This is a genomic window from Acidimicrobiales bacterium (assembly GCA_040219085.1).
Classification (GTDB): Bacteria; Actinomycetota; Acidimicrobiia; order Acidimicrobiales; family JAVJTC01; genus JAVJTC01.
Map to the genome: position 1 here is coordinate 57,672 of JAVJTC010000017.1, position 57,671 is coordinate 115,342.

Consider the following 57,671-nt stretch of genomic DNA (forward strand, 5'->3'; position numbering starts at 1 on the left):
CTGTGTGCTGCTCACCGGCAACGGGCCGTCGCCCCGCGACGGCGGCTGGGCGTTCTGTTCGGGCGGCGACCAGCGGATCCGTGGCCGCGACGGCTACCGCTACGCGGGCGGTGACACCGCGGAGACGATCGACCCGGCCCGCACCGGACGTCTCCACATCCTCGAGGTCCAGCGGCTGATCCGTTTCATGCCGAAGGTGGTCATCTGCGTGGTCCCCGGTTGGGCGGCCGGCGGCGGCCACAGCCTGCACGTCATCGCCGACATGACGATCGCATCCCGCGAACACGCCCGCTTCAAGCAGACCGACGCGGACGTGGCGAGCTTCGACGCCGGGTTCGGCTCCGCCTACCTCGCCCGCCAGGTGGGCCAGAAGCGAGCCCGGGAGATCTTCTTCCTCGGCCTCGAATACGACGCGCAGGAGGCCCACGAGATGGGGATGGTGAACGCCGTGGTCCCCCACACGGAGCTGGAGGCGTTCGCGCTGGACTGGGGCCGGCGGATCAACGGCAAGTCACCGACGGCGCAGCGGATGCTCAAGTTCGCGTTCAACATGATCGACGACGGACTCGTCGGCCAGCAGGTCTTCGCCGGCGAGGCCACCCGCCTCGCCTACGGCACCGACGAGGCCGCCGAGGGGCGCGACTCCTTCGTCGAGAAGCGCGACCCCGACTGGTCCGACTACCCCTGGCACTTCTGAGATCCACGACATCTTCGATCGATGCCAGTGCCTTCGCGCTAACAGCGATTCACAGCACCGCATTGGTGGCGCGATCGATACCGTCGCCGTCGCTCTCGTGACTCCTCCCCCGATCGCTGCGCCCACGCCGAGCGCCCCCAACGGGTGGGATGTAGACCGCATCCTGTCGGGCTCGCGTCTGCGGACCCGTCGGAGCTACGCCGCTGTGGCAGTAGGTGAACTGGTCGGCGCCGGCTTCGGGCTCTTGCCTACGTTCTCGGCGCCCCATTACAGCGTGGTGCTGGGCTCCTACACTGTGGAGCGGGCCGAGCTCCTCATCCAGGCGCTGGGTGAGATCCGACCGAACCCCCACCATGTGAGGAGGCAACAGTGAGCACACCAGCCGAGATCATGGTCACGCTGCCTGCCGACGTGAACCAGGTCGACGACACAGGTCTTGTGTGGGCGCTTCTCAGCCATGCGGGCGAACCCGAACGTATTCAGCCGGGAGCGATCATCGTCGCCGGCGATCCCGTTGAGCCGTTCCTGGCCCGGGTGGTCGACATCGTCGATGGTCCGGGCGACGACTCGATCGTGCATCTCGACGTGCTCGGCGTTCCTGATCAGACGATTGCAGAGCTCCGTCACGCGGGTCTTCTGACCGCGTAGAAGCGCTGCGGACGACCATACGTCGGGCCACCTGGGCCGGTCAGTGACTCTCGGCGGAACGGATCGCATCCCGGTCGGCCTCGCCCGGCGTACCGAGAGCGACGCCGGAGGGCAGTTCGACGTGCAGGTCGTCGCCACCGTCGATGCGCGCACGGCCACGCTCGACGGTCACCTCGAGCACGTGGCCGCCCTGCGTGCGGTCTTCGGACAGGAAGTGCATGTGATAGCCGGGGACCTCGACGCCGGCGACGCGGTCGGGGAACCGGAACCCCACCAGCGCACCGGTCGCAGATGCGACCGCCCATTCGGTCTGTTGTCGGGTCACCTCGACCAGGGAGGGGAACGGGGGCGACTGTGCCGGGACGCTGCGCAACCGGAGGTCGCTGAAATCCCCGTCGACCCTGAACGCCGAAAATGACCGACTCTGCGATGCCGAGTCCAGCTGTTCCACCAGCGCGTCGAACGGCAGTGGGCCGTCCAGGAGCGTGTCCACCGATGGCGAGAACCTGCACACGACGGCGAACGGGGTGCGGGTCTCATCGGGGACGGCTCTGACGACACCCTCTGCGTCGATCACGAACGCCTCCCCGTCGAGGATCACCATCTCACCGTCGAGGCGGTCGATGGTCCCGATGCCGAGGTCTCCGTGGCGGAGCAACTGCGCGATCGACATGTCGCCCTCGAACATGCCCTCCATGAGCGCGTTGATCGTGCTGGTCTGGAAGGCGACGTGCTCGACCGACGGGTCGTGCTGGAAGTCGACGCCACTCAGCGCCCGCAGGTGCAGCGCGCCCACCATGGCGTGATCGACGATGTCCCGTGTCATCGACCCACAGTAGGTGAGGGCCGGGACCGCAACCCCGATGAGACCGCTCAGCCGATGGGGACCGCTCGAGTTCCGAGAGCTTCGATGAGCGCGTCCGAGCTCGCTGCGAAGGGCCCCCGCTCCCCGTTCTTCTTCACCACGACCTGCGAGTCGACCATCCACCGGCCGTCGGGGAGGTCGATCACGAAGTAGCGGATCCCGTGCCCACTCTGCGACGTGTCGTCGAGGTGGTGCACGGTGACCTCGCCAATAGGCGCTTCGGCCTCGACCTCCTTCACCCGCTCCTTCCAACCGCTGAGGTGGAGGACGCGAAACGTCGACGGGGACACGGCGAACGCGCGGGCGTGTCCGGGAACCCCCCACATGTCGGACAGATCACGGCCGAGCGCCCGGGCCGGGAGCCGCAGGTCCGCGACCGAGACGGACCCGGAGACCTCCGTACCGGGATTGACGACGCTGATCGTGATCACCCGGGTGAAGGCATCGAGTGTGTCCCCGCGCTCGTTGCGCAGCCAGTCGCGGACGTTCGCTTCGACCTTGGCGGGCTTGGGCACGTGGTCGCTCCTGTTCTCCGGGACGGCTACGCGGTTCCCGTCGTCCTACCGGCCCGTGAGTTCGGTGAACTTCTCTGCGAAGGGGCCGGGACCGGCTGTCTTCACGACGTCGAAGTCCACCGAGGTCCCGTCGACGAAGGTGATCAGCATCTTGCCGGCGAGCTTGCCCTGGTCGAGTTCGATCGACTGGATCTGGTCGAGCGGAATCGACGCGTTCAGCCCCTTGGGCCGCCCGGACAAGGCGCTATGCCCGAACACGAGAAGACGCTGGGCCGAGAGGCCGAGCACCGCCTTGCCCGCCGGGATCTCGACGGTGATGCCCTCGCCCCTCTGCTGCTCGGAGTCCTTGAGACGCTTGTTCGCCAGTGCCTCACCGGCCACCGCGCCGACCGCACCACCCACGGCGCCCCAGGCGACCTGCCGGCGGATCGCGCCCGGCGGCTGCCCGAACGTCGAAGCGAGCACCTGTTCGCCGGGCTCGAGATCATCGGCGCAGTGTTTGTGGATCTTCTTTACGAAGTCGATCATCGCCATTGCGGTCATCCCTTGTCGAAGTCACCAGGATTGTGTCACGCAAGGGCCGCTCGCAGCGTCACGCTGCGGCGACGACGGCGATCTCCACCTTCCAGACCGGCCGGGCGAGTTCAGGCACGGTGACGAGCGTGGACGCGGCGAGGTGGCCGTCGAGCGCCCGGTCCCGGGCCGCCATGACGACGGCGAGGTCGTTGCCGGCGACGACGTAGGTCGTGACCGAGACGATGTCGGCGACGACCATCCCCGCCGCGGCGAGGATGGTCGTGATGTTCTCCCAGACGAGGTCGGCCTGGTCGGCGAGGTCGTCGGGGACCGTCCCGTCGGACCGGGCCGGCACCACCCCGGAGGTGTGCACCATCCGCGCTGCGCCCACTGACAACACGCCGTGGGCGTAGGCCGACGCCGGCGCAGCGAGGCCGTCCGGACGGATCTCGCGGTTCAACCCCTGGTCTCCGTGAGCGCGGTGGCGTAGCGGTCGTGGGCGCAGGTTCCGTCACCTGTGACGGTGAGGATGTCGACACCGTCGTGCGTGACGAGCAGCGTGTGTTCGAACTGGGCGCTGCGGCAACCGTCGTCGGTCGCCGCCGTCCAGTCGTCATCCCAGACGTGCAGGTGGCGGGTACCGAGGTTGAGCATCGGCTCGATCGTGAAGGTCATCCCCTCCTCCATCGGCGTGCGCAGTCGCGGCTCGTGGTAGTGCGGAATCTGGATCGACGTGTGGAACTCGGTGCCGATGCCGTGGCCGATGAACTCACGCACCACCGACAGACCGGCGCGGCGGGCGTGTGGCTCGATGACCTTGCCGATCGCGCTGAGCGGGACACCGGGTTCGACGACGTCGATCGCGGCGTAGAGGGACGCGTGGGTGGCACGCACGAGCCTCTCGGAGTCCTCGTCCACATCGCCGACCATCACCGTCGCGGACGTATCCCCGTGGACCCCGTCCAGATAGATGGTCACGTCTACGTTGACGATGTCGCCGTCCGCAAGGGGACGGCTGTCGGGGATCCCGTGACAGATGATCTCGTTGACGGACGTACAGACGGACTTGGGGAAGCCCCGGTAGCCGAGCGGGCTGGGGTAGCCACCCCGGGCGATCGTGGCCTCGTGGACCAGCGCGTCGATCTCGTCGGTGGTGACACCGGGAGCGACGTGGTCAGCCGCGAGGATGAGGATCTCGGCGGCGGCCGCACCCGCCCGGCGCATCGCGGCGATCTCCTCCGGCGTGCGCACCGGCGACGACACGGAAGGACCGGGGTCCCCGGTGGCTGCGTAGGGCGGCCTGGGGATCCCAGCGGGAACGGTACGCTTCGGGCCTATCAGGCCGCGCCTGACCGGGGGGTCCGAGGGGGTGGCGGAGGAGCCCCTCCGCTTGCGCTTGGCCATCGTGTACCTCGTGTTCTCGGGCCTGGGTGATGTGATCCGCCGGGTCCGGACGACCCGGCACCCGTTGCTTCGACGCTACCGCTCAGCCGGTTCGGGGCCTCGGTCCACCTCGGCCCGGAGCAACCGCTGGATCTCAGCGGCGGACACCGCGGGACCGAACAGGAAGCCCTGGCCGCGCCGACACCCCATCGAAACGAGGGTCTCGGCCTGGGCGGCGGATTCGATCCCCTCGGCCGAGACCTCCATCCCGAGCGACGTCGCGAGGCCGATGATCGCCTCGACGATGGCGCGGTCGTAGGGGTCGTCGACGACGTCGGTCACGAAAGACCGGTCGATCTTCAAGAGGTCGACGGGGAAGGACTTCACGTAGGTGAATCCGCCGTACCCGGTGCCGAAGTCGTCGATCGCAACGCTCCCACCACGTGCCCGGATGGACTCCAGCACGACCCGGGCGGTGTCGGGCTCGGCGAGAAGAGCCGTCTCCGTCAACTCGATGCACAGGAGCCGCAGCGACGGTGCGGCTCCGTTCAACTCGTCGAGCAGGTGCAACAGATCATCGGGCGCCGCGAGCTGCACGGCCGAGAGGTTGACGCGGCACTGGAAGTCCGGCGGGAGATCGGTCCACGCCGCGAGATCCTCCCACGTGCGACGCAGCGCGTACTCGCCGATGTCGACGAGCAGTCCGCTGTCCTCTGCGATCTCCACGAAGTCCGCGGCGCCGAGTCGGCCGCGTTCGGGGTGGTCCCAACGGACCAGCGCCTCGACACCGACCAGGCGGCCGGTCGCGAGGTCCACCTCGGGCTGGTACACGACGACCAGCTCGTCGCGTCCAACGGCGCCGCGGAGATCCGTCTCCAACATCGAGCGGAGGCCGAGCCGGGCTTCGAGCGCGTCGTCGTGGAAGACGACCCGGTTGCGCCCCGCCTCTTTCGCCGCGTACATCGCGAGGTCCGCCGCGTGCACGAGCTCGGGCGCCTTCACCTCCGCTGTGGCCACGGCGACGCCGATGCTCACCGAGGTGAGGACCTCCTTCGAGCCGATCTCCATCGGTTCCTCGAGCATGACGCGCAGCCGCTCCGCCCCGGCGGCCACAGCCCCGACGCCACCGGACACCTCGAGATAGACGAGAAACTCGTCACCCCCGACACGGGCGATGAGTCCGGGCTGCGCCACCGCCTCCCGCAGCCGACCGGCCACACGGCTCAGGACCTCGTCCCCGACGAGGTGACCCATCGAGTCGTTGATGTGCTTGAACCTGTCCAGATCGACGAACAGCAGTGCCCCGGCACCTTCCGACGACGCCGCCAACCGCTCCGCGAGCCGGTCCGCGAAGGCGGTCCGGTTGAGCAGACCGGTCAACGAGTCGCGGCGGGCGGCCCGCTCGAGCTGCAACTCGACCGTCTTGCGGCGCGTCACGTCGAGCGCGTAGAGCGTCACTCCGGTGGGCTCACCGTCCACGTCCACCTCGGGAGCGAACCGCGCCCAGATCCACCGCGACCCGTCACCGACCCGGATGCGCGTCTCCAACTCGACGATCTCGAGCGACGCGATGCACCCGGCGACGGCCGCCGACCACTGCCCGGGCGGGTCGGTGACACCGAGCGCCTCGACACCCGCTCCGACGAGGACCTCGTGACCGAGCCCGACCACACCCAGCGAGCGATGGCTCGCGAACCGGATGATGCCGTCACGGTCCACCCTGACCACGAGCGCCGGCGCGTTCTCGACCACCGAGCGGTGGCGCCGTTCACTCTCGCGGAGACGCTGCTCGGCGCGACGCCGTTCGGTGACGTCCTCGACGACGCTGAACGTGTACCCCAGAGCGCCATCGGAGCGGGCGACGCGTGCGATGTGCGCCCGCAGCCACCGCTCCTCACCGTGACGCAGGATCCGGTACTCGTTCTCGATGTGCTCCTCGCGACCGGTGAGGACCCCGTCGATCAACGCCGCGGTGCGCTCGGCATCGTCTTCGTGGACGAAGCCCTCGGGGCCCCGCCCGACCAGATCGTCGAGCGGAACACCGACCATCTCGCAGTAGGCCCCGTTCGCCTGCAGGAGCCGTCGCTGAGGGTCGCGGATCACCAGACCGACGTGGCCCGTCTCCCACAGGGCTGAGAGACGACGCAGGAGCTCGTTGGCCGCCTCGGCGCCCACGAGGAGCCGACCGATCGCCACGATCGCTCCGCGTTCGGCCGCGCCACTCGGGGGGCGTGTCAATCCGCAGAGGGTGACGAGGCCGCCCTGTTGCCCCCCGGCATGCACCGGGATGCACATGCCGAGCAGTGCCCCGGGCCCGTCGTCGAAGTCGACCCGTAGCTCGGGCACCGGCCCCTCGTCACCGAGGGGCACGAGTCCGTGGTGCTCCGGCGCGACCCGCTCCAGTTTCTGCGCCAGCTCTGGCGCGAATGCGATCGGCAGGTCGCCGAGAGGCGCTTCGTCGCGGTAGTGGGCCGCCGCCGGGACCAGTCGCCGGGCGGCCGGGTCCTGGAGCCAGACCCGGGCCCGACTCACGCCGAAGAGGTCGCAGACCTCTTCGAGGATCCCACTGACGACCTCCGCGAGGTCCGAACGAAACGGATCGGCGAGCTCCGTCGCGGCCTTCAGGACCAGCGCGCCGAGGCGCACGTCCATGGTGAAGTCGCGCCCGCCCTCCACCGTCATCCCCCCGGCCAGCGCGGCGGGCGCTTCTCCAGGAATGCGCCGATCCCCTCACGCGCGGCGTCGTTCGACGCGTTGTCGACCATGATCGGCGTCGTGATGTCGTAGGCGTCGACCTCGGGGCGGCCGACCTGCGCGTAGAAGGCCCGCTTTCCGAGCGCGACCACCTCCCGGCTCGACGCGGCGATCGCCGCCGCGAGCGCGTCGGTGGCGGACGTCAGGTCCGCCACGGGCACCACCCGGTTGACGAGACCCCACGAGAGCGCCGTGGCGGCATCGACCGGCTCGCCGGTCAGCAGCATCTCGAGAGCGCGCCGGGGCCCGATGACAGCGGTGAGCGGCACCATCGGCGTCGAACAGAACAGACCGATCCGCACGCCGGGCGTCGCGAAGGCGGCCCGGTCGGACGCGACCGCGAGATCGCACGAGGCGACGAGCTGACATCCCGCCGCGGTGGCGAGTCCGTCGACCTCTGCGATGACCGGGACGGGCAGGGCGCGCAGCCCTTCCATCGCGCGTCGACAGGACGCGAAGACCGCCTCGTGGTCCGGGGTGCCGCCGGCGAGCAGTTCCCGCAGGTCGTGGCCCGACGAGAAGACCGGTCCCTGCGCCGCGATCACGATCACCTTGACACTGGTATCGGCGGCGGCTCTCGCCGCAGCGGCGGCGAGGTCGTCGAGGAGTTCCGCCGAGAGCGCGTTGCGGTTCTGCGGCCGGGCGAGTGTCAGTCGGGCGATGGGGGCCTCGACGCAAGCCTGCACCGTCTCGGCCGCCGCTGGGTGGTCACCTGAACGAGGACTCATCGAACGAGACTAGTTTCGTCCGGGCATGTCGGCATCGGGTGGAACCAGAGCGATCATCGCGGCTTTCCTTGCGAACCTGGCAATCGCGTGCGCGAAACTCGTCGGGTTCTTCGTCACGTCGTCCGCGTCCCTGCTCGCCGAGGCCGTCCATTCCTTCGCGGACACCGGTAACCAGGCCCTGCTCCTGCTGGGCGGGCGGCGGGCGAAGCGCGAAGCGACGCCGCTACACCCCTTCGGCTATGGCCGGGAACGGTACTTCTGGGCCTTCGTCGTGGCGCTGGTCCTGTTCACCGGCGGCTCGCTGTTCGCCGTGTACGAGGGAATCGACAAGATCCGCCATCCCCACGAGCTGGAGAGTCTCGGGTGGGCGATGGGCATCCTCGGCCTGGCGATCGTGCTGGAGGGCTACTCACTACGCACCGCGATCGTCGAATCCAACGCGGTGCGGGGCACGACGAGCTGGAGCACGTTCATCCGTCGGAGCCGCTCACCCGAGCTCCCCGTCGTCCTGCTCGAGGATCTGGGGGCGATGGTCGGTCTGGTCATCGCCCTGAGCGCGATCCTCACCGCGGAGGTCACCGGCGACGCCGTCTGGGACGGCATCGGCACGCTGTCGATCGGCGTGCTGCTCGGAGTGATCGCCATCGTGCTGGCCATCGAGATGAAGAGCCTGCTGATCGGCGAGGGCGCCGTGGCCGACCAGCGTGACCGCATCGTCGCGGCGATCGCCGCAGCGCCGGAGGTGGTCCAGTTGATCCACCTGCGCACTCTGCACCTGGGACCCGAGGAGCTTCTGGTCACCGCCAAGGTCGAGTACACGAGTGGGCTCGACGTACCGGCGCTGGCGCGTACGATCGACCGGACCGAGATCGCCATCCGCGACGCAACGGACCTGTCGGCCGTCGTCTACATCGAACCCGACATCAGACGGACCCACGGCGTGAGCGCCGGGGGGCCCGGAGAGGCCCACCAATGAGTTTCCAAGCACTGCTGTTGACCCGCGACGGGGACTTCCGTTGCGCCATCACGGAACTGGACGAGGCAGCTCTGCCCGAGCGGGCGGTGACGATCGACGTCGAGTACTCGACGGTCAACTACAAGGACGCTCTGGCTGTTCTCGACCGGGGCAGGATCGTGCGCGAGTGGCCGATGGTTCCCGGCATCGACCTCGCCGGGGTCGTGTCCGCGAGCACCGACGAGTCGTGGTCACCGGGCGACCGGGTCGTCGTGAACGGCTGGGAACTCGGTGAGTCGCGGTGGGGCGGACTGGCCGAGAAGGCCGCTGTGGACCCAGGGTGGCCGACACGTCTGCCCGAGGGCGTCTCCACCCATGACGCCGCCGCCATCGGCACCGCCGGCTACACGGCCATGTTGTGCGTACAGGCCCTCGAGAACCACGGCCTGGTTCCCGGAGACGGACCCGTCGTCGTCACCGGCGCAGCGGGAGGCGTCGGCAGCGTCGCCATCGCTCTGCTGGCACATGCAGGCCACGAGGTGGTCGCCTCCACCGGGCGGGTCGAGACCGAGGGCGAGTATCTGCGCGGCCTGGGCGCGAGCGAGGTCATCCACCGCGAGGAACTGTCACGTGAGGCGAAGCCGCTCGAGGGCGCCCGGTGGGCGGGGGCCGTCGACACCGTCGGGTCGACCACGCTGGCGACGGTGCTCGCCCAGACGGTCCCCCACGGCTGCGTGGCGGCATGTGGACTCGCAGGCGGAGCCGACCTGCCGACCACGGTCATGCCCTTCATCCTGCGCGGCGTCGTGCTGGCCGGCGTGAACTCCGTGTACGAGACACCCGCAGTGCGCGATGCGGCCTGGGCGCGGCTGGCCACCGACCTCGACGAGAAGCTGCTCGCCGCGATGACCGACGCCACCGTCGGCCTCGGATCGGTCACCGGCGTCGCCACGCGGGTGCTGTCGGGACAGGTCCGCGGACGCGTTGTGGTCGACGTACGACGGTGACGGAGGGGGCCTAGAATCGGGGCAACCCGAACCCCCGAACGGAGAACGACCTGATGGGCCGCTTCCAGACCTCGCTCGAACTCGCAAAGACCTCGTGGAAGGTGTTGCAGCGGGACCGCGAGTTGCTGTGGCTCCCGGTGATCGGCTTCACCCTGTCGGCGCTCATCGCCGGCGTTGCGCTCGGCATCTCGTTCCTCGTCGACTACGACATCGACACGTCGACGATGGAGGCCGGACCGGCCACGACGGTCGCCTGGATCGTCGCAGGTCTCGCGATCGCGACGATCACGTCCCTGGTGCAGGGCTCGCTCGTGTCGGGTGCGGCCGAGCGCATGCGGGGCGGCGACCCGACCGTCTCGTCGGCCATCGGCGGCGCGCTGGCCCGCCTGCCCCAACTCCTGGGCTGGACCATCATCACCTCCACCGTGGGCCTGATCCTGCGGGCGATCCGGGAGCGGTCCGGCATCGTCGGCGACATCTTCGCCGGACTCCTCGACATGGCCTGGCAGGTCATCACCTTCCTCGTCGTCCCCGTCATCGTCTTGGAGAAGAAGGGCCCGATCGAGGCCGTCAAGCGCTCCACCGAGTTGCTGCGCACCACGTGGGGCGAGAACCTCATCGGCCGCTTCGGCCTCGGCCTCGTCGGCATGCTGGCGATGCTCCCGGCACTCGTCCCGATCCTCATCGGCGTGCAGCTCGGCGGCGCCGGCCTCGTCATCGGCATCGCCATCGGTGCGGTCTGGATCGGCCTCATCGCGGTGATCATGACGGCGCTCACCGCCATCTACCAGACCGCCCTGTACGACTTCGCAGCGAACAACCACGTTCCCGAGGACTTCGTCGGCACCGGCCTCGACACCGCCTTCGAGAGCCGCGAGGGCGGCCCCAACACCGGTCGCGGGGGCTTCGGGGGGCCCTTCTCCTCGGGCGGCTTCGGGGGTCGCTGAGCGGCACGACGGATCGCCGGCCGCCCTCGAGGGCGGCCCCTCGAAGCGGCCGGCACCCAGTTATGAGTGGGTTTTGATCTTGACAATGTCTAGACTAGGCCCGGTCATGGACACACTCCTCGAGAGACTCCGAGCACGAGGCATCCGCCTCACAGCGCAGCGCCGCGTCGTCGCCCAGGTTCTCGAAGGCGACAACGTCCACCTCACCGCCGACGAGATCCACGACCGGGCCCGGCTCGAGCTCCCCGAGATCAGCCGCGCCACCGTCTACAACTCGCTGCACGACTTCGTGAATCTCGGCGAGGTCGGTGAGGTCAACCACGGTCGGGCGGTGCGCTTCGATCCAAACGCGCACGTCCGCCACCACCACTTCATCTGCGACGACTGCGACCGGGTCTTCGACGTGGGCGTCGACGGGGCGGACCGACTCTCGGTCGCAGGCCTCGACGGCACGTCGTTCGATCCCGCCACCGTCGAGATGATCTTCAGCGGAACGTGTGGTCGCAGCGACTGCAGCGCCGCCCGCGCGGACGCACCCGCCTGACAGCTGCGCACCGTGTGGCGCACCGCACCACGCCGTTCTTCGAAAGTTTCCTTGTTTGGAGTTTGTCCAAACTGACAGCACTGCTAGATTCCCAACCAACGAACCGTCCCAGGAGGACATGATGAGCAATCTTTCGGGCACCAAGACCCACCAGAATCTGAAGGACGCCTTCGCCGGCGAATCACAGGCGAACCGCCGCTACCTCTGGATGGCCAAGAAGGCCGACGTCGAGGGCTACCCCGAGATCGCCGGCAACTTCCGCGAGACCGCCGAGGGCGAGACCGGCCACGCGCACGGCCACCTCGACTACCTCGCATCGGTCGGCGACCCGGCCACCGACGCCCCCATCGGCGACACCATGGACAACCTCGCCTCGGCCGTCGCAGGCGAGACCCACGAGTACACCGACATGTACCCGGGCATGGCCAAGTCCGCCCGCGACGAGGGCTTCGACGAGATCGCCGACTGGTTCGAGACGTTGGCCAAGGCCGAGAAGGCCCACGCCGGACGCTTCCAGGGCCTGCTCGACAGCATCTCCTGACCGCCCGCCGCCTCCCTGGGCGGCACCACGAACGTAGGAGACATCCGTGAGCGGATCCGAAGGACCAGTCCCGTACGCCCCCACCGCAGGGCTGACGTACGACCCGGCCGACGGCGTCTACTGGGACGCCGATGCACTGGCCGGCGAGATCGACCGGACCTTCGAGATCTGCCACGGATGTCGCCTCTGCTTCAAGTTCTGCGACTCGTTCCCGTCGCTGTTCCGTTTCATCGACGAGAACCACGACGGCGACGTCCGTGCCGTCACGGCGGCCGAGACCGACCAGGTGATGGACGAGTGCTTCCAGTGCAAGCTCTGCGAGATCAACTGCCCCTACACGGTGCGTGACCAGCACGAGTACCAACTGGACTTTCCCAAGCTCGTCCACCGGTACAAGGCGATCCGCACCCGCGAGGACGGAGTCTCGGTACGCGACAAGTTCCTCGGTGACCCGGACCGCACCGGGGCCATGGCACGCGCATCGCTCGGCTCCGCCAACGTCTTGAACTCGCGGTCCAAGATCCACCGTAAGTTCCTCGAGAAGACCCTCGGGATCGATCACCGCAAACAGCTCCCCGAGTTCGCGAAGCAGACATTCGAGAAGTGGGCGATCGACCAGGGCCTCGTCTACGACGACCCGACCGAGGGCGAAGCCGTCCTCTTCCAGACCTGCTATGTCCAACACAACGAACCCGAGGTCGGCCACGACACCGTCTCGGTCCTGAAGCAGAGCCAGGTCGAGATCACCTGCGAAAAGGGCCTGAAGTGCTGCGGCATGCCCGCATGGGAGTCCGGCGACCTCGACACGATGCGCGAGAAGGCATCGGTCAACCTCGCCAAGCTGCTCCCCCACGTCCGGGCCGGCAAGAAGGTCCTGGCGATCAACCCGACCTGTTCGATGATGTTGCGCCAGGAGTATCCGACGCTCGTGGCCGACTCCGACCGCGCCGCCGCTGCGGAGGTGGCCGCGGCCACCATGGACCCGAGCGAGTTCCTGTGGTCGATCCGCGACGAGGACCGGTTCAACACGGACTTCAGGTCATCGCCCGGCGACACCGTGAGCTACCACGCACCGTGCCACCTGCGGGCGCAGGCCGTCGGCCTCAAGGGCCGGGACCTGATCCGGAAGATCCCCGGGGTCACACCCCGACCGACGATCGAATGCTGCGGCCACGACGGCACGTACGCGATGAAGGTCGAAGGTTTCGAGACCTCCGTGCGGATCGGCCGCAAGGCCTTCGACGGCATGAAGTCGCACGACGCCGAGGTCTGGGCGACGGACTGCCCCCTGGCCGCCATCCAGTTCGACCAGCACGCCGGCCGCAAGCCCATGCACCCCATGTCGGTGCTCGCCCGGGCCTACGAGCCCGACGGATTCCCCAACCCGGTGCCCGGCGACGACTGAACCCGGGCTGTGGGAGAGAGCCGGGGGGCACACACCACACACGACCCCTGACCCACGAGGAGACAACGATGTCCCACCTGGTCCAACGATCCGACATCATCGACTACCAGACGTACGGCGACACCCGCGACGAGACACGCAAGATCGCGATGGCGGCGAAGAAGCCCCGACGCGTCCACCTCGGCGCGTACCTGACGATGCTCTTCGAGAACCGCGCCACGCTCACGTACCAGATCCAGGAGATCATGCGGGCCGAGCGGATCGCCCGAGAGACCGACATCCAGACCGAGATCGACACGTACAACGACATGCTGGGCGGGCCGGGCGACCTCGGATGTGTCCTTCTCGTCGAGATCGACGACGTCGACGAGCGCGCCGTGAAGCTCCGCGAGTGGCTGGGTCTCCAGGAGCACATCTACGCCCAGATGGCCGACGGTTCCAGGGTGTACGCGACCTTCGACCCCTCGCAGGTGGGCGAAGACCGGATATCGGCCGTCCAGTACCTCAAGTTCCACGTCGGCCAGGAGGCTCCGGTCGGTTTCGGCACGGACTTCGACGCTCTGCGCGAGGAGATGCTCCTCTCTGACGATCAGCGTGCAGCCCTGCGCGCCGATCTCGACGCCACCCACGCAGGCTGAGGCCACGGACCCTGGCGGACCTCAGGCGCCGGGCACGACCGCCGGCTCGACCGGGCGGGCAGCGTCAGCCGACGCGGTCAGCCCGGCCGCGTAGCCCATCGTCATTCCCGGACCGAGAGTGGATCCTGCCCCCGCGTATCCCGGGCCCATCGGCTGGGCCGTCGTATTACCCACAGCGAACAGGCCGGGAATGGGATCGTCGAACGCGTCCAGGGCGCGCGCGTCGGGGTCGGTCACGATCCCGCCCTTGGTACCGATGACACCGGAGACGACCTCGATCGCGTAGTACGGCGCCTCCGTCAGTGGGCCGAGGGCGGGGCGCTCGGCCCGATCGTCACCCCAGTACCGGTCGTAGGCACTGGCGCCCCGGTGGAAGTCCGGGTCGGCCCCTTCGACGGCGTGCTGGTTGAACCGCTCGACGGTCGCATCGAGTCCGTCGGGGTCGACGCCGATCTTCGTCGCGAGCTCGGCCAGCGAGAGCGCATCGGTGAGCCACTCGGGGGTGGCATGACCGGCCCGATGGGCGAGGAAGCCGTACTCACGCAGGTGTGCGTGGTCGAAGATCAGCCACGCCGGAAGGTTGGCGTACGTGTAGGTTCCGGGGTCGAAGGTGTGGAACGCCTTCGTCATGTCGTTGTAGTTGTGCGCTTCGTTGACGAAACGCCGGCCGGCCCGGTTGACGATGATCGACCCGGGCCCGGTGCGCTCGAAACGCAGGAGCGTGCTCGTCGGGGCCCCGTCGGTCTCGTCGCCGGGGATGACGACCATCGGACCCCACCACGCCTCGTTGAGGTTGCCGAGCTTGGAGCCCACCTTGGCGGCCATCCGGATGCCGTCGCCCGTGTTGTGCGGCGGCGAACAACTCCCCTGGATCGGCCCGGGCAGATAGCTCTGGGCCATCTCGGCGGACCACTCGAACCCGCCACAGGCGAGAACGACACCGCCGGCTGCCGCGATCGTGGAGCTGTCGCCGACGACACCGGTGACCCCGGCTCCGTCGCCGGCCAGACGCCGGACCCCGTAGCCGGTCACGAGGGTGACCCCCGCGTCGGCGCAGGCCTTCACCAGCGGTGCCACCAGGGCACGGCCACGGGCGACGACACCGGTTTCGGCCCGCTCGGCGAGTTCCTCCCACGGGAAGCGGGTGAAGATCCGCCACTCCTCGTACTCACGCATGGTGAACGGGGGTCGATGATCGGGGCGGAGACTCTCGAAGAGGTCGCCGAGCTTCTCGGACGCGTGGTACGGCGAGGGCTCGAGGGACCGGCCACCCCCATGGGAGCCGGGCCACTCCGGGTGGTAGTCGGGGAAGTTCTCGAGCGTCTCGAACCGGAGATCGCTCTCGGTCTCGACGAACGCCTGCATCTCGGTGCCTCGGTCGACGAGGGTCTCGAGCACCCCGACCGGCGTGCGGTCGTCGCAGATCGCGCCGAGGTAGGCGAGGGCGTCGTCGCGTGTGTCGGCGATCCCCAACTCGGTCATGCACCGGTTCATCGGGATCCAGATCATGCCGCCCGACACGGCCGACGTTCCGCCGAGGAAGTCGGCCTTCTCGAGCACGACGACCGTCGCACCGTTCTTCGCGGCCGCCAGCGCTGCCGTCAGCCCGGGGGCCCCGGATCCCACGACGACGACGTCGTACGCGTCGCCCAACTCACCCGACCAGACCTTCGCTGCACCCATCTTCGTTCCCCCTGTGTGGTCGGTCCGGATCATAGAAGCCCTGTCTCGTGGTGGTTCAGCTGGGGCCGCGATCGACGACGCAGAGCGATACATCGCCGGTGGAGTCGATCGGACTCGACAGCCGGTAGGGCACCATGGCGCCACACACCGGGTCGTACAGTGCACCGAGATGCTCCCGGTGCTGGTCGTGTTCGCCCTTGTCTCCGGCGTCTCGTTTCTGTTCTATGGATTCGAGATCTTGTTCACAGCTCGCGGACGGGACGAGTTCGAACGGTACGGAATGCCGGGGGTTCGGCGCCTCGTCGGGTCGGCGCAGCTCCTCGGCGGCGCAGGTGTGCTGCTCGGGCTGGGCTACGCGCCGCTGGGCGCGGCGGCAGCCGCAGGGCTCGCCGTGATGATGCTCCTCGGCCTGATCGTTCGTCTCAGGATCCACGACGGTCCACGCCTGATGGTGCCCGCTGCTTCGCTTGGCGCGGTGAACGCGCTACTGACCGGGCTCTTCCTGATTCGCTGATCAGTCGGCGGGGCTGAGCACTGCGGCCGTCGCCGACAACGAAAAGACGCAGATCGCCGGGAGGGCCCGCTTGATGGGGTCCTTCACCTTGACGTGCATGCCGATCGCCCCCAGCATCAGTGCGGCCAGGCCGGCCGACGCCGGTTGCGACAACCGTGGCACCCGCAGGCCCACCAGCATCATGGTCGCAAGACCGACCTTCGTCGCGCCGACTGCGTACATCGTCCTTTCAGACATCCCGTACTCGGCGAACTCCTCTTTCATGTTGGTCGCGTCGCCGCCGCGGTAGCCGGTGTCCTTGTTGAAGCGGAGGAACCAGACGTTGAGGATCCAGAGTGCAGCCGCAGTCTGAGCGAGCCTTCCGATGACATTCATGAGATCAGGTCCTTCCACGCGACGCCGAGGGTCAGCGGGCTGCGCCCAGTATCCCGCCCCCCGCGTCGATCGAGGCGTCGCCAGCTGCGCTGTTGGTCAGGAAGTGGCGGCGGGTGAGATCCAGCTGCGTCGTCCTGCGGCCCTGTCATCGAAGTCGACGATGGGCCACCCACGGTCGGCGGCGATCCGGCGAAGCTCCGCATCGGGCCGCACCACCACCGCCTCGCCGACCGCCTCGAGCACCGGGAGATCCGAGATCGAGTCGGCGTAAGCCGCCGCCGTGTCGAGGTCGACCGCGCCCAGGGCATCGGCGAGGCGGACGAGCTTGCCGGCGCCATAACAGAAGGCGCCGTCGATCTCGCCGGTGTAGAGACCATCCGCCGTCGCGGCCACGGTGCCGACCCCGCGCTGCACCCCGAGGCGGCGCGCCACCGCCGACACGAGCTCCTGGGGCGACGCCGACAGGACCACACAGAAGTCACCCGCGGCGAGATGCCGGTCGATGAGAAGGCGCAGACCGACCCGGGCACCGTCGACCACCTCGTCGGCCACTTCGAGGGCGACCTCTTCGACGAGGCGTCGCTCGATGCCCTCGGCGCCGGCGAGCAGTTCACGGCGGACACGGTCCACGAGCGCGTCGGTGCTACCGGACCGGCGGAACACGACGTTGCGACCCATCCCCTTGAGCAACTGCGCCCCGGACACCAGGCCGCGGGACCGCATGGCCCGGGCGAAGGGCACGAGGGTCGAGCCCGGGTAGATCGTCCGGTCGAGATCGAACAGGGCCAGCCGTCCCGCACCGGGGTCGACGACGGCGGCAGATCCGCCGGTGGGCGCGGCGCTGAGGCCGTCGGAGCGGCGTGTCATGACCAGTAGCCCCAGTCGGAGCGGCGGACGCGTTCGTTCATCAGGCCCGAGTACAACAGACCGCACCTAAAGAGAGAGTGAAGCGTCTTGCGAACCCGTCCACGTTCGAGGCGGCGATGATCGAAGGCATGAACAGCCAGGGCCTCGAGGTAACCCACCGTCCAGCCACCTCCCCTGATCCGCCAGACGACCTCGGAGTCCTCGTTGCACCTGAGCTCGAGGTCGAAGCCGCCCGCGTCAGCCAGTGCCTCGGTCCGCACGACCATGTTCGAACCCGACGCCGCTGGCAGACCAAGTTGGGTGAGTAGCGCCGAACCGCGGGTGAACAGCCGGTAGTAGGCCGCATGGTCGCCGGTGGACAGCTTGGCCCCGCACACGACCCCATCGTGTGGACCCACCGGGTGGGCGGCGAGCACGTCGAAGTAGTCCGGAGCAAAGGCGACATCGATGTCGGTGCAGACCACCCAAGGGGTCGTCGCCGCGTCAGCGCCGATCTGGCGGGCCTCGGCGATGTGGGCCCGCTCCCTCAGCACCGTCGCGGACGGGCGGATCCGCTCGATGAGATCCGGCGTGTCGTCGTCGCTCGCGTCGACGACGACGAGCGCGACGTCGGTGGGGAGCGAAGTCAGGAAGCGACCGACGTTGGCCGCCTCGTTGCGGGTCGGGACGACCACGGTCACGTCGCGCACGGCGATGCCGGCTACACGGTGGCGGGTGGCCGGGGCGACGACCGAATCGCTCATGCGGCCCGCCGGACGCTCCGCGTGAGACCGACGACCGATTCGTAGTGGCCGATCAGCTGGTCTCCGACCACCTCCCACGTCCGATGGGCCACCGATGCCTGTGCCCGTCGCGCCATCGCCGACCGTTCGACGGTGTCCGCCAGCAGGGTCTCGACCGCGCCGGCCATCATCTTCGGCTCGTCGTGGGGGTAGAGAAAACCGGTGCGGCCGTGCGCGACGAGGTCCACCGGTCCACCCGACGCAGGTGCCACCACCGGAACGCCGCTCGCGAGTGCCTCCTGGATGGACTGGCAGAAGGTCTCGTCAGCACCGGCGTGGACGAAGACGTCGAGTGACGCGAACGCCCGGGAGAGGTCGCCACCGGAGAGGTGGCCGGTGAAGACGGCGCCGGGTAGCTGGCGCCGGAGTTGCCTGCGGATCGGCCCGTCTCCCGCGATCACGACTCTGACGCCGTCGAGATCGAGGAGCGGCGCCAGGAGGTGCAGCCGCTTCTCCGGAGCCAGCCGACCGACGGAACCGACGAGGAAGTCGCGACCTGCCAGGACGCGTCGGCGCCACTCGTCGTCGCGGAAACCGGGGTCGAACCGGCGGTGGTCCACCCCGCGGCCCCAGATCCGGACGCGGTCGATGCCATGGCGGCGCAGTTCCCATGCGGCGTGGGTCGACGGGGCGAGCGTGAGATCGCACGAACCGTGCACGCGACCGAGCCAGGTCCACGCGGCCCGTCCGAGGAACCCGAGGTGGTAATGGGTGGCGAATCCGGCCACGTCCGTCTGGTACACCCCCACGCGGGGAACTCCCATCCGACGCGCAACGGTGGCCGCCCTCGCTCCCAGGACGAGCGGCGCGGCCAGATGCACGACGTCGGGCCGGAACCGCTCGATGATCTGTTCGAGACGGGCCTCCGTGGCCATCCCCACCGACAGCGATCTGTAGAAGGGGACCTCGATCGCGGGTATCCGTTCCACCGGCGTGTCGTCGACGCTGCTCGGACCGGGCGCGGGAGCGACGACGAGCGGGTCGTGGCCCCGTCGGCGGAGGTGCTCGATCACTCGCAGGACCGAGTTCGTCACGCCGTTGCGAGCCGGAAGGAACGTCTCTGCCACGATCAGGACCCGCATCACCGGCGACGGTAGGCACGCCCGGTGAACCGACCGTTCACCTCTGCGAAACGGGAGACGAACCTCCCGTGACCGCTGGAATCGTCGGAGCACTCAAGTACCTCCCCTCCCGGGCCGATCTTGTCCAGTGGCACAGGTGGACGATCGCCCGTGCCGGCAGGGATCGATGTGGACCCGGGTCCGGGTCGGAGGACGAAATGACGCCACCGCGTCGTGGTCCGGTCAGAGCTGCGCCCGCACGAGGGCTCGCTCGCCGCGCGCTCGCAGCCGTACTGTGCGCCGGGATCCTCGTGTCGTCGGTGTCGACGGTGGCAGCTGTGACCACGGCCGACACCCAGAACTCGGCTCCCACCGTGGATCTGACGCTCCTCGCCGCCCTCGACCGCCTCGAGGTGACCGGAAAATGGTTCTTCATCTCGGGGCTCGATGCACGCGCTGCGGTGATCGAGGCGTCGTCGGCGGCCTACGACGAAGCCAGAACGGCGCTGGTGGCCGCGTCGATCCGCGACGCCGCTCTCGAAGCCGGCATCGACCAGCACCAGCAGGCACTGGAGGTCGCGCTCGTGCAACAGGCGGGGCTGTGGCGTGATCACGGCAGTGCCGTCGAGCTCCTCGATGTCCGACGTGACGACCGCGCGGCGCTGGTGGCGACACGCAAGGCCGCCGGCGACGAGCTCGCGGCTGTCCTCGACGCCCGTACCCAGTTGGCCGTCGAGGCCTACGTCGGCGGCCGCCAACGCAGCGTGGCCGAGGCGCTGATGCCCGAGGCCGGCGGTGCCGTACCGGCGTCGCGGATCGGTATCGAACTCGGCCAGGCGGCGTCGGAGGAGCTGCAGTGGCTGGATGATTCGTGGCGGGCCTGGATCGGCGAACTCGACGACGACCTGGTGGCACTCGACCGCCAGATCCTCGGTCTCGAGGAGCGTCGCGACGACCTCGCGACGGCGATCACCGCCGTGGAGGCGGTGGTGGCCACCGAACGCGACACCCTCAGCGCTCTTCGCGCGGCGCGCAGGGCGCTTACCCGGGCGATACCGGATCTGGTCGAAGACGCCGCAACGCTGCACCGTCGCTCGTGGATCGGCGACACGTCCATGACGCCGGTCGTGCTCGACGCCTACCTGGGGGCCGCGGAATGGGCCGGTGAGGAGAGGCCCGGCTGTGACCTCGACTGGACCGTCCTCGCCGGGATCGGTCTCATCGAATCGAACCACGCGGTCGGAACCCGTGGACCCGTCCACGACGACGGACGGACCGTGGCGCGCATTCTGGGCGTGGTCCTCGACGGCGAGACGCCGGACACGCAGGTGGTCGTCGACACCGACGGCGGCGCGCTGGACGGCAACCCCGAGTTCGACCGGGCGGTGGGTCCGATGCAGTTCCTGCCGGGGACGTGGCGGGGGTTCGCCCGTGACGGCAACGGTGACGGCGTCATCGACCCCCACAACGTGTACGACGCGACCGTCGCGGCGGCCGCCTACCTCTGCGAAGGCCACCACCTTGGCTCCGCGGTGGGCCTGCGTGGCGCCCTTCTCTCGTACAACAACGCCGACCGCTACGTGCGGGCGGTGACGACGGCCATGGACGAGTACGTGCTGATGAACCTTCCGGCCGGTGACGTCGCGCACGTCCTGCTCACCGGAGGCGCGGACCCGAACTCCTCCTGAGAACCGGCGGGCGGGCCGGGCGCCGGCGGGCGCTGTCACTACCCGTCTCTACGGTGACGCGATGACCGTCGTCGACGCGAGACCAGGGGCAACGAGTTTCGAACCACGCCTGTTCGAACCGACCGCGCACGTCGCGGTCCCCCCGGTCCGCGACGAGGTCCTCGCCGGCTTCCACCCGGCCGTGCGGATCTGGTTCGAGCGGACGTTCCCACACGGGCCGACGTCCCCGCAGGCTGAAGCCTGGCCCGCCATCGCCGCCCGCCACGACACGCTGGTCGCCGCGCCCACCGGCTCGGGCAAGACCCTGTCGGCCTTCCTGGTGGCGATCGACAGGCTGTACCGGGTCCACGACGCCGGCGGTGACGTGTCACGCCGGACGAGCGTGGTCTACGTCTCACCGCTCAAGGCGCTCGCGGTGGACATCGCCGAGAACCTGAGCGCGCCTCTGGCCGGGATCGCATCGGTCGCGGCGGAACTGGGCCTCCCCGCACCGGACCTGCGCATCGGGGTGCGCTCCGGCGACACCACCGCCTCGGCACGCGCGTCGATGCTGCGCCGTCCTCCCGCCTTCGTCGTGACGACACCCGAGTCGCTCTATCTGATGGTCACGGCCGAGAAGAGCCGGGCCGCACTCGCCACCACGGACACGGTGATCGTGGACGAGATCCACACGATGGCGCGCGACAAACGCGGCGCCCACCTCTCGCTGACGCTCGAACGGCTGGACCATGTGACCGGGACACCGTGCCAACGGATCGGCCTGTCGGCGACACAGAAGCCCCTCGAAGTCGTCGCCCGGCTCCTGGTCGGGGCCGGCCGCTGCGGACCCGGTGGCGCCATCGCCTGCCATGTCGTGGACGAAGGGCATGAGCGGGACCTGGACCTGGAACTGGAGGTGCCCGACGACGACCTCGGGGCGCTCGCGTCGAACGAACAGACGGGACGGATGCTCGACCGCATCGCGGAACTCGTCACCGGGCACCGCACGACTCTCGTCTTCGTCAACACGCGACGAATGGCCGAGCGGGTCGCCCACCAGTTGGCGGAGCGGCTCGGTGAAGATGCCGTGTGCGCCCACCACGGGTCGCTCTCCAAGGACCGGCGCGCAACCGTCGAGAAGCGGCTGCGTGCCGGGGACCTTCGGGCTCTCGTCGCAACCGCCTCCCTCGAGTTGGGGATCGACGTCGGCCCGGTCGAGTTGGTCTGCCAGATCGGTTCACCCCGGTCGATCGCCACGTTCCTGCAGCGGGTCGGCCGGTCGGGTCACACCCGTTGGGGAACCCCGAAGGGCCGGCTGTTCCCCATGACCCGGGACGAGCTCGTGGAGTGCACCGCCGTGCTGCGTGCCGTGCGGGGCGGCCGGCTCGACACCCTGCGCCCGCCGGTGGCGCCCCTCGACGTACTCGCCCAGCAGATCGTCGCCGAGTCGGCATGTGAGCGTTGGGTCGTCGGGGACCTCTACGCGCTGTTCAAGCGGGCGGCTCCGTACGAGAACCTGGAGCCGGCCGCGTGGGACGAGGCCGTCCGTTTCGTGTCCGAGGGCGTGACTACCGGACGCGGCCCGCGGGGACGGTGGGTCCATCACGACACGATCAATGGCGAGCTCGCCGGTCGGCGCGGCGCCCGGCTCGTCGCGCTGCGCTCCGGTGGAGCCATCCCCGACGTCGCCGACTACCGGGTCGTGGCCGAGCCCGACGACACGTTCATCGGCACGGTGAACGAGGACTGGGCGATCGAGTCCATGGCCGGGGACATCTTCCTGCTCGGCACCCACTCCTGGCGTATCCGGCGCGTGGAGGCGGGAGTCGTGCGGGTCATGGACGCGGCCGGAGCACCGCCGACCGTGCCGTTCTGGGTCGGCGAGGCCCCGGCGCGCACGGCCGAGTTGAGCGCGGAGGTCAGCGAGGTCCGCCGCCTCGTGGAGCACGATCTCCGCTCAGGGGGCACCGCGGCGGCCCGGGCCCGGTTGTGCGCCGAGTGCGGCGTCGGCGAGTCCGCCGCGGCCATGGTGGTCGCACACCTGGAGGCATCCCTCGAGATCCTCGGTGCGCTGCCGACGCTGGAGCGTCTGGTCCTGGAGAGGTTCTTCGACGAGTCCGGCGGGATGCAACTCGTGGTCCACAGCCCACGGGGGGCACGACTCAACCGGGCGCTCGGGCTCGCGCTCCGCAAGAAGTTCTGTGCCACGTTCGACTTCGAACTCCAGGCGGCGGCGAGCGACGACGCCGTCGTCCTCTCGCTCGGCCCCCAGCACAGCTTCCCGCTGGCGGACGTACCCCGGTTCCTCAACTCGCGCACGGCGGGCGACGTCCTGCGCCAGGCTGTGCTGGTCCCACCCTCGCCGATGCTGACCACTCGCTGGCGCTGGAACCTCAACAGGGCGCTCGTGGTGCTGCGCCATCGGGGATCGGGACGAAACCCGCCCGCTCTGCAGCGCATGCAGGCCGACGACGTCATGGCGGCCGTCTTCCCCGGGGTGGCGGCGTGCCAGGAGAACGTCTCGGGCCCCGTCGAGGTGCCCGACCACCTGCTCGTCAACGAGACCATGCACGACACGCTCCACGACGCCATGGACCTCGACGGGCTGGTGGAACTCATCGGTCGACTCGAGGACCGCACGATCGAGGTCGTCTACCGGGACACACCCGAGCCGTCCCCGCTCGCCCACGAGATCCTCCTCGGAAAGCCCTTCACCTTCCTCGACGACGCCCCCGCCGAGGAGCGCCGCACGCGCGCTGTGCCGCTGAGCCGGAGCCTGCCGGTGTCCCCGGCCGAACGCGGCAAGCCGAGCGTCGAGGCGATCGACCGGATCCGCTCGGATGCCGACCCGGACCCCAGAACCGCGGACGAGCTCCATGACCTGCTCACCTCGACGGTCACGTGGCCGCCGACCGGGCGCTGGCAGCCGCTGTTCGAAGACCTGAGATCCCGGTCACGGGCACAGACGGTCTCCACACCCGACGGCGTGGTCTGGGTGGCCGCCGAGCGCGTGGAGGGGGTCCTGGCGGGTCTGCGGGAACCCGACCGCGACGAGACCGTCGTGGACCGCGTCGGCGGACACCTCGCCCTGTGTGGACCGGTCACCATCGCGCAACTGGCGCGCCGAACCGGTCTCGCCCAGTCGACGGTCGCGATCGGCCTCGCCGCGCTCGAGGCCCGCGGAGGCGCTGTCCAGGGCCGATTCGATCCCGTCCTGGAAGGCCCGCAGTGGTGTGACCGACGGTTGCTGGAACGGATCCATGCCGAGTCCCGGCGACGACGCCGGCGTTCGGTGGAGCCCGCCTCGACGCGTGACTTCATGCGCTTCGTGCTCGACTGGCATCACCTCACTCCCGGGCACCGGTTGCGGGGACGCCCCGGTCTGATGGTCGCGCTCGAACAGCTCCAGGGGTTCCACGCACCCATCGGTGCCTGGGAATCGTCGGTTCTGGCCTCTCGCGTCGCCGGGTTCGCCCCCAGCCTCGTCGACGACGTGACTGTCGGCGGTGAGTTGGTGTGGGGGCGGTTCGACTTCCGCGCGAGGCCCCGGGGTGCTGCGGCCACCCGGGCCACGCCGGTGACGGTGGCGCTGCGGGGCGACGCCGGATGGATTCTGCGGGCCACACGCGGTGACGCCTGCCCCGAAGAGCCCGACGAGGGAGCCACCGCCGAGGTACTCGAGGTCATGGCGCGCCGGGGAGCGTCCTTCGTCGACGACCTCGCTGCGGAGACCGGCCGGCTCGTGACCGACGTGGAGCGCGCCTTGTGGGACGCGTTGGCCCGCGGCCTCGTGACGGCCGACTCGTTCGCAGCGGCCCGGGAACTCGTGGACCGCCGGCGACGACGCCGGCGGGCATCCAGCGCCCGCCCCCACCAGAGCCTCCGACGGGGCGCGTCCGCTCGCAGCCGCCCGGGCGGACGGTGGTCACTACTCCCCGAACCCCTCACCGACGCCCCGGCGGACGCGCTCGCCGAGGCGGTCGCCGAGCAACTCCTGGACCGTTGGGGCGTGGTGGCACGAGCCCTCTACGACGTGGAGTCGTGGACGGTGCCGTGGCGCGACGTGTTGTGGGCGCTGCGACGTCTCGAAGACCGGGGCACGGCGCACGGCGGACGCTTCGTGTCGGGCTTCAGCGGAGAACAGTTCGCTCGGCCCGATGCCGTCGACAGGTTGAACAGCGTGCGGCGGCGCCCGCTCGACGGGACGGCTGTCACGGTCAGCGCGTCGGATCCCGTGAATCTCACCGCCGTCGTCACCCCCGAGCCACGCATCGCGTCGGTCGAGCGGACCATGATCACGTTCGTGGACGGCATCGCTGAGGCAAAGGAGGCCCGGTGACGCGAGACTGACCCTCCCATGGACGAGAGCCCCCCGAGACGACGCACGACCCGCTCCGGCAACGAGGCGTTCGATCCCGGTCCCGTCACGGTCGGCATCGACATCGGCACCACATCGGTGAAGGCCGTCGCCTGCAACGCCGAGGGGACACCGGTGCGGCGGATCCGTTTACCCCATGAACTGCGCATTCCGTCGGCGAACCGCCTCGAACACGACGCCGATTCAGCCTGGCGTCGCCGGGTTCTCGCCGCCCTCGACGACGTTGGATCGGACCTCGACGTGCGCGGCGTCTGCGTCGCAGCGATGGTGCCGAGCGCGTGTGCGGTCGATCACGTCGGCGCCGCGCTCGCCCCGGCCCTGCTCTACGGCGACGAACGTGGACGCGCCGAAGCGGGCAAGTCACCGATCGACAGCGGCGAGTTCGCCGGCTTCGTCGCCGACCTCGCATCGCGCCATCCCGATGCGGCCGGGTTCTGGCCGGCCCAGGCCGTCGCCAACCACGCCTTGTCGGGCCGCGCCGTCATCGACACGGCCACGGCACTCACCACCATGCCGCTCTTCGACGGGACCGGTTGGAACGACGACGCCTGTGCGTCCGCGGGGATCGAAGCCCGGCGTCTGCCCGCCCTGGTGCCGGGAACCGAGCCGGCGGGCGTCGTACACCCCGAGCTGGTCGGCGGTGCGCAGGTGCCGCTGTCGGGCGGGGCGATCGACGGCTTCGCGGAGTTGCTGGTCAGCGCCGCGGAGGAGCCCGGCGAGGTGATCGTCGTCGTCGGAGCCACGCTGCTCACCTGGGCGGTCCAGCCGGGCTGGGTCGAAGTGCCGTCGCTATGGACCATCCCCCACGTCAGAGCCGACCGCTGCCTGGTCGGAGGACCCAGCTCGGCAGGTGGCCTGTTCCACGATCGGGTACGCAACCTCCTCGGCATCGCTGCGGGTGAGGAGCGGGCACAGCGCGGCATGCGCGCACACCTGCCCGTGTGGCTCCCCTACATCCGCGGTGAGCGGACACCGCTGCACGACGCGTCGCTGCGGGCCTCGCTGCACGGACTCGACCTGACCCACGGGCCGGCCGAGGTCCTGCGGGCCGCGCACGAGGCCACCGGATTCGCAATCCGCCACCATCTCGACCTCGCGGGCGTGACGCCGACCCGCATCGTGATCTCCGGCGGCGGGGCTGACGACTCCGGTCTGGTGCGCGCCATCGCCGATGCCGTCGGCGTACCCGTCGCCATCCCGCATCATCGCAACGGCGCCGCCCGGGGGGCCGCGTTCATCGCCCGGGTGACCGCCGGCCTGGAAGCCAGGCCCGAAGATGCCGTCCGTTGGGCCGGCGTGACCCGCGAGGTGGAACCGAACCCCCGGTGGACGTCGTCGACCGCCGAACGATACGGCGTCTACCGGTCGCTGATCCCGGACCGGTAGTTCCGGACGATCGCCGTCACGTCGAGGCGCCCGTCGCCGCGCTCGGCGGCGGCGCTCATCAACCGGTCCGCGAGTTCGGTGAGGGGCATGTCGGCCCCCGTGTCCGCCCCGCCGGCCAGACAGATGCCGAGGTCCTTGCGCATCCAGTCGACGGCGAAGCCGAAGTCGAACTCGTCGCGGATCATCGTCGGACCGCGGTTGGAGAGATACCACGACCCGGCCGCGCCCTTCGTCACGACGCCCAGGACGCGCTCCATGTCGAGGCCGGCGCGCTCGCCGAAGGCGATCGCCTCCGCGGCACCGACGAGTGCCCCTGCGCAGAGGATCTGATTGACCATCTTGGTGAGCTGGCCCGATCCCGTCGGACCGATCAGGGCGATCGTTGCGCCGTAGGCGGCCATGACCGGTTCTGCGGAAGCGAAGTGGTCCTCGTCGCCGCCGGCCATGATCGCGAGGGTGCCTGCCTCCGCACCCGCCTGGCCGCCCGATATCGGCGCGTCGAGCACGCCGACGCCGGCCTCCCCGCTGGCGGCCGCCAGTTCTCGAGCGAGGTTCGCCGACGCGGTGGTGTGATCGACGAGAACGGTGCCCGCAGCCATCGACGAAAGCGCACCGTCGGGCCCTCCGGTGACGGCGCGGACATCGTCGTCGCCACCCACGCAGATGAACACGAAGTCGGCTCCGGCCGCCGCCTCCGCCGGTGTGGCGGCGCGGCTACCCCCGTGTTCGTCGACCCACCGTCTCGCGACCTCGGTCGTCCGGTTGAAGACGGTCACGTCGTGCCCGGCTGCGGCGAGGTGCCCCGCCATCGGATAGCCCATGTTTCCGAGGCCGATGAAGGTGCATGTGGTCGGCGTCGTCACTACGGAGATCCTCTCAACGGTCGGCGGTGCCGGCCCCGCCGACGCCGACGACGCTGAAGCCGCGCCGTACGAGCGGTTCGGGGTCGAGCAGATTGCGGGTGTCCACCAGGACCCGGCGGTTCACGACCGCCGCGATCCGGTCGAGGTCGAGACGGGTGAAATCGTCCCACTCGGTGAGAACGACGACGACGTCAGCGCCCTCGCACGCCGCGTACGCGTCGGCCACCACGGTGATCCGTTCGTCGTCGACCGCGGCGATGGCCGGATCGTAAGCCCGGATGGAGGCCCCGGCCTCGGCCAACAGGTCGAGGACGGCGAGCGCGGGCGAATCGCGCAGGTCGTTGGTGCCGGCTTTGAAGGCGAGACCGAGTGCGCCGACCTTCACGCCCGAGAGGTCCCCGCCCACCGCGTCTCGGACCTTGTCGGCCATCACGGCGAACTGGTGCTCGTTGACCGTGACCGCCTCACGCAGCAACGTGAAGTCATGTCCGACCTCTTCCGCGGCGTGGACGAGAGCCCGGACGTCCTTGGGGAGACAGGACCCGCCCCAGCCCGGTCCCGGCGAAAGATGGGTACGTCCGATGCGCGGGTCGTGACCGATGCCGCGGGCGACATCGCCGATGTCGGCACCGACGAGTTCGCACAGGTTGGCGATCTCGTTGATGTACGAGAGCTTCAGCGCCAGGAAGGCGTTGGCTGCGTACTTGGTCAGCTCGGCGGACACGTGATCCGTGAGAACCACCGGGGCGGTCACACGGCGGAAGAGGGTGGCCACCCGGTCCGCCACCTGCGGTTCGTCTGCGCCGATGACGATGCGATCCGGTTCGAGGAAGTCCCGCACGGCGAGTCCCTCGCGCAGGAACTCCGGCGTGGACACGACGTGCACGTCGGTACGGCCGAGGTTCTCACGCACCCGTCGTCCCGTCCCGACCGGGACCGTGGACTTGATCATCACGACGGTGCCCGGCCTCAGGGCGGGGCCGATCTCGGCGGTGACCGCGTCGAGGGCGGAGAGGTCCGCCGCGCCGCTGTCGGACATGGGCGTCGAGACGCACAGGCAGACGAAGTCGGCATCGGTGACCGCACCGGCGGAGCCGACCACGAAGCGGAGCCTCTGAGCTGCTAGCCCTTCGCGTACGAGGTGATCGAGGCGATCCTCGCGGATGTGGATGTCACCGCGGCTGAGACGGGCCACCCTCTCCGCATCGATGTCCGCACACACGACGTCGTGACCCAGGTGGGCGAAACAGGCGCCGGACGTCAGTCCGACGTAGCCGGCGCCGATGACGGCGATCTTCTCTCCCATCCGGGTGACCCTAGACGCCTTGGCTGGACGTGCCACGCCTGCGCATCTGCGCGCTACGAGACCGTTGTACAGCGCTTCACCGGTTGAGCGATGATGGTCACGCTCATCAACAATCGACAGGGGGCCCGATGACGGCAACGGAGTGGAGCGACCCGGGCGCCGATGGCGCGCCCGGCACCGTGGACACGGCCGGCGACGGTGAGGCTGACCCGGTCGAGCACCGCTCCTTTTGTCGATTCTGCCCCGCGGTCTGCGGCGTCATCGTGACCACGCGCGCAGACCGGGTCGAGAAGGTCCGCGCCGACCCGGATCACCCCGTTTCGCGGGGATACACATGCCCCAAGGGCCGTGCGCTCGGGACCTGGCACCACCACCCCCGCCGGCTCGACAGCCCCGAGATCGGCCGCGGAGAGGACAGAAGGGCCGCAGACTGGGACGAGTGTCTCGGCGACCTCGCTGCGCGTCTGCGTTCGGTCATCGCCGAACACGGCCCGTCCGCGGTCGGCGTCTACCAGGGCACCGGAGCGGCCTTCGACGGCCTCGGTCGACGCATCGGCGACCGCTTCCTGCGGGCGATCGGCTCGCCGCAGCGGTACTCCTCGGTGACCATCGACACGCCGGCGTGGCCGCTGGTCGCCGACAGGATGGGCGGCTTCAGGGGACTCGTCCCGGCCCTCGACCACGATCAGGCCGGACTCACGATCGCAATCGGAACGAATCCGGTTGTCAGCCACGGCCACACGACGGGCATCTCGGACCCCGTCGTGCGACTCCGGGCGCTCGCGACCGATCCCCGGGAACTGTGGGTCATCGACCCGAGGCGGACCGAGACGGCGCGCCTGGCCACCCGTCATCTCCAGATCCGCCCCGGCACCGACCACGTACTTTTTGCCTGGCTCGTACGCGAACTGCTCGGACCCGACGGTGGTGTCGACATCGAATACTGCGAGAACCACACGACCGGGATCGAGGAACTCGCGAACTCCGTCGCGCGATACGACCTCGACCTGACCACCGCGCTCACCGGCCTCGACCGCGACGCGCTGACCGACCTCCTCGCCGCGATCCGTCGCCATGGGCGCTGCGCCGTGCTGACCGGCACGGGGACGACGATGACAGCGACGGCGAACGCGGCAATGTGGCTGATCTGGGCACTCCAGGCCATCACCGGTTCGTGGGAGCGGCCCGGCGGGATGTGGTTCCAGCCGGGCGCCCTGAAGTCCTTCGATCAACGCGACATCCCGGCCACACCCGACGATGTCCCCCCCGTCCCCGGACCGGCCAGCCGACCCGACGTACCCGGGCACTTCGACGAGTACCCGTCGGGGGCGATGCTCGACGAGATCGCCAGCGGAAACCTGCGGGCGCTACTGGTGCTGGGAGGCAACCCGCTGACTGCGTTCCCAGACACCCCGGAGCTCGCGAAGGCGATGGGCGACCTCGAGGTACTTGCGGTCGCGGACGTCGTGGAGACCGAGACGACGGCTCTCGCCACGCACGTCCTGCCGGTCGCCGGGCAACTCGAACGGGCCGATGTCCCCGACTTCGTGGACCAGTGGTCACCGGTCGTCGCCTCCCAGTACACCGCCGCGGTCGTTCCGCCCGGTGCCGACCGACGGCCGATGTGGTGGGCGTTCGCCCGACTGGGCGAGTTGATGGACGTGAAGGCGCTTCCCGGCGACCTCACGTCGGAGACGGCCAGCGACGACGCCCTCCTCGACCACTACTGCGGCCACGGACGGTTCGACATGGAATCGCTGCGGGCCGCCCAGACGGCGGTGGTCGCCGAGGGCCCCGTTCACGGCTGGGTACGCGAGCGGGTCCTACCGGGTGGGCGCTGGCGTCTGGCCCCTCAGATCCTCGTGGACGATCTCGAACGGGTCGCGGCCGCCGAGGAGTTCGACCACCCGCGCCTCGAGCTCGTACCGCGGCGTCTCATGAAGGTCCTGAACTCCCAGCTCCGCTTCGCCCGCGCCGCGGGCGCTCCCGAGGACCCGTTCGTACTCGTGAACCCGCTCGACGCCGAGCGTGCCGGCGTGACCGACGGCCAGAGCGTCGTCGTCGCGACCGAGCACGGCTCCACTACCGGCGTCGCCAAGGTGAGCGAGGAGATCCGGGCGGGGGCGGTGTCGGTCCCCCACGGCTGGTCCGAACCGGGGGTCGGTCACCTCACCACCGGGCGCGGTGACACCGACCCGGTGACGGGGATGGTGCGTCAGGGTGGGCTGGCGGTCACGCTGCGGCCTCTCGACCCTGTCGGCGGCTGACACTCCACCGCGGGCGGTCGGGGGGGGTCAGCTGCCTCCCGCGAGCGTCATCGCGGCGAACACGGCGCCCTGAGGGTCAGCGATGAACGCCCAGCGGCCCGGGGGGCCGTCCATCGGGTCCATCACGATCGCCCCGCCGAGCTCCGTCGCCGCCACGACCGCGTCGTCGACCGCGTCGTGGCCGAAATAGACGGCCCAGTAGGGCGGAATACCCTCGGCAGGCAGCGCCATGGCGCCCGCGACACCTGCCCCGTCGACCTTCATCTCCGTGTAGACCATGTGCCCCATGTCGTGGGCGGCGGGCTCCCAGCCGAAGACGGTGGTGTAGAAACCCGTGGCTGCGTCCACGTCCGATGTCTGGAGTTCGTTCCACGTGAGTGCGCCGTGTTCGTTGACGAGGCCGGCGCCCACGTGTTCGTTCTTCTCCCACAGGGCGATGACCGCGCCGGTCGGATCCGCGATGGCTGCCATCCGCCCGGCGTCCATCACCGTCATCGCCGGCATCGTCACGGAACCCCCGGCGGCGACAACCGTCTCGAGCGTGGCATCGACGTCGGCCACCGAGACGTAGCTCGTCCACAGCGAGGGAAGCCCGGCGGCGGCCATCTCGGGGGGCTGGGGCATCATCCCGGAGACGGGGACGCCATTGCGCAGGCACATGGTGTAGGCGGGACCCCGGTCCGTCGGCTCGTCGTGGAAGTCCCAGCCGAAGAGACCGCCGTAGAAGGCCTTCGCACCCGCCACGTCGGTGGTGGCCAGATCCACCCAGTTCGGGGTGCCAGGGGCGTACTCGGTGCGCTCGGCCATCGGCATTTCTCCTCGTCACTCGAAAGCACTGTCTGCGTCGTCGGTCAGCGTCCGCCGATTCCCGGTGACGCCACCCCCCGACACTAGTTGCTTTTTTCAACTAGTCAATGGGGGATTGTCTAGCTTATGAATGAACTTCTTCTAACCTGGGCATGTGGCCAGGCGCACCTACGGGCAGTTCTGTCCGATCGGATACTCCCTCGACCTGCTCGGCGAACGCTGGACGCTGCTGATCGTCAGGGAACTGGCGTCGGGACCACGCCGATTCACCGACCTGCGGACCAACCTCGCGGGCGTCGCCCCCAACTTGTTGACGGATCGGCTACGAGCCCTCGAGGCCGCCGGCATCGTCACCACCCGCGAACTCCCCCCACCCGCGGCCCGCACCGTCTACACGCTCACGGAGCACGGCTCGACCCTGCGCCCCGCGCTGTACGAACTGGCGCGTTGGGGTCTGGGCCTTCTCGGTGCGCCCGGGGCCGACGAACACTTCCCGACGGACATGGTCCCCGACGCGCTGCGCGCGATGGTCCGCACCGAGGAAGTCCCCGACTACGGGGTGGTCATAGCCTTCGACCTGGACGAGGGGGCCCACGCGATGACCGTTACGCCGCGCGCCCCGCGCGGTGAGAGGTGCCCCACGTCGGAGCGGATCGCCGTCGAGTCGGTCGACATCGACAGCCCGGGCCGCGGCGCCACCGAGGCCACGGACACCGGCACCGACGACCCCACGCTCACTGTCACGGCCTCCCTGACGGCACTGCTGTGGCTCAGGACGGGAGCAATGGCGCCGGCCGAGTTGCGCTCCCAGGGCTTGATCACCCTCCGCGGTGGCCCATCGGCCGTACGGGACTTCGCACACATGTGGGGCGTGGACCCCGCCGATCTCGCGACCACACCTCAGATGCTGTAGCCGCCGTCCACGTCGATCTTCTGGCCGGTGATGTACCCGGACCGGTCCGACACCAGAAAGGCCACCGCCTCGGCGATGTCGGTCGCAGCGCCGAGGCGACGCAGCGCGATGGTGGCCACGGTCGCCTCGAGGATGGACTCGTCGATGTCGCCCTGGGCCCGCAACTCGCGCACCATGCCGTGTTCGAGGATGCCCGGCCCCACGCAGTTGGCCCGGACGCCGAAGCGCCCCTCCTCGGAGGCGAGCGCCTGGACGATCGCCTCGACCGCACCCTTCGGCGCCGACGACAGGACGTCACGCTTGACGAACCGGTCGGTCGCGACCGTCGTCACCGCGACGATCGCCCCCTGGGCCTCGCGCAGCGGGACCAGGGCGGGATGGACGAGGTTGTAGAACGCGAGGACGTCGTTGCGACACTGCTCCCACATGTCGGCCGGCTCGATGGTCGACACGTAGCGCTGCGCGACGTGGGGACCGGCCGCATAGACGAGTGAGTGCAGACCTTCCCCGGCGGCCTCGCGGACGACTTCGGCGACGGCCGCCGTCTCCGCCAGGTCCACCTGCATCGGACGGACCCGACGACCGATCTGTTCGATCTCGCGAGCGAGCGAAGCCGCGGCATCGGCGTTGGAGCGGTACGTGAACACGACGTCGGCGCCTTCGCGAGCCAGGGTCCGACAGACCTCCATGCCGATGCCACCCGTCCCGCCGGCGACGAACGCGACCCCGTCGCGACCTGACAGATCCCCCATGCTGTGACCTCCTCGACGATCGGCGACACGGTACCGGCCTCCCGGGCCGTCGTAGGAAACGCCGGGCGACTAGCTTCGCCGATGCCAGTCCGCCGACCCCTGAGACGGTGCCCGTGCAACCCGTGAAAGTCAGCACCTGGAGCGAGGTGCCCGATCGCGAACCCGTGGGCGCGCTCGTTGCGAACGTCGACCTCGTGATCGTCCGTCACGACGACGAGCCATCGGTCCTGTATGGGCGGTGCCTGCACCGTGGGGCGTTGATGAGCGACGGCCACGTCGACGGCGACGATCTCATCTGTGGCCTCCACGGCTGGGACTACCGCTACCTGACCGGGGTGTCGAGCTACGACCCGAGCGAACGTCTGCACCCGTTCACGGCGTGGGTGGACGGCGACGATCTCTTCGTGGATGCCGACGAGATCGAACAGTGGGCCGTCGACAATCCCCAACCCTTCGACCGCGACGCCTATCAGGGTGCCTACCAGGACCCGCACGGCACGCCCGACGAACCCCACGTCGGCCTGATCCGCACGCTCGCCGACGAGGGACTGCGCTATCTCGGCCACCATGGACCGGTGGCCGCCATGGGCGTCCCGAGGGACCAGTTGCCGACGTGGGACGACATCCAGGTCGTGACGGCGCAGTTGGCACGCAAGCCGATGCTCGACGAGGACGAAGTCGGCACGGCAGTCGTGGTGGGACCGAACGCGCGACGACCGCTGCACCTCGACATCCCCCTGTTCGTCTCGGACATGAGTTTCGGCGCGCTCTCGGCTGAGGCGAAGACCGCTCTGTCGATGGGAGCCGAGGCCGCCGGGACCGCGATCTGCTCAGGTGAGGGGGGAATGCTCCCCGCGGAGCAGGAGGCGAACGGGCGTTACCTGTACGAGTTCGCGTCGGGGAAGTTCGGCTGGGACCTCGCCAACGTCGAGAAGGTCCAGGGGTTCCACTTCAAACTCGGACAGGGCGCCAAGACCGGGACGGGCGGCCACCTGCCCGGTTCGAAGGTGAAGGGGAAGATCGCCGAGGTGCGCGGGCTGGAGGAGGGAACCGACGCCATCTCGCCGTCGACGTTCGTGGACTTCCACAACGAGGACGACTTCCGTGACTTCGCCGACGAGGTCCGTGCCGCTTCGGGAGGCATCCCGATCGGCGCCAAGCTGTCGGCCCAACACATCGAAGACGACATCGACGCCGCGTTGCGGGTGGGGGTCGACTACATCATCCTCGACGGCCGCGGCGGCGGAACGGGCGCCGCACCGGTGATCTTCCGCGACAACATCTCCGTGCCGACGATCCCTGCTCTCGCCCGGGCCCGTCGTCACCTCGACGCCCGCGGCCGACGTGACGTCACCCTCGTCATCACCGGCGGGCTCCGCAAGCCGGCCGACTTCGTGAAGGCCATGGCCCTCGGCGCGGATGCCATCGCCGTGTCCAACGCGGCGATGCAGGCCATCGGCTGTCTGGGCATGCGTGCCTGCCACACCGACAACTGCCCGGTCGGTATCGCCACCCAGAAGCCCCACCTGCGGGCGCGCCTTCCGGTCGACGACGCCGCGGCGCGGCTCACCCGCTTCTTCGAGGCCTCGGTGGAGATGATGACCGTGCTCGCCCGGGCCTGCGGACACGACCACCTGTCAAAGCTGTGCGCCGACGACCTGACCACGTTCGACCGGGAGATGGCCCACCTGACCGGTATCCGCTACGGAGGCGTACGACTGTGAACACCGGACCAAGGCCTGACGGGGTGGGACGGTCCGCCGCAGGCGGCGAAACATGGCACCACCTTGTCGGGGTCGACGAAGTTCCCGAGGGACGTGTCACCACGGTCACGATCGGGCGACGGTCCCTCGCCGTCACCCACCACGACGGCGCATGGGGCGCGCTCGACAACCACTGCCCTCACCAGGGGGGCCCACTGGGTGAGGGTTCGATCGAGAAGGGCTGGCTGCGCTGCCCGTGGCACGGATACGACTACGACCCGCTGACCGGCGCACCCCCCGAGGGCTTCTCGGATGCGCCGGCGTGTTTCGAGACCGAGGTTCGCGACGACGCCGTGTGGGTGCGCCTCCCACCCGAACACGACCGTGAGCGGACCGTCTCCGACGTGATGGTCGAGACGATGACCAACTGGGGGGTCGACACCGTGTTCGGCATGGTCGGGCACTCCAACCTCGGCTTCGCGGACGCGATGCGTCTCGCCGAACAGGAGGGCCGGTTGCGCTACATCGGCATCCGCCACGAGGGGGCCGCGGCGTTCGCCGCCACGGCCTACGGGAAGCTGACGGGTCGTCTGGCCGCGTGCTTCGCCATCGCCGGGCCGGGCTCGACCAACCTCCTCACCGGCCTCTACGACGCCAAGGTGGACCGCGCCCCGGTGCTGGCCCTGTCGGGTCAGGTCCCGTCGAGTGTGCGCGGTCGAGGCGCTTTCCAGGACGTGGACCTGCAGGGCGCCTTCGACGACGTCTCGCGCTTCAACGAGACCGTCCAGGCCGGCTCGCGACACGCCGAGTTGATGACCCTGGCGTGCAAGACGGCGATCGTCGAGCGCGACGTCGCCCACCTCGTGCTTCCCGACGAGGTCCAGATCCAGCCCGCCCCCGACGCCGAGGCGGGTGGGCCCGACGGGCGGGTCGGCGACTCGGCGATCCGGCCGCCGACGGACGCCCTCGCCAACGCCGTCGAGCGGATCGCAGCGGCCGAGCGACCCCTCGTGATCATGGGCAACGGCTGCCGGTTCCACACCGGCGAAGTGACCGCGTTCGCCGAGTCGATCGGTGCTCCGGTCGCGACGACGTTCAAGGCCAAGGGGATGATCAGCGACGGACATCCGCTCGGCTGCGGGGTGCTCGGCCGCTCGGGCACGCCCATCGCGAGCTGGTTCATGAACGAGGCCGACCTTCTGGTCGTCTTCGGTGCGTCGTTCTCGAACCACACCGGAATCGCGCCCTACAAGCCGATCGTCCAGGTCGATGCCGACCCGTGGGCACTGGGGCGTTTCCACGCCGTAGAGGTTCCGGTCCGGGGCGATGTCGGCGTGACCGCCGAGGCGCTGCGGACCGCTATGCCCGCCGATCGCCGCTGCCGCGACCTCACCGCCGAGGTCGCCGAGAGATGGGCCATCTGGCGTGCCGAGAAGGCGTCGCGACTCACCGACGACCGCGGGAAGGGCGTCAACTCGGCGGCCGTGTTCGATTCGCTCAGCCGCCTCGCTCCTCCCGACGCCGTGATGTGTGTCGACGTCGGCAACAACGCCTACTCGTTCGGCCGCTACTTCGAGGTGACCGCGCAGGACGTGCTCATGTCGGGCTACCTCGGCTCGATCGGTTTCGCCCTGCCTGCCGCCATGGGTTCATGGGCTGCGGTGGAGGGCGAGCGGAAGGTGATCGCCATATCCGGCGACGGAGGGTTCGGCCAGTACGCGATGGAACTCACGACGGCGGTCGCCCACGACATGGACATCTGCCATGTCCTGCTCGACAACTCGGAACTCGCCAAGATCTCCAAGGAGCAGCGTGGCGTCTCCTACGACGTGTGGCAGACGACGCTCGTCAATCCGGACTTCGCCGCATTCGCCGAGTCCTGCGGGGCACGCGGCTTCACCGTCCACTCGATCGACCAGCTCGACGAAGCCGTCGGCACCGCGCTCAGCCACCGCGGGCCGACTCTGGTCCACGTCCTCGCGGACAGCATGCTGGTGTGATGTGACGCCGGAGGCGACGGAGCCGCGCCGGTGACCGACATCGCCGTGCTCGCGGGCTTCGTCGTCGTGTGGGGTCTGGTATCACGCCGCGTCGACCGGTGGCCGCTCACCGGTCCCATGGTCTTCGTCGCCTTCGGCCTGCTCATCGGACCCGATGTGGCTGACGTCGTCGCATTCGACGCCGATGACTCGTCGGTCCTGCTCGCGGGCGAGGCGACGCTCGCAGTGCTCCTGTTCGTCGACGCGGCGCGCGTCGACTGCCGCGCGCTCGTCCGCAACCTCGCCCTGCCGGCACGCCTGCTCGGCATCGGCCTACCCCTCACGGTCGGGGCCACGACCGTCCTCGTGGGCCTGCTTGCACCGGATCTCGGCTGGGCGGCGGCGGCTCTCGTCGCCGCCATCCTGGCCCCCACCGACGCGGCGCTCGGCCAGGCGGTCGTGACCGACGAGAACGTGCCCACGACCATCCGCCAGTCGCTGAACGTCGAATCGGGCCTGAACGACGGTCTCGTCGTGCCCGCGGTCACGATCTTCCTGGTACTCACGCAGGCCGAGGCGTCCAACGAGTCTGCGGGCTACTGGGTGCGCTTCACGGCCGAGCAGATCGGCTACGGCGTGCTGGTCGGAGCGGGCTTCGGGCTCATCGGCGGCTTCTTGTTGGCGCGGGCGCGGGCGGCGGGCTGGGTCGACGGCGTATACGGGCAGCTCACGGGTCTTGCGCTTGCGATCGGCGCCTTCGCGACCGCCGGCGAGATCGACGGCAACGGCTTCATAGCGGCATTCACGGCGGGTCTCGCGCTGCGCACGGTCATGGGTGACGAGGCCGAGACCGTCACCGAGTTCAGCGAAGACCTCGGTCAACTCCTCGCGCTCGTCACCTTCGTCCTGTTCGGCAACGTGCTGGTCGGGCCGGCGCTCGACGAGGTCACGTTCGCCGTTCTCGCGTGCGCGGTCGGGGCGCTCACCATCACCCGCATGCTGCCGGTGGCGGTGGCCCTCGCCGGCTCCGGCCTGAAGGCTCCGACGGTCGCCTTCATCGGGTGGTTCGGACCCAGGGGACTCGCGTCGATCGTGCTCGGACTCGTCGTTCTGGAGGAAGCCGGGTTCGCCGCCGGTGACGAGGTCTTCGTGATCGTGACCTGGACGGTGCTGTTCAGCATCGCCGCGCACGGCGCGACGGCGACGTGGGCGGCCCGTCGCTACGGCGAGTGGTACATGGCGACGCCCGCCGACATGCGCGACGACATGATGGAGAGCGAGGAGACGCCCGTGGCCCGCGCCCGATTCGCGCCGCGCCCCGAGCGCGGCCTGTGAACCGACTGCCGCGAGATGTGGCCGCCACCGCGATCGATACGGTACGTTCCCACCGACCCGTCCCACCCAGAGAGCTGACATGGGCCTGTTCCGCCGTAACGACGACCCGCTGAGGCCGTTCACCAAGAACGAACGAGTTCTCGCGACACGCGACCTGCCCTCGGTCCCCAAGGGGACCGCCGGCAAGGTGAAGCTGATCAACGGGATCGACTGGATCCGCTACTGGGTCTTCTTCGACAACGGCGTGGACCTCGGCTCCGTCGACGGGCACGACCTGATCCGGCCGCGCCACATCACGTGGTGGCAGGCCGAAGAGGCCCGACGCGCTGCCGAAGCCGAGGAGGCCGCCGATGCTGCCGCCGCAGGGGCGGTCACCCCGTCCGGGGGCGGCGACGCAGGCGGGGACGGCGGCGACGACGACTCCGGCGACTCGGCTCTCAAGTCGATGGTGCCCGCTCACCTGCTCGAGCGATCCAAGTCCGCCCGTCAGCGTCTCGGAGCCTGAGGCCCCGGGGGGACGCGCGGGATCAGCGGATCTCGACGAGTTCGACCATGAACACCAGCGTGTCGTCGGGCGAGACCTGACCGGTCTCCTGACCGAAGCCCAACGACGGCGGCACGACGATGCGCCGCAGTCCTCCCACCTGCATCCCGACCACGCCCAGATCGAGGCCCTCGATGGTGTCGATCTCACCCCCACCGCCGAGGTCGAAGGGAAACGGCTGGCCGACCGCCCACGTCGACGCGACGGTCTCGCGGGTGGAGACCACACCGAGCACGAAGTTGACGACGACGCGGTCACCGACCTGGGCAGGCGGACCCTCGCCGACCGTCACGTCCTCGACGAGGAGCTCGTCGGCCGGTCCGTCGGGGAAGTCCACCTCCGGCTCCGTCGAGGGGTCCGGCGGCGAAAGCGACTGGACCACGTCGACGACGAAGACCAGCGTCTCGTCCGGACCGATCACGACCTCGCCCGTGGACGGGTCTATGACCCCGTCGCTGCGATAGGCGAGGTCGGGCGGGATCCGCAGCTCACGACGTCCGCCCTCGTGCATCCCGATCAGGCCCTGGTCCCAACCCGGGATGACGCGACCCTGACCGAGCGTGACCTCGAACGGCGAACCCTTGTCCCACGAGGAGTCGAACTGCTCCCCCGTGCTCCAGGAGATGCCGACGTAGTGGACTTCGACAGTCGACCCGTCGACGACCTCAGGGCCGTCACCCTCGATGAGGTCGATGATCTCGAGTTCGGTCGGAGGATCCCCCGCGGGGACCTCGACGACGGGCTTCCCTCCGTTGATCGGCGCCTGCCCGCCGGCACCTGTGTCCGAACCGTCGTCGGAGGCCGCCCCCTGATCGGACGGCGACCCCCCGTCGTCGCCGGCACCGTCGGATGTCGCAGCGTCGCCGGACGGTGTCCCCTCGCTGCCGCTGCCGTCGTCGCTTCCTGCCCCGGCGACGTCGTCGTCACCGCCGCAGGCGGCGGCGACCATCATCACTGCGAGCACGACGGCGAGGAGACGGACAGGCTTGCGCGACATCGACAGGACTTCCGATCGGGGGTCCGGGCCTGAAGATCCTACGACTCCGCCGGAGGCTCGCGGCGTCGCCCGGCACCCCGCGCGCCAGCCCCGGCAATATCGTCGTCGCGTGACCACCGAGGCCGCCAACGACCCGATCGCGGCGCTTCCCGCCCCCGAGGCCGCCCACCTGCGTCGCCTCGTCGCGTCCTCGGCCATGCTCGCCGACGTGTCGTTCGCCGACATCCTCGTCCTCGTCCCGCGCGACGAGGCAGCGACGGGATTCCTCGTCGCCGGCCAGCGACGTCCGATCAACGCGCAGACCATCCATCCCGCTGACCTCGTCGGTGAGTTCCTCCCAGGCTCGGAACGTCCGCTGAGCGTCCACGCGTTCGAAACGGGTGAGGTCACCGACGGCGGGCTGTTCCTCGCCGCGACCGGGCGATGGGTGCGGACGCTCGCCGTACCCATCCGGTTCCGCGGAAAGGTGATCGGTGTCCTCGTGCGGGAGTTCTCACCGGTCAGCCAGCGGATCCCCGGCGAACTGGAGATGACGTACTTCGCGGTCTTCCGCCGCCTGGCGGCGATGGTCGCCGAGGGCATCTACCCGTTCCCCGCTGAGGGTCGCGAGCACGAGCACATGCCCCGCGTCGGCGACGGGCTGATCCTGCTCGACGTGGACACGGTGGTGGAGTACATCTCCCCCAACGCGCTGTCGGCTCTGCGCCGCGCGGGAATCGCCGGCGACCCGACCGCCCGCCGGATCTCCGCCGGCGGACTCGATGACCTCGTCGTCCGCACGGCGCTGCACAGTCGCCTCCCCCACACCGAGGAGATCCTGCGCGACGACTACACGCTCGTCCTGCGCGCCGTGCCGCTGATCGCCGGGGACCGCGTGACCGGTGCGGTCCTGTTGGCCCGCGACATCTCCGAGCTGCGGCGGCGAGACCGGCTGATCATGACCAAGGACGCGACGATCGCCGAGATCCACCACCGGGTGAAGAACAACCTGCAGACCATCTCGTCGCTGCTGCGCCTCCAGAGTCGGCGGGCACAGGCACCCGAGGCCAAGGCCGCCATCGCCGAGTCCGTGCGACGGATCCGGTCCATATCGGTCGTCCACGAACTGCTGTCGCGCGAGCCCAGCGACGAGGTCCCCTTCGCCGAGGTCGTCCACTCCCTCGTACGCGTCGTCCAGGACGCCCTCATCGGACCGGAGCGTCCCGTACGGATCACCATCGGAGGCGAACCCGGGGTCTTCCCCTCCGACGTGACGACGACGCTCGCAGTCGTGGTGAGCGAACTGCTCCAGAACGCGATGGATCACGCGTTCCCGCCGTCACCGGGGGACGCCGCCGTGGACCGCTCGGTCACCATCACGCTCGGAACCGAGGAGTCGGGCCTGCGCGTCGAGGTGGCCGACAATGGTGTCGGCCTGCCCCCGACCGCCGACGGCACCCGCGACGACGGTCTCGGGCTGACGATCGTCCGCACCCTCGTCGAGACCGAACTCGGCGGAACGCTCGAACTGACGTCGTCGCCCGACGGCACGACGGCAGTGGCGATCGTGCCCCGTCGCTGAGCGGTCACCGCGATGTCGTGTCGCGTTCCCCTTCTGGAATACTTCATGTCATGTCCGCCGTCGCCGCCACCACTGCAGTACCCGGAGGCTTCGCGATCTGGTCGGTGACGGAGTACCTCTCGCACCGGTTCGGAATGCACACCGGCGCAGGCCGCACCCCCATGGCCCGGGAGCACCGTCGCCACCACGGACAGCCCGAGGCCACCGCATGGCAGATGCGCCTCGGCGGCTACGCGGCCATGGCCGCTGCGGCGGGTCTCGCCGCCGCCGGGGCGACGAGAATCGTCAGCCGCAGCACCGCCGTCGGCCTGTCGACGGGCTGGTTCGGCGGCTACGCCTTCTACGAACTGAGTCACTGGTTCAGCCACCACCGCGCCCCCCGCACGACGTGGGGACGGCGGTTGCGGACCCGGCACTTCCGACACCACTTCGGTGCCCCCCGCTCGAACCTGGGCGTCACCACATCGCTGTGGGACCGGATCGCCGGCACCGAAGTCGACGACGACGGGCCCGTGCGGGTACCACGTCGCCTCGCGATGGACTGGCTCGTGGAGGACGGTGAGATCCGAGCGGGGTACCACGGCGAGTACGTCCTGACTGGACGGCGCGCCCTCGACGAGGCCCAACGCGAGGACGATCTCGCGCGGGCCTACGCCGACCGCCCACCCCTGACCGACTGAGGCCGCGCGCCACGCCCGGCGTGCGGCACCGACCGCCCGTCGGCTTCCCCGCTACCCTCCGCGACCGTGCTGCGCCCCCCGGTCGACGCCGGCCCCGACGAGATCCTCGAGACCTTCGTCGACCACGTCACCGATCAGGGGCTCGAGCTCTACCCGGCCCAGGAGGAGGCGATCCTCGAGATCCTGGCGGGCAACAACGTGATCGTGAACACCCCGACGGGCTCCGGAAAGTCGCTCGTCGGGGCAGCGGCGCACCTCGCCGCACTCGCGACGGGTCGTCGCTCGTACTACACCGCACCGATCAAGGCGCTCGTGAGCGAGAAGTTCTTCTCCCTGTGTCGCGACTTCGGATCCGACAACGTCGGCATGGTCACCGGCGACGCCGCGGTCAACGGCGACGCCCCGATCATCTGCTGCACCGCGGAGATCCTCGCCAACCAGGCCCTGCGGGACGGGCGGCGGGCCGACGTCGACGTGGTCGTCGCCGACGAGTTCCACTTCTACGCCGACCCCCAGCGCGGCTGGGCGTGGCAGGTGCCCCTGCTCGAGCTGCCCCACTGCCAGTTCGTGCTGATGTCGGCGACGCTCGGCGACACCACGCGCTTCGAGACGGGACTGACCGACCTGACCGGGCGACCCACCGTCGTCGTGAGCTCGGCGACCCGCCCGGTCCCGCTGACCTTCGAGTATCGCGAGACGCCGATCCACGAGACGATCGCCGAGGCCCTCGCCGAGGACCGCGCACCCATCTACGTCGTCCACTTCAGCCAGCGGGAGGCAACCGAGGCGGCCCAGGCCTACACGTCCCTCGATGCGATCAGTCGCGAGGAGAAGGAGCAGGTCCGCGAAGCCGTCGGGGGATTCCGCTTCGACTCCGCGATCGGCAAGGACCTCCGTCGCTTCGTCGGCCTGGGTGTCGGTGTCCACCACGCCGGGCTGCTCCCCAAGTACCGGCTCCTCGTGGAGAAGCTCGCCCAACAGGGCCTCTTGAAGGTGATCTGCGGCACCGACACGCTGGGCGTCGGCGTCAACGTCCCCATCCGCACCGTTCTGTTCACCCAGCTCTGCAAGTACGACGGGACCGGCACCCGCCTGCTCACGAATCGGGAGTTCGCCCAGATCGCCGGCCGGGCCGGCCGCCGCGGTTTCGACGACGTCGGCTACGTCGAGGCCCAGGCTCCGGCGCACGTGGTCGAGAACAAGCGGGCGGAGGAGAAGGCTGCGGACGACCCGAAGAAGAAGCGCAAGCTCGTGAAGTCCAGGCCACCCGAGCGTGGCTTCGTGCCCTGGAACGAGGACACGTTCACGAAGCTCGTCGACGGCGCACCCGAGACCCTGACGTCGAGTTTCTCGGTGAGTCACCAGATGCTCATGCACCTGCTGGACCGGCCAGGCGACGGCTGCGCCGCGGTGCGTCGGATCCTGAAGGAGAACCACGACCCCCCGAAGCTCCAGCGCACCCACAAGCGCCGGGCCATCTCCATCTACCGCTCGCTGCGTGAGGCGGGTGTGGTCACCGAGTTGGACGAGCCCGACGAACTGGGCCGACGCGTCCGGGTGACCATCGACCTCCAGGACGACTTCGCCCTGCATCAGCCGCTCTCACTGTTCGCGGTCGAGGCGATCGAGACCCTCGAGCCCGTCGAGCCCGACTACGCCCTCGACGTCCTGTCGGTCATCGAGTCCGTGCTCGAGAACCCGGGCGTGATCCTGGCCGCCCAGATCGACCGGCGACGTACCGCCCTCCTGCAGGAACTCAAGGCGCGTGGCGTGGAGTACGAGGAGCGGATGGAGCGCCTCGCCGAGGTGCGCCATCCGGAGCCGCTGGCCGACTTCCTCCAGCCCGCCTTCGGGGTGTTCCGGTCGCATCACCCGTGGGTGGGCGACGAGCGCGTCAAGCCGAAGTCGATCGTCCGGGAGATCTACGAGACGGGCTGGTCGTTCAGGGACTTCGTTGTCCACTACGGCCTGAAGCGCTCCGAAGGCGTCGTCCTGCGCTACCTCTCCGACGCCTTCCGTGCGCTGCGCCAGAACGTCCCGGAACCGGCACGAACCGACGACGTCGTGGACCTGACCGAGTGGCTCGGGGAGGTCGTCCGTCAGGTGGACTCGAGCCTCCTCGACGAGTGGGAACGCCTCACGGCCATCGACGACGCGGCCGCCGCCGGGGCCGACGATCTTCCCGGGGTGATCGCCGACGCCCCCGATCTCGGAGGGGACCGCCCGGATGTGACCGCGAACCGCCGGGCCTTCGCCGTCATGGTCCGCAACGAGGTCTTCCGCTGGGTGCAACTCCTCGCCCGCCGTGAACACGAGACGCTCGCGGAGGTTCCCGGTGACGGCGAGCGGTGGACCGCCGAGGAGATCGAGAACGCGATCGCCGACTACTGGACGGTCCATGACCGCATCGGCCTGGACCGCGACGCCCGGGGCCCCGAACTCTTCGAGTTCGGCGTCGACGGGGATCCCGATGTCGTGCGCCAGACGATCGCAGACCCCGAGCGTTGGCAAGACTGGAAGGTCGTCGGACGGGTCGACCGCGAGGCGTCACGCGAGGAGGGGCGGGCCGTGGTCCTGCTCAGCGACATCGGTGACCTCGGCGTGGAAGGACGACTGCGCTGACCACGCCGATGTCGTCACCCGACGTTCGCGACACCTTCGACACGGGCGGCGTGTCGGTGCGCTCGACGCTGCGCAGGGTGGGCGGGAAGGGCCCGCTCGGCCCCGTCGTCGGGTCCGCTGACCGGGCCACCACCTGGCGTGCCGTGGACACGACAGCCGGTCCCGCCACGCTGCGGTTCTCCGCGACGACCGACGGCCGTTCACTGGTCGCCGAGGGATGGGGACCGGGGGCCGCCGAGGCGATGGTGTCGGTGCCGGGGCTGGTCGGCCTCGACGACGACCCGGCCGGCCTCGTCCCCCTCGACGACCTCGTTGCGGACCTGACCCGACGCTTCGCCGATCACCGGATGACCCGCACCGGAACCATCTGGGAACACCTCGTGCCCACGATCATCGGCCAGGTGGTCACCACCGTGGGGGCACGGCGCAGTTGGCAGGGGCTGGTCGCGGCCCATGGTCGCCGACCGCCGGGGCCGTGCCCCGAGGCACTACGGCTTCCGCCGACGCCCGCCCGGCTGGCGGAACTCGGCTACCACGACCTGCACCGCTTCGACATCGAACGTCGGCGCGCGGGGGTGATCATCTCGTGCGCCCGCCGTGCCCACCGCCTCGAGAGGTGCGCTGAGCTTCCCGCCGCCGAGGCCCGTCGTCACCTCGAGACCGTGCCGGGCATCGGCCCTTGGACCTCGTCGTGGGTGACCCAGCTCGCGCACGGCGACCCCGACGCCGTCATCGTCGGCGACTACAACCTCCCTGCGCTCGTCGCGTGGGCGTTCGCCCACGAGCGCACCGCCGACGACGAGCGGATGCTCGAACTCCTCGAGCCCTACCGGGGTCAGCGGGCCCGGGTTCAGAATCTGCTCAAGATGGGCGCTCCCCGACCTCCGCGCCGGGGCCCCAAGCTCGCCCCGGCGACGATCCGCCACCTCTGAACCGCGCACGGGTCGCCACTGTGCGTAGCCTCTGGCCATGAACGAGGCTGCCCCGGGGACCCAGAGCGCCGCCGGGGCCGTCGCCCGGCTACGACACACCTTCGATTCCGGTCGGACCCGCCCGCTGGAGTGGCGCCTCGCACAACTGACCGCCCTGCGGGACCTCCTCGACAACGAAGCCGACCGCCTGGCCGACGCCCTCGCCGCGGACCTGGGCAAGCCGACCCTCGAGGGGTGGGTGACCGATGTCGCGTTCACCCGCAGGACCGTCGCCCACACGCTCGAGCATCTCCCGTCGTGGGTGAAGCCCGAGAAGGTGGACGTCCCAGCCGTCCTGCGACCGGGACGGGCCCACCTGCACCGTGACCCGCTCGGCGTCGTGGCCGTGATCGCACCGTGGAACTACCCGGTGCAGCTCGTGGTCGAACCCCTCGCCGCGGCGATCGCCGGTGGCAACACGGTGCTCGTGAAGCCGTCGGAGTTCGCGCCGGCGACCGCCGTCGCTCTCAGCGAGCTGTTCTCACGCCACCTCGACACCGACGCCGTCGTGACCATCCAGGGAGATGCGGACGTGGCGGCCGAGGTCGTGGCCGCCGACCTGGACCACATCTTCTTCACCGGTAGTCCCCGCGTGGGCCGCATGGTGATGGCAGCGGCGGCGGAACGGCTCACGCCGGTCACCCTCGAGCTCGGAGGCAAGAGCCCCGCCGTCGTGACCCGGGGTGCGGACCTCGCCGTCGCGGCCCGCCGGATCACCTGGGGGAAGTTCCTCAACGCCGGCCAGACCTGCGTCGCGCCCGACCACGTCATCGTGGACCGCTCACTACGGGACGAACTGGTCGACGGGATCGTGGGGTCCATCCGGCGCTTCTACGGCAGGAACGCAGCCGAGAGCCCGGACTACGCCCGCATCGTCAACAAGGACCACCTGGCCCGTCTGACAGGCCTGCTGGCGGCACCGGAATCGGGCGAGATCGTCCACGGTGGGGCCGTGTCGGCCGCCGACCGCTACGTGGAGCCGACCGTGTTCGTCGACCCGGATCCCGGCTCCGCGTTGATGAGCGAGGAGATCTTCGGCCCGATCCTGCCGGTCGTCACCGTGGACGACACGCAGGCCGCCATCGCGGAGGTCCGGTCACGCCCCCACCCCCTCGCCCTCTATGTCTTCGCCGACGACGAAACGGCCCGGACGGTGATCGACGGGACGGCGTCGGGAGGTGTCTGCGTGAACCACACGCTCGTCCACGCGGCGATCCCGGACCTCGGCTTCGGTGGTGTCGGTGGCAGCGGCTTCGGCCGCTATCACGGCCGCTTCGGCTTCGAGACGTTCACGAACCCGAGGGGCGTCCTCTCCAAGCCGGCCAGACCCGATCCGGGATTCGCCTACCCGCCGTACGGACGGGTCACCTCACGGGTGCTGCGCCGGATCCTCTGAGGTCACCGACGGTTTCGTCGGCCTCCTCGGCCAGTCGTCGCAGAGAACGCGGCCCGAATGCGAGGGCGACTGCGTTGAGCCCCGCGCCCAGCAGGAAGGCCGACGATGTCGCACCCGTGACGGCGACGATCGCGCCCGCCGCCGCTCCGCCGGCAGCGACTGCGAGATCGAAGGAGATCGAGAACGACGCGACGGCCTGGCTGCGCTCCGCGTCCGGAGCCGTGTCGATCACGAGAACGAACAGGGCCGGAAACAGGAAAGTCTGACCGAGGCCCAGCAGCGCGGTGCCGACGTAGATCCCCGACACCGACTGCCACGCGCCGATGACACCGAGCCCCAGGGTGGTGAAGAGCAGAGCGAACCTCGTCGTGCGGACCGCTCCGAGCGCATCAGGAACCCTCGCCGCGAAGATCCTCAGGACGAGCACGATCCCGGCGAACAGGGCGAAAACGGTGCCGGCCCTGCCGACCCCGACCTCCTCCGCCCACACAGACACGAACGCGAGGAATCCGGCCCAGCCGAACAGCGCGACGAAGACGATGAGGCCGGGCCTGTACGCCGCAGGGTGGTACAGGCGCGTCGGCCAGATGCTCCCACCCGTGCCCGACTCGCCGCCGGGAGCAGCGAGCGAGAAGAGCGCGGCGGCGATCGCGAGGATGCCCCCGACGGTCCACACGGTGTCGGTCGAGAAGGTCTCATCGAGCCACTCACCGATGAGCGGACCGGCGGCGAGTCCGCCGTAGATGGTCACCGAGTAGAGCGACGGCGCGGAGGCGCGATGTCCTGGATGGCGGCGGCGAGACCGACGAACACCGCCGCCTCACCGACCCCGGTCAGGAGACGGAACGCGATCACCACCGGGACGCTCGTCGCGACGAGGTTGCCGGCGATCGACACCGCGACGATCACCGAGCCACCGACCGAGAGGACCCGGCGGCCCCGGGCGTCACCCAGCGACCCCACGAAGGGCCGCAGGACCGCCGCGGTCCATCCCATCGCACCGAGAGCGATGCCGATCGCGAGGTCGCCGCCGCCGAGGTCATCGGCGATGAACGTCGGCAGGACGGGCAGAACGGTCCCGATGGCGGTGAAGTAGAAGACACCTGCGACGAACAGCAACACGAAACGCCGGGTCCACATCGCGGCGTCGCCGGGTGCCGTCTGCGTCACCCCGCCAGTCTGCCGGTCCCTGGGGGCGATGGCCCCGTACAGCGGTCGGTAGTGTCGACGAGATGAGCCTGACCAGCGAGCCGTCCCCCACGAGCGGTGGGAGCATCCTCGGCCACGAGGTGCGTCGCGTCGAAGACCCCCGCATGTTGCGGTCCGGAGGTGTCTACGTCGACGACATCGACCTGCCGGGTGCCGCCCACGTCCACTTCGTGCGGGCCACGACCGCCCACGCCGAACTCCTCGACGTGGACGTCAGCGAGGCCATCGGCGCCCCGGGCGTCCTCGCCGTCGTGACCGGTGACGACCTCGACGGCCACGCTCTCGCGCCACTCGTGGGCGACGCCCACTTCGCCCAGGCGCTGCTCGCCCGGGGCCGGGTGCGCTACGTCGGTGAACCGATCGCCGCGGTGGTCGCGACCGACCGGTACCTCGCTGCCGACGCCGCAGAACTCGTCATCGTCGACTACGAACCGCTCCCCGCCGTGGTCGACCCCCGTGACGCGCTCGCCGACGACGTCGTCCTCTTCGAGGAGGCGGGAACCAATGTCTGCCGCCGCGTCGATGCCACCTCGACCGTGGACTTCGGTGGGTGCGACGTGGTCACGACCGTGGAGATCGTCAACCAGCGGATCTACGCGGCACCGATCGAACCTCGGGTCGCCGCGGCAGCCTGGGGTGAGGACGGACGCCTCGTGTGCTGGTCGAGCACCCAGGGTGCGGACCCGGCCCGCAACGTCATCTGCGAGGCACTGAGTCTCGAGACCGACCAGGTCAGGATGATCATCCCCGACGTCGGTGGGGCCTTCGGAGCGAAGGCCCGCCCGGGGCCCGAAGAGGCGCTGCTCGGCTTCCTCGCCCGCCGGGTGGACCGCCCTGTCCGCTGGTCCGAGACCCGCAACGAGAGCCTCCTGTCTCTCGGCCACGGCCGCGGCCAGGTGCAGACCATCACCCTCGGCGGGACCAGCGACGGCGATCTCACCCACCTGCGTCTCGAGGTTCTCGGCGACGCCGGCGCCTACCCGAAGATCGCCCCCTTCCTGCACGGCCTGACCCTCATGATGGCCACGGGGACCTACGGCATCACCGAGGTCGAGACGTCGGCGACGTCGGTCGTCACCAACACGGCGCCTGTGCAGGCGTTCCGCGGGGCCGGGCGTCCCGAGGCCGCGGCGGCAATCGAGCGCGCCGTCGACGCCTTCGCCGCTCAGGCCGGGCTCGACCCCGCCGATGTCCGGCGCCGGAACCTCCTGGCCGCAGATGTCTTCCCGTACACGACGCCCGGCGGGTTCACCTACGACAACGGCGCGTACCACAGCGCGCTCGAGACCGCCCTGGACGCTGTCGGATACGACGACCTCCGGGTGCAACAGCGCGCCCGCCGGGGGTCCGGGGACACCCGGGCCCTCGGCATCGGTCTGTCGTCCTACGTCGAGGTGACCGCACCGGGCGCCGAGCACACGGAGTTCGCGTCCGTGGAACTCTGCGACGACGGGTCGATCCTGGCCCGCACCGGGGCGACACCCTACGGCCAGGGCCATGCGACGACGTGGGCGATGCTCATCGCCGACCGCACCGGCGTGGCGATCCCGGCGATCACCCTCGTGCACGGCGACACCGACGCCGTCCCGAGCTCGGGCATCACCGGCGGTTCACGCTCGGTGCAGGTGGCCGGGTCCTCGATGGCCGATGCCGCGGAGAAGCTCGCCGAGCTCGCCCGGGAGGTCGCGGCGGAACTCCTGGAGGCAGCTGTCGACGACATCGTTCTCGACAGCTCCACCGGCCGGTTCCACGTCCAGGGCACGCCCGCCCGCTCGGTCGGCTGGTCGGACGTAGCCGCCGAGACCCCGGAACCGCTGGCCGCCACCAGTGACTTCGTCCAGCACGGATCGACGTTCCCCTTCGGGTCACACGTCGCGGTCGTCGAGGTGGACACCGAGACCGGCGCGGTCGAGTTGGTCCGCTTCGTCGCCGTGGACGACGCAGGCACGCTGATCAACCCGCTGCTCGCTGCCGGTCAGATCCACGGCGGGCTCGCCGCGGGCATCGCGCAGGCACTTCTCGAGGAGGTCGTCTACGACGCCGACGGGAACCTGCTGACGTCGACCTTCACCGACTACACGGTGATCTCGGCCGCCGAGCTCCCGGACTTCGACCGGATCGTCCAGGAGACGCCCACCCCGCTCAACCCGCTCGGGGCCAAGGGCATCGGTGAATCCGGGACGGTCGGCGCCACGCCGGCGGTGCAGAACGCCGTGGTGGATGCACTCGCGCACCTCGGTGTGCGCCACGTGGACATGCCGACGACGCCACGCAGGGTCTTCGAGGCCATCCGCGCCGCCGGCAGCTGAGTCTCAGAACTGGAGCCCGCCGCCGTCGATGACCAGTGACTGCCCGTTGACCGCTCCCGAGCGCTCGCCGGCGAAGTAGGCCACGGCCTCGGCGACCTCGTCGGGTCGGATCAGGCGACCGAGTCCGGAGAACCCCACGAGGGCATCGATCGCTGCGGCGCGGTCCACGCCGGTCTTGTCTCTGATGGTCGTGATCGCCTGCTCGGCCATCTCGGTCTCGACGTAGGCGGGGCACACCGTGTTGGCCGTCACCCCGGTACCGCGCAACTCGGCGGCCACGGACCGCATGAAGCCCAGCGCCGCGTGCTTCGACGAGACGTACGCGGCGATGTAGGGCGCTCCGACGCGCGCCGCGTACGACGCGACGGTGACGATCCGGCCCTCTCCGTGCTCACGCATGGCAGGAAGCACGGCCTGCGTGCACAACATCACGCCGATCGTGTTGATGCGCCACAGGCGCTCCATCTCCTCGACCGTCAGGCGGCTGATCGGCGCCGAACTCGCAGCACCGGCGTTGTTCACGAGAACGTCGATCCGGCCGAGACCGGCGAACACCGCGGCGACGGTCCCGGGGTCCGTGACGTCACAGACAGCGGTCTCGGCACGGTCCGCGACCGCGGCGAGCGCATCTACGTCACGCCCCAGTGCGACGACGGTGTCGCCCTCGGCCACGAAACGCTCGAGAACGGCGAGCCCGATCCCCTTCGCACCCCCGGTCACCACGACACGACGTCCCGACATGGGTGAGGACCCTATTCGAGGCTGCCTCTTCCAGTCCGTGACGGTCAGTCCCGGCGGGCGCCGGGAACGACCACCAGCGGTCCGTCGAGATGGTGCACCAGGTAGCTGGCGACCGAGCCGAGCAGCATCGACGCTATCGGTCCGCGACCCCGGCCACCGACGACGAGCAGGTCAGCGGCGAAGCCACGATCGTGGAGGACGTCGCGGGGGTCGCCCGGGACGAAGTGCATGGTGAAGTCGACACCGGTCTCGTCGGCGAAGGCCTCGGCCGGCGCCATCGTGTCGGTCAGTCGCCCTCGGGCGATCTCGGCCTCGCGGTCGGCGCGGTCGACCGCGTCGGCGACGTCGACGGCGTCCGGGAAGTTCATGACGTGGACCGCCTCGACCGTGTCGACACCGGGCCGGGCCCAGGCGAGCGCCCACATGAGAGCGCGGGCTGCGTCCTGGGAACCGTCGACACCGACGACGATCCGCGCCGGGCCCTCCCGGCCGCGGGCGTCGCCGGGAACGATGAGCACCGGCACCTCCGCATGGGAGACGCAGCGGCTACTCACCGATCCGAGCAGCGCCCCCCGGAAGGCACCGTGGCCGCGACTGCCGACCACGAGCAGCCCCGCATCATCAGCCTCGGCCAGAAGCGTGGTGGCCGCCTCCCCACACGAGATCGAAGGGGTCACGGTCACGTCACCCGGATCGAACTCGGCGATCATGGCCGCCTGGATCTCCCCGGCGGCCTCCTCCATCGAGTCCGCCGGGGGCACCGGCATCCCGACCGGCGCCGGCGCAGCGGCGATCCACGGGTACGACCACGTGGTGACCGCCGTCACCGGTACGCGAAAGCGCTGCGCGGCCTTGAGGGACCAGCGCAGCGCTTCACGGGATGCGGGTGAACCGTCGACGCCGACGACGATGGACGAGATCGGCGTGATCATGGGACCCGCCTATGCCGCCCGGTCGTGGGAGATGGAAGTTGTGATGGAGTGGATCTCGGCGTCGTCGATGGCGACGTCCTCAGCATCGGTCTTGTGCCCGAAGCGCGCCTCGTAGGCGGCGTTGCCGAAGATCACGCCGAACGACGAACCGGCCCACAGCGCCATGAAGGACGACACGCCAACAGCGAAGGCGATGCCGAAGTCGGGGGTTGCGAGCCGGGTGGCGGCCATGAGAAGTCCGAAGACCACCACCACACCGATGGCCGCACCTCTCGCGCTGTAGCGGATCCGGAGGCGGCTGCGAGTGGCCTCGTCGATGATGTCGTGGTTGTCCATTTTCTCTCTCTCCTCCTCTTCGCCGCCAGTACGGCCGGCGCCTCTCATCCATCGTGGACGTTCACCACCACGGTCCGGGAGGGTCGAAGGTCCCCGGCGGGTCGTGACCTTCGGCCCTCACTTCGCCAGCACGGAGGCCCGATGCTGGGCGAGACTGGGACGGACAGGGCACCGACGGGCGACCACACGGGCCACCGACTCCTCGACCTGGAGCAAACACCTGATGTACAGCGAGATACTCGTACCCCTCGACGGTTCGGCAATGTCGGCCCGGTCCCTTCCCGTCGCAGTCGCGCTCGGGGCGGCGATGAGTTCCCCCGTGAAAGCGGTGAGCATCGCGCCGCCGGGAGGCGAAGACGAGCGCTCAGCGATGATCGACGCGCAGGTCGAAGGCCTCGCTGGTGTGACAGCCGAGGTGGTCACGACCGACGCAGCCGTCGCGGACGTTCTGGGTGAGATGATCGCCGAGAATCCGGGGACGCTCGCCTGCATCTCGACGGTCGGCCACAGCCACACCGGCGCCGCGCTCGGCTCGACGTCGGAAGGGCTGCTGCAGCGCACCTACGGCCCCCTCGTCCTCGTGGGACCGTCGTGCAACACCGAGTTCACGCTGTCGGGTTCGATCCTCGCGACGGTCGACGGATCCGACTTCTCCGAGGCCGCTGTTCCCGTGGCCACCGCGTGGGCGGTTGCGTTCGGCCTCGACGTCGAGATCATCGAGGTCCACGACCCGGATGCGGGCTCTGCCTTCCGCTCGACCGGCGGCGCCGACGTCGGTAGCGAGAGCGGCCACGTCCAGTCGATCGCATCGGACGTCCGTCGCGAGCTCGGCCGCGACGTGAACTTCGAGGTCCTCCACAACCGCCATGCCGAGCACGCGATCGTCGAGCACGCTCTGGCCTCCAAGGCGGCACTGCTCGCCATGGCCACCCACGGAAAGTCCGGCCTCGGTCGCCTCGTCCTGGGCAGCGTGACCATGGCGACCGTGCACCGTGCACCGTGCCCGGTGATAACGATCCGGCCACCCGACCTCGGCGACTGACCGGGCCGCGAGAACGAGGGACCATGTTCATCCACGACTTCATCCGGGTCGACAGACCGCTCGACCAGGTGGTCGCCACGTTCGGCGAGACCGTCCGGCCACAACTGGCTGAGATCCTCAAGCAGGCCTACCGTCCCGATCGCGCCACCTGGATCGAGGCGGGGGCGCGCGGCCCTGACATCACCCCGCCGGGATGGGTGGCCGTGGAGGTCGGGGTGGCCCGCCTGCGCGAGAACGCCGTCGTGATACCCATCGAATGGAACCCGACGGGTGGACGACTCGTCGCTTCAGTGGACGCTGACCTCCAGCTCTCGGGCTGTGGCCCGCACTTCACGGATCTCGACATGCTGGGTCGCTACCGACTGGCTGACCCGGTTCCCCGCCTGTCCGGCGACGCCGACATCGCTCGTCGCATCACCGTGACCGTGCTGCGGCGATTCCTCCAGTCGCTGTCGGGAATCCTCGATGCCGGTGGGGGTACCCCCTCTGCCGGCACCGTCACAGCCATGTCCGCGTGAGCTGTTCGCCTACGATCGGACCATGGCTGACACAGTGCCGTCCCCCGCCGCGCTGCTCCCGCCGTCGCAGCTGTGGGATGCCGCACCCGACGCGATGGTGCTGGTAGACGAAACCGGGCGCATCCGGGCCGCCAACCTCGCCAGCGAGCACCTGTTCAAGCATTCTGTCGAGACACTCGTCGCCATGTCCGTGGAGGAACTCGTACCGGTCGAGCGCCGTGGCCGCCACATCTCCCAGCGTGAGCGCTACGACGACAACCCGACGCGCCGGCCCATGGGACAGGGCCGACGTCTCGACGCGCTGAGAGCCGACGGCACCGTCGTGCCGGTACAGATCTCGCTGTCACCGATCACAACCGTCGACGGTGACATGACCATCGCCGCCGTGCGAGACGTGAGCGACTGGCTCGCGGCCGAGGAGCGCGCCTCTCTCGCGAACCGTCGACGCCTGATCGCCGAGGATCACGACAGGATCGCCCGCGAACTCCACGACACGGTGATCCAGGAGCTCTTCGCGCTCGGGATGGGGCTAGAGGCCGTCGCTCCGGAGATTCCCGCCGGACCGGTCTCGGCACGGATCGACCGGTCGATCGACACGATCGACCGGGTGATAACCGAGATCCGGTCGGCGATCTTCGGTCTCCAGCACGCCCCCGGCGACGATCATCTGCTGCACGGGGAGATCCACTCCGTCGCGGACCTGCTCCAGGCCAGTCTCGGCTTCGATCCCAAGGTGTGCATCGAAGGCCCTCTCGAGAGTCTCCCGTCGGTGGTCGCCGACCACGTCGTGCCCACCATCCGCGAGGCCCTCGCCAACGTCGCCCGTCACGCCTCCGCCACGGAGGCGACCGTCGCGGTGGTCGTCGAACCGCACCGCCTACGCGTCGAGGTCCGCGACGACGGGGTCGGCTTCACGTCACCCCCGTCGCGTCGCAGCGGCCTGGAGAACATGGAGCGCCGCGCTGCGCTGCTCGGCGGCGAGAGTTCGATCAGCTGTTCTCCCGACGAGGGGACGGTGCTGCGGTGGAGCGTGCCGCTGGGCACCGACGCGTGACGGTCGCGTCGGGTTCAGTCGTCGTCGGTGCCGAGCCGGGCACGTCGCCGTTCGTCGAGGCGGGCGGCCAGCGCCGCCGCTTCGGTACGGCGCTGCATCCCGAGCTTCGCGAGGAGGTTGGAGACGTAGTTCTTCACCGTCTTCTCCGCGAGATACATCTCTTCGCCGATCTCCCTGTTGGAGAGACCTTCGCCGATCAGTTCGAAGATCCGGCGTTCCTGATCGGTCAACTCCTCGACCAGACCGCTGCCGGACTCGCGCAGGCGCTGGAGCGCGAGCCGGACGGTGGCCCTGTCCAACAGCACGGCACCGCCGGCGACCCGGCGGATGGAGTCGGCGAGCTCGTTGCCCCGCACCTGTTTCAGCACGAAGCCGGCCGCGCCGGCGAGGCTCGCGTCCACCAGCGACTGGTCGTCCGAGAACGACGTGAAGATGAGGCAGGCAACCTCCGGGTGCGCCGAGTGGATGTCGCGGCACACCTCGATCCCGTTCCCGTCCTCGAGTCGCACGTCGATCACCGCGACGTCGGGCTGGGTGTCCCCGACCACGCCGAGCGCCTCGGCCGCGGTCGCGGCTTCACCGACGACGACGATGTCGTCGTTGGCTTCGAGCATCTCAGCGACGCCGCGACGGACCACTTCGTGGTCGTCCAGCAGGAAGACCCGGATCGGCATGGCGACCATTGTCGCCGATCGGAGCACTCTCGCGCATGACCACACCCATCTTCCCCACCGGCACACCGGTCGTGGTCCCGCTCGAGTCGGCCGGGGCGACCGCTGCCGTTGGCCCGGGAGCACAACTCGCGCGCCTCCTCGAGGGCCGCATCGTCGTGTTGAGCGCCGTGGAGGACCCCCACGAGGTGGCCGGACGCCGCGCCGAGATCGCCGCGTCGGAAGCTGTGGCCTCCCTGGGTGACGATGCACGGATAGAGGTCGTCGCGGATCCGTTCGCCGAGAACGCGATCGCGGCGCGTCGGGACGCCGTGGTCTGCATGGCGACATCGGCGAACGCGTTGCACCTCGACGGCTACCTCGGGTCGATGGCCGAAAAGGTCGTCCGGGTGACCGGTCGGCCCACTGTTCTCATCGGCCCCTCCTGCGTCACCGCAGACGCGTTCGTCGTGACCCGTGTCGTCCTCACCGACGACGGTTCGCCGACGGCGGCCGCGGCCCGGCCGGTCGCTACCGAGTTGGCGACGCTGCTGGAAGCTGCCGTCGAGACCGTGACCGTCGCCACCGGTGGTGCGGAGCCGACCTCCGCCGACGTGACCGTGCTCGACGGCGACGACGTCCCGAAGGCGGTTCTCGCCCATGCCGGCGACGACGCGGTGATAGTGATCGCGACCAGGGGCCGACGAGGTATCCGCCGGCTTCTGGGGGGCAGCACGACCGCCCGGATCGTTCGGGACGCCCGACGCCCTGTGGTCGTGGTCGACGGTAGAGCCCCCGACAGAGGAGATCCTTCGTGAACTTCCACTCCGCCGTCGTCGGTGTCGACGGCTCCGAGGCGTCCATGTTCGCCCTGTTGTGGGCGGCGATGGCTGTGGGTGGCCCCGAGAGGGTCCACCTCGTCCACGCGGTCCACCCGGTCTCCGATGTCGTCGGCGCGATCGTGAACCTCGACCCCGACGCACGGGCCAACCAGGCGGAACGGGCGATGGAACAGGACTGGCTACCCCTCGTGCCGGGCGCGACCGGCGAGATCCGCTATCAGCGGGCCGCCGACGCCCTCGCCGAGGTCGTGACGGAACGCGGGGCGGACGGCGTGGTCGTCGGTGAACACGGCTGGCATCGCTGGACCCGGAGCTACGTGGGGTCCACTGCCTCCAAGCTGCTCCACCGGATACCGGCGCCGGTCGTGATCGTCCCCGTGACCACGCCGCTCGAACGCTGGGCCGAGGTCGTGGTGGGGATCGACGGCGATCCCGACAACATCGCGACCCTCGTGTGGGCGGCCAGGATGACCGCCACCCACGGCG

At 69.8% G+C, this 57,671-nt stretch carries 54 protein-coding genes (2 of these 54 cut by a window edge); 31 read left to right on the forward strand and 23 right to left on the reverse strand.

The window, feature by feature from the left end:
* The 3 genes from RIE08_06850 to RIE08_06860 form a co-directional block, all read left to right on the forward strand.
* Positions 1 to 697 carry the 3' portion of a 1,4-dihydroxy-2-naphthoyl-CoA synthase gene (locus RIE08_06850; GenBank protein ID MEQ8717313.1) on the forward strand. 203 nt of this gene lie to the left of the window's left edge, so the window shows 697 of its 900 coding nt (coding positions 204–900); its start codon lies beyond the left edge, outside the window; the stop codon is at positions 695 to 697.
* 97 nt (positions 698 to 794) lie between these two features.
* Positions 795 to 1,070 (forward strand): hypothetical protein, encoded by a 276-nt coding sequence (locus tag RIE08_06855; protein ID MEQ8717314.1) that lies wholly within the window; start codon positions 795 to 797, stop codon positions 1,068 to 1,070.
* A complete protein-coding gene (locus RIE08_06860) occupies positions 1,067 to 1,345 on the forward strand; it encodes a hypothetical protein (GenBank protein MEQ8717315.1) in 279 nt (92 codons plus the stop codon). The genes RIE08_06855 and RIE08_06860 overlap by 4 nt, the downstream gene beginning before the upstream one ends.
* A 40-nt stretch (positions 1,346 to 1,385) precedes the next feature.
* Here the strand turns inward: RIE08_06860 and budA are convergent, their stop codons facing one another.
* The 7 genes from budA to RIE08_06895 all read right to left on the reverse strand — a co-directional run bounded on the left by budA (position 1,386) and on the right by RIE08_06895 (position 8,106).
* The gene (gene budA / locus RIE08_06865; GenBank protein MEQ8717316.1) at positions 1,386 to 2,171 is read right to left on the reverse strand and encodes an acetolactate decarboxylase; all 786 of its coding nucleotides are present in this window, start codon (positions 2,169 to 2,171) and stop codon (positions 1,386 to 1,388) included.
* 47 nt (positions 2,172 to 2,218) lie between these two features.
* Positions 2,219 to 2,725 (reverse strand): hypothetical protein, encoded by a 507-nt coding sequence (locus RIE08_06870; GenBank protein MEQ8717317.1) that lies wholly within the window; start codon positions 2,723 to 2,725, stop codon positions 2,219 to 2,221.
* Positions 2,726 to 2,770: 45 nt separating this feature from the next.
* A complete protein-coding gene (locus RIE08_06875; GenBank protein ID MEQ8717318.1) occupies positions 2,771 to 3,259 on the reverse strand; it encodes a hypothetical protein in 489 nt (162 codons plus the stop codon).
* A gap of 58 nt (positions 3,260 to 3,317) precedes the next feature.
* Entirely contained in the window at positions 3,318 to 3,701 is a 384-nt protein-coding gene (locus RIE08_06880; GenBank protein MEQ8717319.1) for a RidA family protein, read from the reverse strand.
* Complete coding sequence (map, locus tag RIE08_06885; GenBank protein MEQ8717320.1) at positions 3,698 to 4,492, reverse strand: type I methionyl aminopeptidase; 795 nt, start codon at positions 4,490 to 4,492, stop codon at positions 3,698 to 3,700. Before map ends, RIE08_06880 begins: the two co-directional genes overlap by 4 nt.
* Before the next feature lie 228 nt (positions 4,493 to 4,720).
* Positions 4,721 to 7,300, reverse strand: a complete 2,580-nt coding sequence (locus RIE08_06890) for an EAL domain-containing protein (GenBank protein MEQ8717321.1) — start codon at positions 7,298 to 7,300, stop codon at positions 4,721 to 4,723.
* 2 nt (positions 7,301 to 7,302) lie between these two features.
* Positions 7,303 to 8,106 (reverse strand): enoyl-CoA hydratase, encoded by an 804-nt coding sequence (locus RIE08_06895; protein MEQ8717322.1) that lies wholly within the window; start codon positions 8,104 to 8,106, stop codon positions 7,303 to 7,305.
* Positions 8,107 to 8,131: 25 nt separating this feature from the next.
* Between RIE08_06895 and RIE08_06900 the strand changes: the two genes are divergently transcribed.
* The 7 genes from RIE08_06900 to RIE08_06930 all read left to right on the forward strand — a co-directional run bounded on the left by RIE08_06900 (position 8,132) and on the right by RIE08_06930 (position 14,143).
* A complete protein-coding gene (locus tag RIE08_06900) occupies positions 8,132 to 9,082 on the forward strand; it encodes a cation diffusion facilitator family transporter (protein ID MEQ8717323.1) in 951 nt (316 codons plus the stop codon).
* Positions 9,079 to 10,068, forward strand: a complete 990-nt coding sequence (locus RIE08_06905) for an MDR family oxidoreductase (protein MEQ8717324.1) — start codon at positions 9,079 to 9,081, stop codon at positions 10,066 to 10,068. Before RIE08_06900 ends, RIE08_06905 begins: the two co-directional genes overlap by 4 nt.
* A 53-nt stretch (positions 10,069 to 10,121) precedes the next feature.
* Positions 10,122 to 11,015, forward strand: coding sequence for a DUF6159 family protein (locus tag RIE08_06910; GenBank protein ID MEQ8717325.1), 894 nt, complete (start codon positions 10,122 to 10,124; stop codon positions 11,013 to 11,015).
* 106 nt (positions 11,016 to 11,121) lie between these two features.
* Positions 11,122 to 11,559, forward strand: coding sequence for a Fur family transcriptional regulator (locus RIE08_06915; GenBank protein MEQ8717326.1), 438 nt, complete (start codon positions 11,122 to 11,124; stop codon positions 11,557 to 11,559).
* 121 nt (positions 11,560 to 11,680) lie between these two features.
* Complete coding sequence (locus RIE08_06920; protein ID MEQ8717327.1) at positions 11,681 to 12,100, forward strand: rubrerythrin family protein; 420 nt, start codon at positions 11,681 to 11,683, stop codon at positions 12,098 to 12,100.
* 46 nt (positions 12,101 to 12,146) lie between these two features.
* The gene (locus RIE08_06925; protein ID MEQ8717328.1) at positions 12,147 to 13,505 is read left to right on the forward strand and encodes a heterodisulfide reductase-related iron-sulfur binding cluster; all 1,359 of its coding nucleotides are present in this window, start codon (positions 12,147 to 12,149) and stop codon (positions 13,503 to 13,505) included.
* A 68-nt stretch (positions 13,506 to 13,573) separates the two neighbouring features.
* Entirely contained in the window at positions 13,574 to 14,143 is a 570-nt protein-coding gene (locus RIE08_06930) for a DUF3501 family protein (GenBank protein ID MEQ8717329.1), read from the forward strand.
* A gap of 21 nt (positions 14,144 to 14,164) precedes the next feature.
* On the opposite strand, the gene RIE08_06935 is transcribed toward RIE08_06930, so the two are convergent.
* The gene (locus RIE08_06935) at positions 14,165 to 15,826 is read right to left on the reverse strand and encodes an FAD-dependent oxidoreductase (protein ID MEQ8717330.1); all 1,662 of its coding nucleotides are present in this window, start codon (positions 15,824 to 15,826) and stop codon (positions 14,165 to 14,167) included.
* Positions 15,827 to 15,995: 169 nt separating this feature from the next.
* On the opposite strand from RIE08_06935, the gene RIE08_06940 reads away from it, so the two are divergent.
* Complete coding sequence (locus RIE08_06940) at positions 15,996 to 16,340, forward strand: DoxX family protein (protein MEQ8717331.1); 345 nt, start codon at positions 15,996 to 15,998, stop codon at positions 16,338 to 16,340.
* On the opposite strand, the gene RIE08_06945 is transcribed toward RIE08_06940, so the two are convergent.
* From RIE08_06945 to RIE08_06960, 4 genes are all read right to left on the reverse strand, one after another.
* Complete coding sequence (locus RIE08_06945; protein MEQ8717332.1) at positions 16,341 to 16,715, reverse strand: DoxX family protein; 375 nt, start codon at positions 16,713 to 16,715, stop codon at positions 16,341 to 16,343. It abuts the gene before it with no gap.
* Between the two features lie 96 nt (positions 16,716 to 16,811).
* A complete protein-coding gene (locus RIE08_06950) occupies positions 16,812 to 17,582 on the reverse strand; it encodes an HAD-IB family hydrolase (GenBank protein ID MEQ8717333.1) in 771 nt (256 codons plus the stop codon).
* Positions 17,579 to 18,325, reverse strand: coding sequence for a glycosyltransferase (locus RIE08_06955; GenBank protein ID MEQ8717334.1), 747 nt, complete (start codon positions 18,323 to 18,325; stop codon positions 17,579 to 17,581). The genes RIE08_06950 and RIE08_06955 overlap by 4 nt, the downstream gene beginning before the upstream one ends.
* Complete coding sequence (locus RIE08_06960) at positions 18,322 to 19,446, reverse strand: glycosyltransferase family 1 protein (GenBank protein ID MEQ8717335.1); 1,125 nt, start codon at positions 19,444 to 19,446, stop codon at positions 18,322 to 18,324. Before RIE08_06960 ends, RIE08_06955 begins: the two co-directional genes overlap by 4 nt.
* A 197-nt stretch (positions 19,447 to 19,643) precedes the next feature.
* On the opposite strand from RIE08_06960, the gene RIE08_06965 reads away from it, so the two are divergent.
* The 3 genes from RIE08_06965 (at position 19,644) to RIE08_06975 (ending at position 26,856) form a co-directional block, all read left to right on the forward strand.
* The gene (locus RIE08_06965) at positions 19,644 to 21,113 is read left to right on the forward strand and encodes a lytic transglycosylase domain-containing protein (GenBank protein MEQ8717336.1); all 1,470 of its coding nucleotides are present in this window, start codon (positions 19,644 to 19,646) and stop codon (positions 21,111 to 21,113) included.
* A gap of 61 nt (positions 21,114 to 21,174) precedes the next feature.
* A complete protein-coding gene (locus RIE08_06970; protein ID MEQ8717337.1) occupies positions 21,175 to 25,431 on the forward strand; it encodes a DEAD/DEAH box helicase in 4,257 nt (1,418 codons plus the stop codon).
* An 18-nt stretch (positions 25,432 to 25,449) separates the two neighbouring features.
* Positions 25,450 to 26,856: an FGGY-family carbohydrate kinase gene (locus RIE08_06975; protein MEQ8717338.1), complete on the forward strand. Its 1,407-nt coding sequence runs from the start codon at positions 25,450 to 25,452 to the stop codon at positions 26,854 to 26,856.
* On the opposite strand, the gene RIE08_06980 is transcribed toward RIE08_06975, so the two are convergent.
* Together RIE08_06980 and RIE08_06985 are read right to left on the reverse strand one after the other, a co-directional pair.
* On the reverse strand, positions 26,829 to 27,719 hold the full coding sequence (locus RIE08_06980; GenBank protein MEQ8717339.1) for an NAD(P)-dependent oxidoreductase: 891 nt from the start codon (positions 27,717 to 27,719) through the stop codon (positions 26,829 to 26,831). The genes RIE08_06975 and RIE08_06980 overlap by 28 nt on opposite strands.
* 13 nt (positions 27,720 to 27,732) lie before the next feature.
* Positions 27,733 to 29,025 carry a UDP-glucose/GDP-mannose dehydrogenase family protein gene (locus RIE08_06985; protein ID MEQ8717340.1) on the reverse strand — a complete coding sequence of 431 codons (1,293 nt, stop codon included), beginning with the start codon at positions 29,023 to 29,025 and terminating at the stop codon, positions 27,733 to 27,735.
* A gap of 128 nt (positions 29,026 to 29,153) precedes the next feature.
* Here RIE08_06985 and RIE08_06990 point away from each other — a divergent pair, with 128 nt between their 5' ends.
* Positions 29,154 to 31,292, forward strand: coding sequence for a molybdopterin-dependent oxidoreductase (locus RIE08_06990; protein MEQ8717341.1), 2,139 nt, complete (start codon positions 29,154 to 29,156; stop codon positions 31,290 to 31,292).
* Positions 31,293 to 31,319: 27 nt separating this feature from the next.
* Here RIE08_06990 and RIE08_06995 read toward each other — a convergent pair whose 3' ends face one another.
* Positions 31,320 to 32,099: a VOC family protein gene (locus RIE08_06995; protein MEQ8717342.1), complete on the reverse strand. Its 780-nt coding sequence runs from the start codon at positions 32,097 to 32,099 to the stop codon at positions 31,320 to 31,322.
* 154 nt (positions 32,100 to 32,253) lie between these two features.
* Between RIE08_06995 and RIE08_07000 the strand changes: the two genes are divergently transcribed.
* Positions 32,254 to 33,012, forward strand: coding sequence for a helix-turn-helix domain-containing protein (locus RIE08_07000; protein ID MEQ8717343.1), 759 nt, complete (start codon positions 32,254 to 32,256; stop codon positions 33,010 to 33,012).
* On the opposite strand, the gene RIE08_07005 is transcribed toward RIE08_07000, so the two are convergent.
* A complete protein-coding gene (locus RIE08_07005) occupies positions 33,000 to 33,764 on the reverse strand; it encodes an SDR family oxidoreductase (GenBank protein MEQ8717344.1) in 765 nt (254 codons plus the stop codon). The genes RIE08_07000 and RIE08_07005 overlap by 13 nt on opposite strands.
* 122 nt (positions 33,765 to 33,886) lie before the next feature.
* Between RIE08_07005 and RIE08_07010 the strand changes: the two genes are divergently transcribed.
* From RIE08_07010 to RIE08_07025, 4 genes are all read left to right on the forward strand, one after another.
* Positions 33,887 to 35,488, forward strand: coding sequence for a glutamate synthase-related protein (locus RIE08_07010; GenBank protein ID MEQ8717345.1), 1,602 nt, complete (start codon positions 33,887 to 33,889; stop codon positions 35,486 to 35,488).
* Between the two features lie 23 nt (positions 35,489 to 35,511).
* Positions 35,512 to 37,467: a thiamine pyrophosphate-binding protein gene (locus RIE08_07015; GenBank protein MEQ8717346.1), complete on the forward strand. Its 1,956-nt coding sequence runs from the start codon at positions 35,512 to 35,514 to the stop codon at positions 37,465 to 37,467.
* A 30-nt stretch (positions 37,468 to 37,497) separates the two neighbouring features.
* Complete coding sequence (locus RIE08_07020; GenBank protein ID MEQ8717347.1) at positions 37,498 to 38,781, forward strand: cation:proton antiporter; 1,284 nt, start codon at positions 37,498 to 37,500, stop codon at positions 38,779 to 38,781.
* Between the two features lie 79 nt (positions 38,782 to 38,860).
* On the forward strand, positions 38,861 to 39,286 hold the full coding sequence (locus RIE08_07025; protein ID MEQ8717348.1) for a hypothetical protein: 426 nt from the start codon (positions 38,861 to 38,863) through the stop codon (positions 39,284 to 39,286).
* Positions 39,287 to 39,308: 22 nt separating this feature from the next.
* On the opposite strand, the gene RIE08_07030 is transcribed toward RIE08_07025, so the two are convergent.
* Entirely contained in the window at positions 39,309 to 40,322 is a 1,014-nt protein-coding gene (locus RIE08_07030; protein MEQ8717349.1) for an FKBP-type peptidyl-prolyl cis-trans isomerase, read from the reverse strand.
* A gap of 109 nt (positions 40,323 to 40,431) precedes the next feature.
* On the opposite strand from RIE08_07030, the gene RIE08_07035 reads away from it, so the two are divergent.
* The 5 genes from RIE08_07035 to RIE08_07055 all read left to right on the forward strand — a co-directional run bounded on the left by RIE08_07035 (position 40,432) and on the right by RIE08_07055 (position 47,552).
* Positions 40,432 to 41,883: a sensor histidine kinase gene (locus RIE08_07035; protein ID MEQ8717350.1), complete on the forward strand. Its 1,452-nt coding sequence runs from the start codon at positions 40,432 to 40,434 to the stop codon at positions 41,881 to 41,883.
* A 50-nt stretch (positions 41,884 to 41,933) separates the two neighbouring features.
* Positions 41,934 to 42,563 (forward strand): sterol desaturase family protein, encoded by a 630-nt coding sequence (locus RIE08_07040; GenBank protein ID MEQ8717351.1) that lies wholly within the window; start codon positions 41,934 to 41,936, stop codon positions 42,561 to 42,563.
* 66 nt (positions 42,564 to 42,629) lie between these two features.
* Complete coding sequence (locus tag RIE08_07045) at positions 42,630 to 45,185, forward strand: DUF3516 domain-containing protein (GenBank protein MEQ8717352.1); 2,556 nt, start codon at positions 42,630 to 42,632, stop codon at positions 45,183 to 45,185.
* A gap of 8 nt (positions 45,186 to 45,193) precedes the next feature.
* Positions 45,194 to 46,117 carry a hypothetical protein gene (locus tag RIE08_07050; protein MEQ8717353.1) on the forward strand — a complete coding sequence of 308 codons (924 nt, stop codon included), beginning with the start codon at positions 45,194 to 45,196 and terminating at the stop codon, positions 46,115 to 46,117.
* Between the two features lie 37 nt (positions 46,118 to 46,154).
* The gene (locus tag RIE08_07055; GenBank protein ID MEQ8717354.1) at positions 46,155 to 47,552 is read left to right on the forward strand and encodes an aldehyde dehydrogenase family protein; all 1,398 of its coding nucleotides are present in this window, start codon (positions 46,155 to 46,157) and stop codon (positions 47,550 to 47,552) included.
* On the opposite strand, the gene RIE08_07060 is transcribed toward RIE08_07055, so the two are convergent.
* A complete protein-coding gene (locus tag RIE08_07060) occupies positions 47,521 to 48,303 on the reverse strand; it encodes an MFS transporter (protein ID MEQ8717355.1) in 783 nt (260 codons plus the stop codon). The two genes, RIE08_07055 and RIE08_07060, sit on opposite strands and share 32 nt — an antisense overlap.
* Entirely contained in the window at positions 48,300 to 48,722 is a 423-nt protein-coding gene (locus RIE08_07065) for an MFS transporter (protein ID MEQ8717356.1), read from the reverse strand. Before RIE08_07065 ends, RIE08_07060 begins: the two co-directional genes overlap by 4 nt.
* Positions 48,723 to 48,784: 62 nt before the next feature.
* Here RIE08_07065 and RIE08_07070 point away from each other — a divergent pair, with 62 nt between their 5' ends.
* Complete coding sequence (locus RIE08_07070; GenBank protein ID MEQ8717357.1) at positions 48,785 to 51,070, forward strand: xanthine dehydrogenase family protein molybdopterin-binding subunit; 2,286 nt, start codon at positions 48,785 to 48,787, stop codon at positions 51,068 to 51,070.
* Positions 51,071 to 51,073: 3 nt separating this feature from the next.
* Here RIE08_07070 and RIE08_07075 read toward each other — a convergent pair whose 3' ends face one another.
* From RIE08_07075 to RIE08_07085, 3 genes are read right to left on the reverse strand one after another with little or no spacing between them, the layout of a single operon-like run.
* A complete protein-coding gene (locus RIE08_07075) occupies positions 51,074 to 51,811 on the reverse strand; it encodes an SDR family oxidoreductase (GenBank protein MEQ8717358.1) in 738 nt (245 codons plus the stop codon).
* 44 nt (positions 51,812 to 51,855) lie between these two features.
* Positions 51,856 to 52,743, reverse strand: coding sequence for a universal stress protein (locus RIE08_07080; GenBank protein MEQ8717359.1), 888 nt, complete (start codon positions 52,741 to 52,743; stop codon positions 51,856 to 51,858).
* Between the two features lie 9 nt (positions 52,744 to 52,752).
* A complete protein-coding gene (locus tag RIE08_07085; protein ID MEQ8717360.1) occupies positions 52,753 to 53,079 on the reverse strand; it encodes a hypothetical protein in 327 nt (108 codons plus the stop codon).
* 223 nt (positions 53,080 to 53,302) lie between these two features.
* Here RIE08_07085 and RIE08_07090 point away from each other — a divergent pair, with 223 nt between their 5' ends.
* The 3 genes from RIE08_07090 to RIE08_07100 are packed head-to-tail and all read left to right on the forward strand — an operon-like array spanning position 53,303 to position 55,693.
* Positions 53,303 to 54,121, forward strand: coding sequence for a universal stress protein (locus tag RIE08_07090; protein MEQ8717361.1), 819 nt, complete (start codon positions 53,303 to 53,305; stop codon positions 54,119 to 54,121).
* A gap of 23 nt (positions 54,122 to 54,144) precedes the next feature.
* Complete coding sequence (locus tag RIE08_07095; protein MEQ8717362.1) at positions 54,145 to 54,639, forward strand: hypothetical protein; 495 nt, start codon at positions 54,145 to 54,147, stop codon at positions 54,637 to 54,639.
* 22 nt (positions 54,640 to 54,661) lie between these two features.
* Positions 54,662 to 55,693 carry a PAS domain-containing sensor histidine kinase gene (locus RIE08_07100; GenBank protein MEQ8717363.1) on the forward strand — a complete coding sequence of 344 codons (1,032 nt, stop codon included), beginning with the start codon at positions 54,662 to 54,664 and terminating at the stop codon, positions 55,691 to 55,693.
* 14 nt (positions 55,694 to 55,707) lie between these two features.
* On the opposite strand, the gene RIE08_07105 is transcribed toward RIE08_07100, so the two are convergent.
* Entirely contained in the window at positions 55,708 to 56,367 is a 660-nt protein-coding gene (locus RIE08_07105) for a response regulator transcription factor (protein ID MEQ8717364.1), read from the reverse strand.
* Between the two features lie 35 nt (positions 56,368 to 56,402).
* On the opposite strand from RIE08_07105, the gene RIE08_07110 reads away from it, so the two are divergent.
* On the forward strand, positions 56,403 to 57,161 hold the full coding sequence (locus tag RIE08_07110) for a universal stress protein (protein MEQ8717365.1): 759 nt from the start codon (positions 56,403 to 56,405) through the stop codon (positions 57,159 to 57,161).
* Positions 57,158 to 57,671, forward strand: partial view of a universal stress protein gene (locus tag RIE08_07115; protein ID MEQ8717366.1) — the 5' portion only. It continues 341 nt past the right edge of the window; 514 of the gene's 855 nt are visible here — the first part of the coding sequence; the start codon lies at positions 57,158 to 57,160; its stop codon lies beyond the right edge, outside the window. The genes RIE08_07110 and RIE08_07115 overlap by 4 nt, the downstream gene beginning before the upstream one ends.

Coding starts and splice junctions, on each gene's coding strand:
- budA (MEQ8717316.1), bottom strand. CDS start 2,171: ATGACACGGGACATCGTCGATCACGCCATGGTGGGCGCGCTGCACCTG.
- RIE08_07055 (MEQ8717354.1), top strand. CDS start 46,155: ATGAACGAGGCTGCCCCGGGGACCCAGAGCGCCGCCGGGGCCGTCGCC.
- RIE08_06910 (MEQ8717325.1), top strand. CDS start 10,122: ATGGGCCGCTTCCAGACCTCGCTCGAACTCGCAAAGACCTCGTGGAAG.
- RIE08_06950 (MEQ8717333.1), bottom strand. CDS start 17,582: ATGACACGCCGCTCCGACGGCCTCAGCGCCGCGCCCACCGGCGGATCT.
- RIE08_07025 (MEQ8717348.1), top strand. CDS start 38,861: ATGGGCCTGTTCCGCCGTAACGACGACCCGCTGAGGCCGTTCACCAAG.
- RIE08_07030 (MEQ8717349.1), bottom strand. CDS start 40,322: ATGTCGCGCAAGCCTGTCCGTCTCCTCGCCGTCGTGCTCGCAGTGATG.
- RIE08_07040 (MEQ8717351.1), top strand. CDS start 41,934: ATGTCCGCCGTCGCCGCCACCACTGCAGTACCCGGAGGCTTCGCGATC.
- RIE08_06975 (MEQ8717338.1), top strand. CDS start 25,450: ATGGACGAGAGCCCCCCGAGACGACGCACGACCCGCTCCGGCAACGAG.
- RIE08_06965 (MEQ8717336.1), top strand. CDS start 19,644: ATGACGCCACCGCGTCGTGGTCCGGTCAGAGCTGCGCCCGCACGAGGG.
- RIE08_06930 (MEQ8717329.1), top strand. CDS start 13,574: ATGTCCCACCTGGTCCAACGATCCGACATCATCGACTACCAGACGTAC.
- RIE08_07095 (MEQ8717362.1), top strand. CDS start 54,145: ATGTTCATCCACGACTTCATCCGGGTCGACAGACCGCTCGACCAGGTG.
- RIE08_06900 (MEQ8717323.1), top strand. CDS start 8,132: ATGTCGGCATCGGGTGGAACCAGAGCGATCATCGCGGCTTTCCTTGCG.
- RIE08_07005 (MEQ8717344.1), bottom strand. CDS start 33,764: ATGGGGGATCTGTCAGGTCGCGACGGGGTCGCGTTCGTCGCCGGCGGG.
- RIE08_06990 (MEQ8717341.1), top strand. CDS start 29,154: ATGACGGCAACGGAGTGGAGCGACCCGGGCGCCGATGGCGCGCCCGGC.
- RIE08_07075 (MEQ8717358.1), bottom strand. CDS start 51,811: ATGTCGGGACGTCGTGTCGTGGTGACCGGGGGTGCGAAGGGGATCGGG.
- RIE08_07070 (MEQ8717357.1), top strand. CDS start 48,785: ATGAGCCTGACCAGCGAGCCGTCCCCCACGAGCGGTGGGAGCATCCTC.
- RIE08_06895 (MEQ8717322.1), bottom strand. CDS start 8,106: ATGAGTCCTCGTTCAGGTGACCACCCAGCGGCGGCCGAGACGGTGCAG.
- RIE08_07050 (MEQ8717353.1), top strand. CDS start 45,194: ATGTCGTCACCCGACGTTCGCGACACCTTCGACACGGGCGGCGTGTCG.
- RIE08_07085 (MEQ8717360.1), bottom strand. CDS start 53,079: ATGGACAACCACGACATCATCGACGAGGCCACTCGCAGCCGCCTCCGG.
- RIE08_06875 (MEQ8717318.1), bottom strand. CDS start 3,259: ATGGCGATGATCGACTTCGTAAAGAAGATCCACAAACACTGCGCCGAT.
- RIE08_07105 (MEQ8717364.1), bottom strand. CDS start 56,367: ATGCCGATCCGGGTCTTCCTGCTGGACGACCACGAAGTGGTCCGTCGC.
- RIE08_06945 (MEQ8717332.1), bottom strand. CDS start 16,715: ATGAATGTCATCGGAAGGCTCGCTCAGACTGCGGCTGCACTCTGGATC.
- RIE08_06995 (MEQ8717342.1), bottom strand. CDS start 32,099: ATGGCCGAGCGCACCGAGTACGCCCCTGGCACCCCGAACTGGGTGGAT.
- RIE08_07100 (MEQ8717363.1), top strand. CDS start 54,662: ATGGCTGACACAGTGCCGTCCCCCGCCGCGCTGCTCCCGCCGTCGCAG.
- RIE08_06960 (MEQ8717335.1), bottom strand. CDS start 19,446: ATGCGGGTCCTGATCGTGGCAGAGACGTTCCTTCCGGCTCGCAACGGC.
- RIE08_07080 (MEQ8717359.1), bottom strand. CDS start 52,743: ATGATCACGCCGATCTCGTCCATCGTCGTCGGCGTCGACGGTTCACCC.
- RIE08_06905 (MEQ8717324.1), top strand. CDS start 9,079: ATGAGTTTCCAAGCACTGCTGTTGACCCGCGACGGGGACTTCCGTTGC.
- RIE08_06940 (MEQ8717331.1), top strand. CDS start 15,996: ATGCTCCCGGTGCTGGTCGTGTTCGCCCTTGTCTCCGGCGTCTCGTTT.
- RIE08_06935 (MEQ8717330.1), bottom strand. CDS start 15,826: ATGGGTGCAGCGAAGGTCTGGTCGGGTGAGTTGGGCGACGCGTACGAC.
- RIE08_06920 (MEQ8717327.1), top strand. CDS start 11,681: ATGAGCAATCTTTCGGGCACCAAGACCCACCAGAATCTGAAGGACGCC.
- RIE08_07090 (MEQ8717361.1), top strand. CDS start 53,303: ATGTACAGCGAGATACTCGTACCCCTCGACGGTTCGGCAATGTCGGCC.
- RIE08_07110 (MEQ8717365.1), top strand. CDS start 56,403: ATGACCACACCCATCTTCCCCACCGGCACACCGGTCGTGGTCCCGCTC.
- RIE08_06985 (MEQ8717340.1), bottom strand. CDS start 29,025: ATGGGAGAGAAGATCGCCGTCATCGGCGCCGGCTACGTCGGACTGACG.
- RIE08_06955 (MEQ8717334.1), bottom strand. CDS start 18,325: ATGAGCGATTCGGTCGTCGCCCCGGCCACCCGCCACCGTGTAGCCGGC.
- RIE08_06915 (MEQ8717326.1), top strand. CDS start 11,122: ATGGACACACTCCTCGAGAGACTCCGAGCACGAGGCATCCGCCTCACA.
- RIE08_06970 (MEQ8717337.1), top strand. CDS start 21,175: ATGACCGTCGTCGACGCGAGACCAGGGGCAACGAGTTTCGAACCACGC.